The following is a 57,671-nucleotide window of genomic DNA, read 5'->3' on the forward strand; positions in this document are numbered from 1 at the left end:
TTATCATGGCTTATATTACCCCGTTCTTCTCAGACGGTAAGTGGAATGGTTAATCACAATAGCAGGCTTGGCAGTCTTATGACTATCAAGTTGCCGTCGGCGAAAGGAGTGATTGAATGGGCATTTTAGACGGAATTGTATCCTGGATTGCCGAACAGGTAATGTATGGACTTGACTTGATTACAACCTCGGTTTTGGGAGCTTTGGGCTGCAATATGGATACATTCCTGAGCTATTTCCCAGCAGCCGAGACGATGTATAAGGTCTTTGTGGCACTGGCAATCGGTTTGATTCTTCTCAATTGGATTTGGCAGCTTTTTAAGAATTTCGGATTAGGTATTGGAATCGAAGCAGAAGATCCGGTAAAGCTTAGTTTTCGGTCTGTTTTGTTTATTCTGCTGGCGTATTTTTCCGATCAAATTGTAAACATCGTGCTGGATATTGGAGGAACGCCCTATCAATGGGTTCTGGATGCGGACTTACCGCCACTGAGCTTTTCGGATTTTAACTCTGTTGTACTTGTGATTGTGGGAGTATGTGCAAATGGTGCCGTGGCACTGATTGCTTTGATACTGGTTCTGATTCTCGCATGGAATTATGTAAAACTTCTATTTGAGGCGGCTGAACGTTACGTCCTGCTGGGTGTCTTGGTTTATACCGCTCCAGTTGCTTTTGCTATGGGGGCATCACAGACGACAAGTAATATTTTCAAAAGCTGGTGCCGGATGTTCGGTGGGCAGGTATTTCTGCTTATTATGAATGCATGGTGTCTGCGCCTGTTTACCAGCATGGTTGGCAGTTTTATTGCCAATCCGTTATCGCTATAGGAGGGCACGATTATGAAAAAATATAAGAAGATAATAGCAGTATTGATTGTCATGGCAGCTTTATTTAGCTGTTTTTCCACGACAGCCCTTGCGTTTTCTGAAAGTGACGCACAGGCGGCGGTGGACAGCGCCGGTAAGGAAGCTGTTGCAGGCAATGTGTTTATCTGGTTTTTATGCGCAGTAGCGTTCTTAAAAGTCAGTCAGAAGATAGACAGTTTTATGTCAAGCCTTGGAATTAACGTGGGGCATACCGGAGGGTCTATGATGGCAGAGGCAGTAATTGCTGCCAGAGGCCTTACAACTGCAAAGAACTTTGGAGGTTCTTTTGTTGGGAAAGGAGCCCGTGGAGCGGCCGGTGCAGCCGGAGCAGCTGGGGCGGCAGGTGCTGCCGGTGTGATGGGTGCTATGAGCGGAGGGCTTGCCGGAGTCGTCGGCAGACAGTTTGGAAGTGGAGCCGTTAGGCACGCTACAGGCCAGAGCAGTGGTGGAATGGGCGGAAGAATGTTCTCTTCGTCTATGGAAAAGGGTGGCTCCTTTGCGAACAATGTCATCGGGTCGGTAGCCAGAGGCAGCGTTTCATCTACAGGCACTATGACCGGAGAGACCGCCGTTAAGGCGATGCATTCCTTCATGGGATATACCGGGCAGTCAGATGCCCCAGCATTTTCAAAGGTAGAGATCGGTGGTGGGTGCATTACCGGAACTGAATCCACAGTAGAGCATCCCAATGGAATTGAGTTTGGAATGTACAGTGCAGATCAGTATATGGCTCCGGAAAGCGATTATAGCACAGTAACCGCCGCCGATGGTTCTGAGTGGTATAAGCAGTATGCGGCTGACACTGTGGAAAGGAAGCCTTATATGGAGGCAGACGGAAAGATTGCCTACAATGAAAGTATTGTGCAAAAGCTTCCACGAATGCCCCACAGAAAGGATAAGAGCTAATGGCAGAAGAAAACAGAAACAGTGCGTCCGAAGCTCTGGAAAAGGGTGCAAACACAGCCCAGGCTATCAGGGGAGCCGTTAAGACAGGAAAGGCAATCGCAGGCATTACCAAAGGAGCGGCAGCCGGCGGGCCATATGGAGCGGTTGCAGGGGCACTGTGGTCAAATAGAAAAACCGTACTAAAAATTGTACTGGCTGCAGCATTCCTTTTGCTATTGCCGGTACTTTTTATTTTAATGCTTCCCGGATTGATTTTCGGAGGATTTGGTTCCGGAAATGCTGCGAATTCCAGCCAGACGCCTATTCTCAATAATGATGCTGCCGTGGTAGAGAATGTCAATAACATCTCTTTTAGCATCAGCAGTATTCTGGGTGAAGGACTGGAGGATGTACTGGCACGTATCGACGATGACTTTTCGGCATCCGGAGGCGATGAGAAGGAAGTCATTAACCCGTATGCCGGAAATCTGGTCTATAGCACAAACCTCATTATCTGCCAATACTGTGCCGCAAAAGAAAAGGATTACCAGAGTATTACCGTATCCGATATGGAACAGATTTTGCGAGGAGCTAAAAAGCATTTGTACAGTTTTACCCGGACAGAGGAAACCCGGGAATCCACATCAGTTGATCCTGATACCGGAGAAGAAACCACTACCACAGAGGAGTGGATGATTTACACGGTTGTTTATAACGGAGAGGATTACTTTGCCGATCACATCTTTCAGCTATCAGAGGAACAAAAGACGTTGGCTAATGATTATGCTTACAACTTGAGTGTATATCTGGGCGACGGGCTATTCCAGGGTCTGGTAGATGATGAGTTTATCCTTGGCCCATCCTATGAGGGTGTAACTTTTTCTGATGGTTCCACGCCGGTTGTCTATTTCAACCAGCTTGATGAACGGTTTGCAAATCAGCCCTATGGTAAGGACAATATCGGAGGCTATGGCTGTGGGCCAACCTCGATGTCTATCGTGGTTTCTTCCCTTTCCGGTGAAACGGTTGATCCCATTCAAATGGCAGAATGGTCATACAAAAATGGTTATTGGTGCAGTAAAAGTGGTTCTTATCACGCACTGATTCCAGGAGCTGCGAAAGCGTGGAATCTTCCGGTGGAGGGCTGCAGCGCTTCGGAGCCGCAAAGGATTGTGGATGCGCTTACTTCCGGTAAGCTGGTAGTAGCAATTATGTCAAAAGGCCATTTTACCAGTTCGGGGCATTTCATTGTTCTGCGTGGCGTGACTTCGGAAGGCGAGATTTTGGTGGCTGACCCAGCCAGCTATACGCGCAGTCAGAAGAAATGGGATTTATCCATTATCCTCAAGGAAGCAAGCAAACGAGCGGCGGCCGGTGGTCCGTTCTGGATCATCGGCTAATCCGCAGCAGAAATGAGGTCGAATAACTTGAGCAATAAGCAAGAAGAACGTGATATTTACTATATTCCGCCAAACTTTATTGAAAGCGGAACCTTTTTTGGTGGGATGTTTAAGGTGCGCAATGCTATCGAAGCAGGCATACTTGCATTGGCTGTGGGAATTCCGGTTTTTAATCTTGGATTCTCTTTGACAACCCGGATTATCCTTCTGTGCCTTACTTCCCTGCCCCTTGCCCTGCTGGCTTTAATTGGCGTAGCAGGCGAAAGCCTCTCTTCCTTTGGCTTTATCTTTTTGAAGTACCTGAAAAACCGACGTGTGGTGGGAATTGCGGAAGAGACGGTACCAGAGAAACGGCCTGTGAGGAATAAGGGACAGAAGCCGGCGAAAGAAAAAAAGGCGAAGAAAGAGGACTTTCCTGCTGAATATGACGAGATCCAGGAAGCACGGTTTGATAAAGTCAAACAAAAGACACCGGATTTGAACAAGTCCGGGGAAAAGCCGAAAAAAGAGCGCAGGTCACGCAAGCAGGAAGCTCCCAGCCGTTATCTAAATCCGGTGGCAGAATATCTTCCCATCAAAAAAATTGAAAATGGGGTCATTTACACCAAAGACCATCGGTATGTGAAAATTGTGGAAGTCGTGCCGGTCAATTTCCTGCTTCGTAGTGCCAGAGAACAGAGGAACATCATTTATTCCTTTATTTCTTACCTTAAAATAAGCCCTGTTAAAATGCAGTTTAAAGTGCTTACCAAACGAGCTGATATAAACAGGCATCTGCAGACTGTTGAATGTGAGATGGAAAATGAAACAGATGAAAGATGCAGATTGCTGCAGCAGGATTACACGCAGTTGATCCGCAAAATCGGTTCCAGAGAGGCCATTACCCGTCGCTTCTTTATCATTTTTGAATATGAGCCGTGGAATGGCAGACGAAGCGAGGATGAAAACGAAGCGACAGCTTTTCTCCAGACAGCGGCAAGGACAGCAACGAATTATCTTCGCCAGTGCGGCAATGAGGTGTTGGTCTGGGAGGATGAAAATGAAGCCTCTACCGATGTGCTGTATAACCTTTTGAACCGTCACAGCAGTGCAGACAAGCCTTTGCAGGAGCATATCCGGGAGGTTATTGGGAGATATGTGGCAGCGGAAGCCATTGACGATATTCCGGTCACGGAGTTTTTAGCTCCGGAGAGCATCAACTTTGAACATGGACATTACATTCAGATGGATGGCGTATATCATGCCTATCTGCTGGTGCCTTCGTCGGGATACAAGTCCCAGGTATGCGCTGGATGGCTGTCGCTTCTGGTTAATGCCGGAGAAGGCATTGATCTGGACTTATACTTGCAGCGACAGCCAAAGGAGCGGATTATGCAAAAGCTCGGTCAACAGCTTCGTATTAACCGTTCCAAGATTAAGGAAACTTCCGATACAAATTCAGATTTTGATGATTTGGATGGTGCCATACGTAGCGGCTACTTTCTGAAAGAAGGTGTTTCCAACAACGAGGATTTCTATTACATGAACATTCTCATAACCATTACCGCCGATACTTTGCAGGAACTGGAATGGCGGGAAGCGGAAATGAAAAAGCTTTTAATTTCACAGGATATGGACGTTTGTACCTGCTCTTTTCGTGAGGAGCAGGCTTTTTTATCGGCACTGCCCATTGTTTCACTGGAGAAAAAGCTTTATGAGAGAGGGAAACGTAATGTACTGACTCTGGGAGCTGCAAGCTGCTATCCGTTTACGAGTTTTGAAATGTGCGATGACAACGGTATTCTGCTGGGAGTAAACAAACACAATAATTCCCTCATCATCGTAGACATCTTCAACAGCCGCATCTACAAAAATGCAAACATGGCTATCCTTGGCACAAGCGGTGCGGGTAAAACCTTTACACTGCAGCTTATGGCGTTACGGATGCGGCGAAAAAATATACAGACATTCATTATTGCGCCGCTGAAAGGTCATGAGTTTTATCGGGCTTGTGTTAATATCGGCGGTGAATTCATACAGATTTCGCCTGCGTCCCATAACTGTATCAATGTGATGGAGATTCGCCGGGTTGACCGAAGCACAAGCGAATTGTTGGACGGCCCAATTCTGGATAAATCGGAGCTGGCTGCTAAAATCCAGCGATTGCACATTTTTTTCAGTCTGCTGATTCCGGACATGAACCATGAAGAAAAGCAGCTTCTGGATGATGCACTGATAAAAACCTACATGGTCAAGGGAATTACCCATAACAATGACAGCTTAGAAGATCCGGAAAGACCGGGTCACTATCGTGAGATGCCGGTGCTTGGCGACCTGTATGAAATCCTGAAGAAAAATCCGGAAACCAAACGTCTTGCCAATATCCTGAACCGTTTGGTCAATGGTTCTGCCAGTACCTTTAACCAGCAGACCAACGTTAATCTTGACAACAAGTACACGGTACTGGATATTTCTGAACTTACCGGCGATCTTCTGACTGTCGGTATGTTTGTTGCCCTGGATTATGTTTGGGACAAAGCGAAGGAAGACCGCACCGTAGAAAAAGCCATTTTCCTTGATGAATTATGGCAGCTGATCGGAGCAGCATCAAACCGGCTTGCAGCGGAATTTGTGCTGGAAATCTTCAAAATTATCAGAGGCTACGGTGGCAGTGCGATTTGCGCCACACAGGATCTGAATGACTTCTTTGCTCTGGAAGAAGGCAAGTATGGAAAAGGTATTATCAACAATGCCAAGACTAAAATTATTCTCAACCTGGAAGATGAAGAGGCACAGCGTGTTCAGGAAATTCTGCATCTGTCAGAGGCAGAGGTTATGGAGATTACTCATTTTGAGCGCGGCAATGGATTGATTTCCACCAACAACAATAATATCACAGTGGAGTTTAAAGCCAGCGAACTCGAAAAGGAATTGATTACTACTGACCGCCGGGAACTGCAGGAACTAATTGCACGCCAGAAAAAACAGCAGGTGGGATAATGCGCATATAACACGCATTTAATACGTACAACCGAACGGATTACGTTCTTTATGCGGAATGAATACGCATTAGGAAAGGAGGCAACACCATTGTGAAAACCCGTGAAGACATGTATTCAAATGAGGCAAAGGAGATTGTTCGTGTGATTACACTCTACAAGACCCTGACAAGCGAACAGGTCTACCGTCTCTTTCCGGGAAAGGAAAGCAGTATTAAAAATCTGCTGTCCGTGCTAATCCGGCAGGGGCGGTTTTTTTATAATCCCACAACCGGGCGGCTTTCGGCCAATCAGGAATGTGAATCAAATCCTGATATGGGTATGATTGCTGCTTTTTGGGTCCTGTTGGACTTTATAGCACGAGTGGAGTACCATACGGCCAGTGATTTTCCGGTCAAAATAAGCTTTTTCTGTGACGGGGAAATGTATGAAATCATTCATGTTCCTTATGGACAGGAGATTTTGATAGGGCATGCCGTTTCCTGTAAAGAGGAAGCACGCCGGATTATTCTGGTAGAGAGTCCGGAACAGATTGAAACCTTGCATATTCCGGGTGTCTCCGGTTTCTGTACCGTCGGTTCGGACGGCTCTACCTGTTATTACAAACTTGAATAGAAGCGAGGATGTTATGGAAAGACAAATCATTTATAAACGAATTAATGTAATATTAGATGAATTATCCCGCCTGCAAAATACCTTGTATGGTATGAGCATGACAGATATTCAGCGGTATATGGAAAATTACGAAACGCTCGCTACAGATGCTGCCCTGCGTGGGGAGCAAATTGCCTGCCGCCTGCGTCATGTTATTTATATGACCACCTGTATCAAAAAGACGGAATATATGAAGTCCGCTGCGCAGATACAGGGGATTAACATAGAGGAGAACGATGGTATCCTGGAAGTTACGTTTCCCAGCCTGCTGCCTGGTCGCAAACAATGGCAAAGCTCTGAATTTTTAATGGATTCCTTGTACTTTGCACTAAGTGACTATACAGACAGGCACCGGGTACATAAATTTAAGGACTGTGTGATCTGTTTTGTCAGCATTTACAACCGCGAGCTCCCTTCCCGCCGCATCCGGGATTATGACAATATGGAGTTGAAACAGGCATTGGATATGGTCGCTACTTTTTTTATGACGGATGACGGTGGAAGATACTGTGATGCTTACAACACAACAGAACTTGGAGAAACCGACTGTACCCGTATTCTCATTATGGAAAAAGGCCGTTTTCCAAAGTGGCTGATTGCCCGTTTAAACAGGGCGGAAGGCATATCGGATTTTTCCGGTTTTTAAAGGAAAATTTCCCGACACATGAAGAGCCGCCGGAACTCATTATAAAACCTGGGCTTTTGCACGTTATTTACCGATGTTTTTTTACCGGAGTCTTCAGCCAGTACGGTAGTTTTTTGAGGAGGTGACAGTCATTGACGCAATAGAAAAGGATACGCAGGCATACCTGCTCCTCAGCCTCATTGCAGTATCAGGTGAGCTGCCTGCCAGTCAGATTCCCAGGCTCGTTGGAAGTGTAAGTTATGGGGAAAAGCTTTTTACATCCTTACGGGACAAAAAGCTGATTCGTACTTTCTATAAGGATAAGCTCCGTGGGCACAGGCTAACCGCCAAAGCAAAAGAATTGCTGCTTGCAGAGGAGAAGGAGCGATTTGCATTTTTTCTTACCGGTAACACGGATACAAACATTGTCAGGAGTGAGGTACCCCGAAGGCTCCGGCTGCATCGGGTTGCCGAGGCCACTGTCACAATGAGGAATGCCGGCGTTTCTATCTTTCGGGATGAAAAGCCGGATGTTTTTTATCCGGAGGGTACCATTCTTTCGGAACCGCTCACAATTGAAAAAGCAGCCTTTTACAACTCCCGTGAAATCAAGGAATTGGGAGATGAGGTTGTGAAAGTCCGGGGAGCCCGTACAGTGGGTATCCTGCTGACGGCAAGGGATTTGTATGTAACTTATAATACCGCCGACGCCTTAATGAAGTGGGAGTATAAATCAGAAATGCGCACCAAAGCGTTGGTAAAGCAGGTACTTTGCTACCAACGGCTTCCCAATCAATACCACGCTGAAAATGTGAAGGGATTGGTGTTGGGAGAGAGTATGGAAATGGCCTATCAACTACTGACCAGTACGGGTGGCACAAGGCGCAGCTATTTCGTTCTGGACGGGAATTATGACAGCTTTCTGTTCCTGACCAATGACCATGCCGGAGAAGTATTGCTTCGATTGCTTTGTGATTCTGAAAAACACGATGAGCTACATCAGATGCTCATGGGTGGGCTGTATCCACCCCATACGGCTATGCTGATTGAAAATGATGCCGTGGATGAACAAGGAAATCCGGTACTGTTTGCCTACTTTTGCGATATGCCGCGCATTACCCGCTTCTCTGCGGCATTGAACCTGCAGGGAAAGACAGGAACGCTGATCTGTTTCGATTTTCAAAAAGAAGTCCTGCAGCGATTCTGCGGAACCCAGATTCAAATCCAGACCATTGACCTGAATAAATTCGAGAGGAGGTTTTTCCCCTGAAAACAAAGAAGCTGTGGAAGCTGCTATTTCTAATTCCTATTTTACTTGCGATGCTCTACGCCGGAGGGTATCTATCCCAGCTCATCGGAAATTACAACCGGTGGCAACGGAACGGAGGTTACCCCGGTGATGGTACGGCGCCTCTTGTACCTTCTGTCTCCCCAATAGAATGCCTAAAGGCAGTTTTTGATTTCCCATACGGATTGTATGGGATTTTTCTTTGTGCGGTGCTTCTTATTTTACTCTTTGCACTGGTAATGAAACTGGGTTTTGGCGACAAGGGCGAGTATGACAGGGAACGCAACCTGACCTATTCCCGAAAGGGCACCTATGGAACCGCCGGCTTTATGACAGAGGATGAGCGGGATGAAGTGCTGGAGCTTGTTACTGACATCCGTAAATCCAGGGGTACTATTCTGGGCAAATTAGATGGAAAAATCGTATGCGTGCCGGAAAAGACCCGGATGAACAAAAATATTGCGGTATACGGCGCACCAGGTTCTATGAAATCTCGTGCATATGCCAGAAACATGATATTTCAGTGCGTTGCCCGTGGGGAATCCCTGATTATTACAGATCCAAAATCCGAACTTTACGAAGATATGAGTGAGTATCTGCGTCAAAACGGATATACCGTAAAAGTCTTCAATTTGGTAAATCCGCAGAACTCCGATTCCTGGAACTGTCTTGCGGAAATTGAGGGTCAGGAACTCATGGCACAACTTTTTTCGGATGTAGTTATAAAAAATACCGGTTCAGAAAAGGGTGATCATTTCTGGGACAACAGCGAGCTTAACTTGCTAAAGGCTTTGGTACTCTATGTGGAACAGGGATATCCGCCAGAGGGCAAAAATATCGGCCAAGTATACCAACTACTTACACTTAATTCCGAAAAGGAATTGAACAGCCTCTTCGAGGTTCTGCCTGTGGGACACCCCGCAAAAGCACCCTTCAACATTTTTAAACAGGCAGGAGATACGGTCCGGAGCGGCATCATCATCGGACTTGGTACAAGACTTCAAGTGTTTCAAAACAAGCTGATCCGTAGGATTACCAGCTTTGATGAAATTGACCTGACGCTGCCGGGGCAGGAAAAATGCGCCTACTTTTGTATTACCAGCGATCAGGACAGTACCTTTGATTTTCTTTCTTCACTGTTTCTGTCCTTTCTGTTCATCAAGTTGGTGCGCTATGCTGACATCCACGGCAAAGGCGGCCGCCTTCCAGTAGATGTTCATATCCTGGCTGATGAGCTTGCAAACATTGGAACAATTTGGGACCTGACAAAAAAAAGCAGCACCATACGAAGTAGGGGAATAAGTTTGAGCGTCATTTTCCAAAACCTGGCTCAAATGCAGAATCGGTATCCAGACAACCAGTGGCAGGAAATCATCGGGAACTGTGATGTTCAGCTCTTTCTTGGGTGTACTGATGAGCTTACGGCTAAATTTATCAGTGACCGCACGGGCGAAGTTACGATTGGGGTCGCCAGCAAAGCCAAGCAGCTGGGTACCTGGCGTATCTCTGATTATACGCCGGAATACCGGGAAACCAGTTCCGTTGGCAAGCGTAAGCTGCTGACAATGGATGAGGTTCTTCGTTTGCCGGTAGATAAAGCACTGGTCATTCTCCGCGGACAGAAGGTTTTAAAAGTGGACAAATACGATTACTCCCTCCACCCGGAAGCAAAAAAGCTCTCTCCAAGCAAGGCATCCAGTCATATTCCGGATTGGCTTACCAAGGCAGATGAACCGGAATTCAACGCACCAAAGGGAGCGGCTAAGAGACCGGCGCAAAAGAAGACCAAAGTACCTCCGGTTCCGGAAGCAGAAACCAAGGATAAGGCAAAGCAACCATCCCAGGAAGCCGGTAAAAAGCCGGCAATTATTCAGACCGACAAGGATTCTATCATGTCGTAAATAAAAATTAGGAGGAAAAACATTATGGCAAGAACAAAGAAGAACGAAGAAATGGAACAAAACCTTACTGCAGTTGAAGAAACGAACGTGACGGTTTCAGAAAACGAAGCTCCGGTGCTTCTGGAGGATGCAGTATCCGAAGAACTTCTGGCGGATGCGGAAGAGGATTTTCAGCTGGCGGAAGAAGCGGCGTTGCCGGAAATGGATTTGTCCAGCGAATTACCGGCTGATTTTGAGCAGTCCCCTGACGGCATAGAACCGCTTCAGGAAGAACCTGCTCCAATACCGGAAGCATCCATGGAAGAAAAGGAAGCCACTACCGGTCATTCAGAATCTGAGCCGGAGAAAGTGAAGAGGACAGTTCGTCAAAAAAGAGCAGAAACTGCTTCAAATGGTGAAAACCTTGAGGAAGCTATCGAAGGGAAAGACGCCGTTACATCTGCCGAAAAAACAGGAAAGCGAACCGCCAGAAAACGTGCAGCCACCCCTTCTGTACTTACCATTGAATCCCGTGCAGAAGTGGAGACACCGGATGACCGGGAGGAAATGGTCTGGCATGAAATTCACAATGCTTACCGCACCCGAAAAATCCTTACTGGTACACTGGGAGGTATTGAACAGACAGAAAACGGCAAAACGATTGCTATTGTCTATTATAAGGAGATGCGGATTGTCATCCCGATGAAAGAGATGATGATCAAGCTGTCACAGGAAAATGCAGCGGATTACGGAGAAATGATGCTCCGCCAGAGTAAGATTTTAGGTACCATGCTTGGCGCAGAAATTGATTTTGTGGTAAAAGGCATTGACTCCAAAACCCGCAGTGTAGTTGCTAGCCGCAGAGACGCTATGCTAAAAAAACGCCAGCTGTTTTATATGGAGACAGATGCTTCCGGTATGTACCGTATTTATGAAAACAGAATTGTCCAAGCTCGTGTTATAGCAGTGGCCGACAAAGTGCTCCGGGTGGAAATCTTCGGCGTGGAGTGTTCCATTCTGGCACGTGATCTTTCCTGGGATTGGCTTGGTGATGCCCATGAGCGTTTCAGCGTAGGCGATGAAATCCTGGTTCGCATACTGAGTGTAAAAAGGGACTTGGTAGAGGATATTGTTGTGAAAGCAGATGTAAAAAGCGTTACCAGCAATACTGGCCGGGAAAATCTTAGTAAGTGCAGGGTGCAGGGTAAGTATGCGGGCAAGGTTACCGACATCCACAAGGGTGTCGTTTTTATCCGTCTGTCCATTGGTGTCAATGCTATTGCTCACTCCTGCTACGACAACCGGATGCCCGGTAAAAAGGATGATGTCAGCTTTGCAGTTACCCACATTGATGAGGAACGTGGAGTAGCTGTGGGCATCATTACGAGGATTATTAAGCAGAATCTGTAATTGGCACAGCATTGGCATGAAAAGAAATGAAAACGGCAGAGTTTTGCGATTTTCATGCAAATCATAATCTGCTATACTAAGTACAGTTAAAAATATGGAACGCAAAACAAAAGTCGCTGATCATTTCTGGTCGGCGGCTTTTGCGTTCCCGGAAAGGCAGGTGTTATCTTTTGTGCCATATCAAACGGATTTTGAAATCGGACAGGGGCGAAGCCAATTACATCAGCACCGTGGTTTACATTTTCATTGCGGTCATTGTTCTGGCTTTCATCCTTAACCTGTTCAGCATTATTTCCACCAAGCAGCAGCTTGACCACTGTGCGGATCAGATGGTCAAACAAATCCAGCTCGCCGGAGGTATTAATTCGGATACCGAAGATTTATTTCAATATCTTTGTGGAGAAATAAAGGGAGCCACCAATATTACCTACAGTATCAATGCCGACTACTATTCCCCGCGGCCATCCGGTATGGAGAAAGCCATCCAATTAGGCACTCCGTTTTACCTTACCGTCACAGGAAGAGCCAGCCTCGGTGGATTCTGGAATCTCAATCTGGTAAAGATCACGGTCGTTGCCAAAGGAGCCGGTGTGAGTGAGAGGTACTGGAAATGAGGAGGTATATGAAAAAGCATTTGCGAAATGACCGGGGCGATATGACCTTTACTACCTGTTTCATCATGCTCGCACTGGTTATGCTGGTTTCCTTTTTACTCTTATTTTCCACCGTAAAGATTAACAGCATCAACATCCGAAACAGTGTTAAGATGGAACTCAACAATCTGAGCGCCAGTATCTATGCAGATACCTACCGTTCGCAACGGGAAACCAACATGGCTGAATACATCCATACCCTTTATTCCAGCAGTACTTACATACAGCGGCTAGAGGAGATGGCCGAGGATGACATCGCAGAAAACATTCCACTGGAAACAGAGGATTACCGCATCAAAAATATCAGACTGGAATTTGTACAGGATGGTGACGGAATTGAGTATATTTTTTCCTGTAATGCCGAATTTTATGTTACAATGTTTGGTAACAGGTACCCTGTAATTACCAGGGAGATCCGTCTGACCGGTCACCACAATACAAAATTTTGACGGGTGTTGAAAAAAGTATCCGAAATTTGTATAGAGTATAAAAGGAGATGAACATCATAAAACTGAAAAAAACAGTAACATCGAAACCATTTATCGCCGGTACCCTTGCGGTTTTGTGTGTGGGTATCCTTGCGGTCTGCCTGATTCCACGGGGAACCGAAAAAACGGAATTTGTACCGGAACCGACACCGACTATAACCCAGGCGGAAAGCTGGAATGAGGATACCGCAGCCAAGGAAGCACAGGAACCTACCGTAACGGTAAGCCCGGTCCCCACTTCAAAAGCTGTTGAAAAATCTGATACAAAAGCAGATTACCCGAAGACAGTGGAAAGTGACGAAAACCAGACTGTCGTAGAATTTACCGATCCTTCTCCGGTACAGCCGGAAGAACCGGCTGTACCGGAGGGAAAAACCAAGGTGAAAGCAAGTTCTTCCGATACGGCTCACAAAGATCCTACCGTAACACCATCCAAACAGAAGGCTTCACAGTCGGATACTCCTGTGCCTGGCAGTAAAAATGAAAAAGGACAGGTATATGATGCCGCCTTTGGTTGGATAACCATAGAAGAAGGTGTGGGGATTCCAACCGATAATGATGGAGACCCGGATAAACAAATTGGTAGTATGGACTAATGTACAATATTTAGTCATAATTTGCATTGAATATTGCTCATATTCCATGGTATAATATAGGCATGAAAGGAGTTGATTTTATGCCTACTATTCGTCCTATGGCGGACCTTAGAGATACCGGAAAAATTTCCGAACTGTGCTATCAAAAAAATGAACCAGTTTTTATTACTAAGAATGGAAGTGGTCATCTCGTCGTTATGAGCTTGGACACCTACGAAAAACAGTTTGGTCTTCTGGATGTTTATCGAAAACTGGGAGCTGCAGAAAAGCAATTAGAAGATGGTGTTCCGCTATTAACAGGCAGTGAAGTGTTTGACAAACTGAGGAAAAAACATGGAAAATGATTTTTTTCATATCCTTTATACACCGTTGGCCTATGAAGATCTGGATGAAATTGATACCTACATCAGCGAAATACTTGTAAATCCACAGGCAGCAGAAGATTTGATGAATGAGATGGAAAAATCCATCAGCCGTCTTGAGCAGTTTCCATATATCGGCTCCGAAGTAGCTGACCCATATTTGGCTTCTAAAGGCTACCGAAAGCTGGTCGTTCAAAACTATTTGGTATTCCATCTTATCAATCCGGAACAAAAACAGGTTGTTATTATGCGGGTTCTGTACGGAGCACGTGAATATCATAATCTGTTATAAGACAGTAGTATTATACAAAAAACGCAGCCGTAATTGGCTGCGTTTTTTCGATAACAGGAATCTGATCAGTGAAATAATACGTTCAGTACTCCTGTTTCAAACAGTAATATGTTCTGGTCTTCATCTGAGTAATTGTATCAAAAGTCATGAATGTGCCAGTAGATAAAGAAGATTCCGATAAGAAACCGGGACAATTATTGGAATGGTGGTGAAGATGGTGTGCGCATTACTGTTATACGTGTCAGTAATAATTCGACAGCCTCAGCATCTGTTGATTTTAGCAACAAATCATATACTGTTGCATATTTTGGAAAATTAGCTTAACCGGATTTTCAACCAATTCTGTCTTTGACATGAAGTATAATTAAATGCAGGGTGTAAGTAATTTATAGATCTTTCAGTAAAGGTTGAAGCAACTTCTCTGTCTTTGTAAGTGCGATTAAGTAATAAGTTACTCGACTTTCAGGATCGGAAAAGGGTATATTAATCCTGTTGTTACGCCGGGAAGGTATCATTCGGAGCGTTATATCACTTGAAAAAGAAGGAAGATCTGAAGAATTTGCAAGCTCACCAACTGCGTCCATATCTTCTTGTTTAAAAAATTTGCCATGAGGTATCTTTTCCCGAACGACATCTTCCCAGAAACCAACATGCGCATACATGATGAAATTTTGTCCATCCATGTCTGCAAAAGTAATTTTTTTATAAGATGCAGCAGGATGAAAAGGTGGCACTGACAACATCAACTGCTCACTCCGGTACTCTTTACATATGAAATCCTCATCAGGTAGTGGTTTCGTCAATATAATCATGCCATAGTCTAAATTCCAAAGTCCTTTAAGCAGATTTTCTTCCGTATCGACAGCAGAGGATAATGTCATGCCCGATAGATTTGCTGTGGCAGTGGGCAGGAGTTCCATGAGTGGACCAGGGGCACTGCTTCCAATGGTTAAGGTATTAAGGCTCCTGTCATAAGCCTTAATATGAGCTTTCATTTCTTCCTCATCTTCGAGAATCCGTTTGGCATATTCGGCAGCAAGTTTTCCGGTCTCATTCAGTATAATTCGGTTTTTCTGGCGTTCAAACAGTGTAACTTCCAATATGTCCTCCAGCTTTTGCATGGAGCGGGACACAGATGGTTGCGCGATATGGAGTTGTTCCGCAGCTGCTGATAAAGTACCACATTCATAAAACGCTCTTAGGTGTTCCAGTAAATAGATTTCAATCATATGATCAGATCACTCCTTTTTTAGTATACGTCTCAAGTATAGCACAATGCGTAAGAAATATTGTACTCTTTTAAAAAAATACGATAAAATTTCATTGTACAAACAGAGATTGTATACTAGACATGAGAATGAGGAGATTAAATATGGAATATTTAAAACTAAATAATGGAACAGAGATGCCTTTAGCCGGAATCGGAACTTTTTTGATGGAACCAAAGGATGCAGAGGCAGCTGTGATTTCTGCATTGAATAATGGATATGTCCTAATAGACACGGCAAATGCATACATGAATGAGAAAGCTGTGGCACGAGGGATGAAGGCTTCCGGTTTGAAGAGAGAAAATATCTATTTGTCCACGAAACTGTGGCCGAGTGCCTATGCAACAGCAGACCAGGCAATCGAAGATACCTTAAAAAGACTAGATACGGACTATATCGATCTCCTTTTTCTGCATCAGCCGGTCGGTGATTATATCGGTGCTTATAAGGCAATGGAACGTGCAGTTAAGACGGGGAAAGTTAAGAGCCTTGGGCTCTCCAATTTTACAATCGAACAGATTCAGGAAGTAGTTGATGCCACGGAAATCAAGCCCGCAGTTGTTCAGGTGGAAGCGCATCCTTACTATCCTCAGACAGGTCTCAAAGCGTTTCTAAAAGATATGGGAACTGTCGTCATGGCATGGTATCCACTGGGACATGGTGACAGGAATCTGATAAAAGAGCCAGTGTTCACAGAGCTTGCAGCAAAGTATGGGAAAAGCAATGTGCAGATCGTCCTTCACTGGCATACTCAGGCTGGCAATGTCGTCATTCCCGGCTCGAAGAATGATGCACACATTAGAGACAATTTAAATATCTTCGATTTCATTCTGACGGATGAAGATATGCAGAAAATCGCTGCTTTAGACAAGAACATGAGATATTATACGGCTACAAAGGAAGCACTGGAAGGATATCTCAAATTCTTACCGGACTTTGACAGGCAGGAATAAAACAGAGAGGAGAACAGAGATGGAAATAAGAACACTTGGAAATGAATTCAAAGTTTCAGCGGTTGGACTTGGCTGTATGGGATTCAGCCATGCATACGGTGTACCGTCAAAAAAAGACGAAGCGATCCGCTCGATACAGGCTGCTTATGAAATGGGATATACGCTATTTGACACAGCGGAGGTATACGGTACACAGGATGATCCGCACGATAATGAACGGCTGGTGGGAGAAGCACTGAAACCATACAGAGAACAAGTGCAGATCATCAGCAAGTTCGGTATCCATTTTGATCTGGATGATGGAAAGGTAAATCATGGGCTTATCCCGGATGCTCGCCCCGATATGATCCGGTGGTCTGTGGAAGGATCACTGCAGCGCCTGCAGACCGACAGGATTGATTTGTACTTTCAGCATCGTATCGATCCGGATATTGCTCCGGAAGAGGTTGCCGGTGTAATGTCAGAACTGATGCGGGAAGGGAAAATCCTTCATTGGGGAATTTCTGAAGCGAATGAAGATTATCTGCGCCGTGCCAATGCGGTTTGCCCTGTAACAGCGGTGGAGAACCGATATTCCATGATGGCACGACGGTATGAAGCACTCTTCCCGCTGCTGGAAGAACTGGACATCGGACTGGTAGCTTTCTCACCGATGGCAAATGGACTTCTCACTGGTGCGTATGGCAAGGATGCGAAGTTTGATTCTAAGCTAGACTATCGTAGCGCAATGCCGCAATTTAAAGTGGAGGCCATGGATCAGAACAAAGAGCTTTTCGATTTGATCAAAGGGATGGCAGAAGAAAAGCAGGCGACAATGGGACAGATTTCTCTGGCATGGATGCTTTGCAAGAAGTCATATATCGTACCAATCCCCGGAAGCAGACAGGTTGAAAGAATTCGGGAAAACGGTGGTGCAGCAGATGTGAAGCTGACTGCGGAAGAGGTCAGCAGTATTGAGGCCAAACTGAATGTCATCCCGATGTCGGAGGTATTCGGTGGCTCGGAGATTGCAAAATAAGCGGGAAAGAGGTGGATTGTTATTGAAAAGTCCGGTATACAAGGAGGTTATGGTATGGCAGAAAAAAATCCCCTGATTATTAGAGAACAGGGCAGTTTTATGACCGGAGGAGTGATAAAAACTACATTGGGCAAGATAAATTACGAGAATCCGGCAGATCTGTCGGGACAGACACTCCACGGAGATCATGCTTATGTATCGTATCAGCTCCCGGCGAAGGAAAATCAAAACCCTCTGGTATTCCTCCACGGAGCTTTGTCCTCCGGAATTGCTTGGGGAATGACACCGGACGGTAGAGAAGGCTTTGACACCCTCTTTTTAAGAAAGGGCTATGGCGTGTATCTGGTCGACCAGCCGAGACGTGGTAAAGCAGGCAGAAGCACTTTGGATGGCAGTGTTTCAGGGAAAACAGATGACCAGCTCTGGTATCATACCTGGAGGCTGGGAACATGGCCGAATCTCAGAGAGGGAACGCAGTTCCCGGAAGGAGCAGAGGCAATGGATCAGTTCCTCCGCTGGATGACGCCAAATACCGGAAATTACGACGAGAAGGTGATTGCAGATGCGATTGCAGCATTATTTGAGAAACTGCAAAAAGGCATTCTTATAACGCATTCACAGGGTTGTGGCCCCGGCTGGAGAACTGCCATCTTAAGCAACAAGGTGCAGGGCGTGATTGCATTTGAGCCGGGAAGCGGTTTTGTATTCCCGGAGGGCGAGGTACCGGACCCGATTACCTCCTTAAGTCCTTTTGGTCCCCTTTCTGCTGCAGGCATTCCAATGGAAGAATTTAAGCGTCTGACAAAGATGCCTATCTGCATCTACTATGGTGATTTTATTCCGAGAAAAACGTCAACGGACTGGCCACAGGATCATTGGAGAGCTCGAAAGGAGATGGCGGAACTCTTTACAGAATGCATTAATCGTCATGGCGGGAATGCGAAGGTCGTTTCGCTCCCTGATATCGGAATTACAGGAAACTCACATTTTCCGTTTTTGGAAAAGAATAATGTCGAAATCGCAGAGCTGATGAATCATTGGATTCGAGAGAATCAGCTGGTGTGATTGTCTTGGCGAAAGGATTAGGGATGAAAATGGAGCAAATTTTATCGATAAGAAAAACACACATCGCTCTAAGCGCTGCCTATGCGGCGGTTGGTGATATGAGTTCATTAAAAAAGGAACTGACTGACGCATTGGAGGATGGATTCACGATCAGTGAACTTCGTGAGATTCTGATGCACTGCTATGCCTACTGCGGATTTCCAAGGGCACTGAATGGCATCGGAGCACTGATGTCAGTCTTAAAAGAACGTGAGGAAAATGGTCTCAAAGATACCGAGGGCGCTGCGGCGGAGACTTTGCCAGAAGGAACGGATAAGAATTTATACGGGAAACAGATCAGGGAAGAATTGACAGGGGTTCGTCCGACAGCTGCCTATGCACTCTTTGCACCAGGGATCGATGATTTACTGAAAGAGCATCTCTTTTGTGATCTCTTTTCCAGAGGAATTCTGACAAGGGAAGAAAGAGAGCTTGTGACAATCAGCGTAATTGCAACGCTTCCTGGAGCGGAGGCTCAGCTGCGAACACATACCGGTATCTGCCAGTCGCAGGGTTTTACCGTGGAAGAAACGATCGTCTGGAAAACGCTGATCGATGAGAAGGTGCTAAGAAGACCGCTCTTCGGTCTTGGCTTGGAGAATACAGAAAATGCAGCATATTTCAGCGGTCAGAGTTTCGTAAACGCATTGGTTACCGACCCGATGCGAGTGACCAATATCACCTTTGAACCAGGATGCCGAAATAACTGGCATATCCATCATAAGGGTGGACAGATTCTTCTCTGCACGGAAGGAAACGGCTGGTATCAGGCAGAGGGAGAAGCACCGCAGAAGCTTACACCGGGTGATGTCGTTAATATCCCTGCTGGGGTAAAGCACTGGCACGGAGCGGCAAAGGACAGCCGATTTGTTCATGTTGCACTTTCCGTACCCGCAGAAGGAGCGTCAGTTGAATGGCTGGAGCCCGTCACAGATGAAGATTACAGCAAAATTAATTAAAAATGGAGGTTATTCCAATGAGCAGAGCATTTACAACGAAGACGATAGAGGAAATCAAAGCTGAGAATACCCATAATGACAACCTGTTTGGACTGGTTTATCAGGGAGCAATCACAAAAAATAAAGAAGGTGAGGTAAATATACACCCCATCGCCTATGACCTTAACGGACTAAGAATTGCAGCCAATGTCTACACTCCGGCAGGCTATCAGGAAAATGACAGCAAGGCGTATCCAGCCATTGTGGTCGCACATCCAAATGGCGGTGTGAAGGAACAGGTCGCAGGAAACTATGCACAGCATTTGGCGGAGCATGGCTATATTACCGTGGCAATGGATGCGGCCTATCAGGGTGGCAGCGAGGGAATGCCGCGCAATACGGATAAACCTGCCAATCGTATAGAGGATATTCATCGTGTGGCTGACATCATTGCACAGTATCCTGGCGTTGACCGTGAAAAGATTGGCATCCTCGGCATCTGCGGCGGAGGCGGCTATACGATCAAGGCGGTACAGACGGACAAGAGATTTAAAGCTGTTGCGACCCTATCCATGTTCAACTCTGGCTTGGTCAGAAGAAATGGATTTCTCGATAGTCAAACGGCTACCATTCAGGAGAGACTACGGAATGCTTCCAAAGCGCGTCAGCAGGAAGCCGATGGAGGCGAGGTGCTCTATACACCTGATATGTGTGATATGCCGGAAGAGCAGGCAAAGACACTGCCAGCCGGTCTCTATCGTGACGGCTACTATTACTATGCAAAAACCCACCGCCACCCGCAGTCTACCTTCCGTTACACGGTAAGCAGCTTTCTTGATCTGATGAACTTCGATGCTTCGGACAATGCGGATTTGATCAATCAGCCGTTGCTAATGATGGCTGGAACCGCCGCAGATACATTCTATATGACAGAGAAGGTATTTGCGGCAGCGACCGGAACGAATGACAAGGAGCTGTTCCTGATTCCCGGTGCAACTCACATTGAAACTTACTGGAAGACAGAATATATGGAGCAGGCAGTCGGCAAGCTGGTGGAGTTTTTCTGTAAGAAACTTTGATTATCGGATATGATATAAGGATGCAATCTGACAGCGGGATGCGCAAGGAAGCTGGAGTGGATTGAAATCTTTGATATATTAAAGGAATGCGTGTAGGAGGGAAAGAACATGAAAATTTTATTTATCAATGGAAGTCCGGAGCAGAACGGCAATACGGCGGCACTGGCTAAAGAGCTTCTGAAGGGCAAAGAATATGAGACATTGAACCTCACTGATTACAGAATCAATACCTATGGACAGGAGCTGCCAGGAGATCAGTTCGGCGAAGTGTTGACAAAGATAAAAGAAGCTGAGACGATCGTGATCGGTTCGCCAGTTTACTGGCACAATATAAGCGGTGCGGTTCGTACATTGCTGGATCGATTCTACGGCCCGGTGAGTCAGGGAGAACTTAGTGGGAGGAAGCTGTTCTTCCTATTCCAAGGTGCGGCACCGGAGAAGTGGATGCTGGAAGCAGGTGAATACACCATGAACCGTTTTGCATCACTTTACGGTATGACATATATGGGAATGGCAAAGAACAGAAGCGAAGCCAAAGTTTTATCAGAAAAACTTTAGTTGTTAAATTTTGTGTACCGAAACCGACATTGCGCTAACAATTCGCGTAATTTTGAAGTCGGGGAATATGCCTGAATTTAAAAATAATGAGGAGGTATATGATGAAAGTATTATTAGTAAATGGAAGTCCCCATAAGGAAGGTTGCACTTACACAGCACTATGCGAAGTGTCCAATACGTTAAACGCTGAAAAAATAGATACCGATCTGTTTTGGATTGGTAATAAGCCGCTGTCTGGCTGCATTGCCTGCAAGACCTGTGCACAAAAGGGTCTCTGCGTATTTGACGACAAAGTCAATGAGTTTCTTGAAGTTGCCGGAGATTATGACGGATATATTTTCGGAACCCCCGTCCATTGGGGTGCCGCTACTGGCAGCATCACTTCTTTTATGGACAGAGTTTTTTACACGGATCTTCTTGGCCGCGGAAACCGATTCACTTTAAAACCTGCAGCGGCTGTGGTATCTGCTCGCCGTGCTGGAACAACTGCCACATGGGATCAGATCAATAAATATTTTGCGTTAATGCAAATGCCGATTGTTTCTTCCCGCTATTGGAATATCGTTCATGGTGCAAAGCCGGAAGAAGTTAGACAGGATTTGGAGGGCATGCAGACTATGCGTTTTCTTGCCCGCAACATGGCATACTTTTTGAAATGTATGGAAGCAGGAAATAAACTTAGCGTAACGCAACCGGGACAGGAACCTGTAACCTTTACGAATTTCATTCGGGAGTAAAGAGAATAAAGTATAAAATATAGGCTTTTCAAAGTCAGTTAATGATTTAGAAAGCCTTTATTTTATATAATTGCAAAGTAAGAACAGGCGCTGAACACCCAAAATGTGGCTTTTTATGCGATAGTTTCTGAAATATAATTTGTCGCTAAGAGGTTACTAGGTCCAAAAAGAATCTTTTTTTGACCGTTCAGGATATGTTGAGGTAATAACTCTGCTATAAAAGGTATAATAAATTTCTCTGTAACATGTGTCTTAATATCCTAAAACTTATATTTTTCTCATGGATTTCTCACAAATTTCTCACAATTTCGCGCTATGGTTAAATATAACACATTATTATTAGTTGCACAGGAATCAGGTAATCCGGTGAAAATTGAAACGCTCTTGACTTCACTGCCTCTTCCACGTAATATAATAAAAAACACTATTGCTGTATTGCACCTGATTTTCGAGGCGAAAAGTCACGTCCATGGCATAGACATCAAAGAAAGAAGGGATCACAATGCCCAAATTACTAATTGTTGATGATGATATACATCTTCGGAAGCTAGTGCTGACTTATGCTGAATTGAATGGATATCAGTGTGAAGAGGCAGAAAACGGTCTGAAGGCGATTGAGAAAATAAATAGCATACAGTTTGATATCGTTGTGCTGGATGTCATGATGCCAGAACTCGATGGCTTTGAAACTCTCGGGGAAATACGCAAGGAAAGTCAGGTACCGGTTATTATGCTGACCTCCCGCAGCGAGGAATATGATAAATTGCTGGGCTTTAACCTTGGGACAGACGATTATGTACCAAAGCCGTTTAGCCCAAAGGAGCTGATGGCCCGTATCGGTGCTGTACTTAAGCGCAGCGGAAAAAAAACATGCGATAAGCTTATCTTTGGAGAATTTTGTATCTCACCTGGTTCAAGAGCAGTAACCGTAGGTGGAAAAGCACTTAATCTACCACCAAAAGAATTTGATCTTTTATTGTATCTTGCACAGAATGAAAGACTTGTCCTCAGCCGGGAACAGTTGTTAAATAAGGTCTGGGGATATGAGTATTATGGTGATGCACGTACGGTAGATACCCATATCAAATCACTTCGGGAACATCTGGGCGACTATAGGAAAGTAATTCAAACTGCATGGGGGGTTGGGTATAAATTTGAATATGAATAAGATTTGTAAGAGGTCTCCCTTCCACTCCAAGATTGTAGTTCGCTTGTGGTTGATTATGATGCTTTTGGTGACACTGAGTATAGCATTTATGTGGGTTGTACAGATCTTTCTATTTGAGCAGAACTACGTGGATTCTACCGTTGCTGAAGTACAAAGTCGTTTACAGCCTTTAATAGAAGAAGTGAAAACGAAAGATCTTGCCCATAATGATCAACTGGTTTCCTCTCTAAGCAAGTCAACTAACGGGAAGATGATGCTAATTGACGGTGATGGAAAGCTGATTGCACTTTACAGTTTAGGACATAGATTATCAGATGAAAACTCTTTGGAATCCATGTCGGTATTTCTAAATTATTTAGAGCAGAGTAAAGAATATCAGCAGGTTCTGCAGGGAAAATCATACAATAAAATTATACGATATAGCTCTGAACCGTTAGACCTTGAAATCGGAATTCCGATAATATATGAAAATCGACAAGCTGTGATTATTCTTTATCATTCTCTGGATCAACTACAAACGGTCCTGCGTATTAACCGGAAACAGCTTGTGACACTAAGCATAACACTGACACTGGTGGCTGCCATACTGGCGGCATTATTATCCCGTCATTTTGTGAAGCCAATCCGTGTAATAAAGAGCACGGTAGACAGACTTGCAAAGGGCGAGTTGACTGCAACCCCCGGGCTTTCACTGAATGATGAGCTCGGACAATTATCCGATTCGGTAGATGAGCTTAGTAAGGCGCTCCAACGAGTGGATGTTCTTCGTAAAGAGGTCATAGCCAACGTATCCCATGAGCTGCGATCACCTCTGGCTCTTATTAGGGGATATGCTGAAATGGTGAGGGACATCAACTGGAAAAATGCCAAAAAACGTAATGAGGATCTTAATCTTATTATACAGGAAGCCGGTCGAATGAGTGAGATGGTCAGCGATATTATGGATTATTCACAGCTACAGGCGGGGTATATCCAACTAAAAAAGGATTGGTACAATTTATATGAAATGATTGAGTCAGAGGTAGCTCATTGCGAACAAAACGCTGCTGAATATGGAATTACGATTCGCTTGACGAGCACTCAGGATGACATCCCCGTAAATGTAGATGCGATGAAAATTTGTCAGGTTATGCGAAATCTATTGAATAATGCTGTTAATCACACTGTAGATAGAGGAATAATATCAGTTGTGATTGAAAAAATGAACAACGAGATACGGGTGTCTGTTATCAATCCGGGTGAACCTATCCCGGAGGAAGACCGTGCCATCATCTGGGAGAGGTACCAGCGTAGTCAGCATCATGGCGGACGGAAAAAAGGAACTGGCATTGGTCTTTCCATCGTAAGCACATATTTAAAGGCTCACGGTATGCCTTATGGAGTGGATTGTAAAGAAGGTCTAACCACCTTTTGGTTCGAGTATTCAAATTCAAATAATGTGAGCGAAAATAGATGATTAACTACCAATTATTGATGTTAAAGAAGCAGGCAATATTGCATAGCCTGTTTCTTTGTTTTTAGAAACAAAACAGAAGAGTACAAAGAATAAAAAGGTAAAATGCAATTATCTATATAAAAATTAGACATGGTAGATTAGACAAAGTGACTGAAACTAGAAATGATTTTTGTGCAAAATGTAAATAGACAGAAATGAAGCATTTATGTTATGATTCTGATAGATTAATATAAGGTGTTACTCCTCAGAGGCGCTACTTGCATATCTCTTCCGTTTGGAAGTTTGTTGTATGTAGTTTTTTTTGAGGATTTTTTTATTTTATTTTTGGAAGGGGGCAGTAAGTGTGCAGATTATTAAGCAAATAAATAATAATGCAGCCCTTGCGCGGGATGGTTGTGGTAATGAGATTATTGTTCTGGGTAAGGGCGTTGGATTTCCTAAAATGCCCTATGAACTAACGGATCTTTCTAAAATCGAACGTTCATTTTATGATGTGGATATCCGCTATGTAGACATGATTACAAGCCTGCCACGGGCAGTAATACTTGCCAGTGCAGATATTGTTGAACAGGCTGAAATGAATTTGAATTGTGAGTTGAATCCAAATCTTCCGTTTACATTAGCAGATCACTTGAATTTTGCAATTGAACGTATGGATAAAGGAATCAATATTACCTTTCCATTGGCCTATGATGTTCAGCTTCTCTATCCAAAGGAATATGAGGTGGGTCTAGCCGCATTAAATATTATTGAAAACTATCTAAAAATTCGATTACCTGATAGTGAAGCGGTCAGTGTTGCATTGCATTTAATCACAGGTGAAACTGAAGCTGGTGATATACATTCGGTAATGTTGACATTAAAAATTTTATCCGATGTTGAATCTATTGTAGAGCAGGAACTTCAAATTAAAATGGAAGAGAAAAGTTATCAGTACTCACGATTTGCAATGCATTTACGATATTTAATTCAACGATTGGCTACAGATAGACAGATTAATAATAGAGATTGCAGCATGTTACGTACGATGGCAAGAGAATATCCGGATATTTATCTCTGTGCTCAAAGGATAGTTGACTATTTCAGTGAGACTTGGAACTGGAACTGTGAGAAGGAAGAAATCCTTTATCTGATGCTACACATTAATAGATTAAAAGAAAAAAATGAATAGTCATTTGTATGAAAAAAAATTGATGAACGAAGGAGGCTTGTGACATGAAAAATTTTAAATATATAATTAAAGATCCGGTCGGGTTACATGCAAGGCCAGCAGGTAATCTGGCAAAAAAAGTAAAGGAATATGAAAGTAAAGTCATAATCAAAAAGGGCGAAAAAGCAGCAGAAGCTCAGAAACTGATGACGGTTATGGGGTTATGTGTGAAACAAAATGATGAGATTACTATAGAAATAGATGGTGTTGATGAGGATAGAGCTTATCTGGAAATTCAGAAATTTTTTGAGGAGAATTTTTAAGTATGCAGAAAATATCGGGAAAATCGGTACAAAATGGTACAGCAATAGGAAAAATCAAAGTTTATACAAAAATAGGGACACCTGTAAAACGGATACATGTTAATAATGCAGTAGCAGAAATTCTAAGAGTGGAAAAGGCAGTCAATCAAGCAATAATGGACCTTCAAAATTTATATAAAATTGCAGTAAATGGAGCAGGTGAGGATAGTGCTGCAATATTTGAAGTGCATCAGATGATGTTAGAAGATGAGGATTATAATGATAGCATTCGCAATATAATCGAGCATGAAAATGTAAATGCAGAATTTGCTGTGGCGAGAACCAACGAAATCTTTTCGGATATATTTGCTTCTATGGAAGATGAGTATATGAAAGCTAGGGCAATAGATATTAAGGACATTAGCAATCGTCTGATTCATATTTTAACCGGAGAGGAAGAAAATATATTATCGGATTTAAAAGAAAAGGTAATTCTTATTGCAGACGATTTAACACCAAGCGAAACTGTTCAGCTGGAGAAGTCAATGATACTGGCATTTGTTACTGTTCATGGATCTTTGACATCACATACAGCCATTCTTGCTCGAACTATGAATATTCCGGCGCTTATCAGTGTTCCCATAGAGAATATTAACGAACTGGATGGAAAAATTGGAATTATAGATGGAAAAGAAGCCGTTCTTTATATAGAGCCGGATGACAATACCATTGAATTTTACGAAAAAGCAGTGTTGGAAGAAGAAGTACAAAAAAAACTCCTTTTGGAATTAAGAGGAAAGCCGACAGTAACATCAGATGGAAAAGAGATTCATCTTTGTGCCAATGTGGGGAATATTGGAGATATTGCATTTGCACAGAGTAATGATGCGGATGGAATTGGCCTTTTTCGCAGTGAATTTATCTATTTGGGATCAAAGGATTATCCAACGGAAGAAGAGCAATTTCAAATGTATAAGCAGGCACTTCAGTTAATGGAAAAAAAGAAAGTGATTATTCGTACTTGTGATATTGGTGCAGACAAGCAAGTGGATTATTTCTGTATGGATAAGGAGGAAAATCCTGCACTTGGATACCGGGCAATCCGAATTTGCCTTGACAGAGTAGATTTTTTTAAGACACAGCTTCGGGCACTTTTTCGCGCAGCGGTATTTGGGAGTCTTTCGATTATGTATCCGATGATTATTTCTCTTGATGAAGTAAAGCGCATTAAAGAAATTGTTTCAGAGGTACAAACTGAACTGGAAACAAGCGGTATCCCATATGCAAAACATGTTGAGCAGGGGATTATGATTGAGACTCCAGCCGCAGCGCTGATATCGGACGAATTAGCCAGGGAGGTAGATTTTTTTAGCGTTGGTACAAATGATCTTACCCAATACACTCTTGCAATTGATCGCCAGAATGGGAAATTGGATAGCCTTTATGATAAGCATCACCGAGCGATTTTAAGTTTAATTAAGATGGCGGCAGATAATGCGCATGCTAATGGAAAATGGATAGGTATTTGTGGAGAACTGGGCTCAGATTTGGAACTAACGAAAACGTTTCTTGATATGGGAATTGATGAATTGTCCGTTTCCCCTGGAATGATTTTAAAAGTTCGAAAGAGAATTATGGAATTATAATATGAGTAAAATAAGTAAAAGAAATATGCTATGAAAATCAAGACTCTACATTTCCAGAATGTTATTAGTAAATGGCGCGCGTTTACTATTGCAGATAAAAGGAGGCTGTGCTATGAAAGAAGAGCAGTTATTGCAGCAGATAATACATCTGGCAGGAGGCAAAGCAAATATAAGCAGAAGTAATTATGCCTCTGGGGTACTAGAACTATTTGTGAAGGATTGCAGTCTGGTTAAGATTGAAGAAATTCGCGAGGTAATGGGAGTTGCCGATGTATTTATGAGACGTAGCAGAATCCGCATAGAAATAAAACTAATAACTGATATTAAGGAGAGAATAACAATGTCGCAATATACTGAAATGGCTACCAGGTTAATTGATCTTGTTGGCGGTAAGGACAATGTAACAGAAGTACTGCATTGTATGACTAGGCTACGTTTTAGATTAAAAGATGAAAAATTATTAAATGCAGAGGAAATCAAAAAGGTAGAAGGTGTTTTAGGTTTCCAGAAAAATGTTGGTGAATATCAGATTATTATTGGGGCAAAGGTCGATGATGTGTATCAGGAGGTGGTCAGAATTGGAGAATTCTTAGAAAAGAGAGCAATTCAGGAAAATCTAGATACCCCAGCGGTGAAGGAAAGAGTGTCATTCAAGAAGATAGGAAGTAAGCTGTTCGAATTAATTTCAGGATGTATCACACCAGTCATCCCTGCATTTGTTATTATGGGTATGTTAAATACGATAGCTGCATTACTTGGACCTAGTGTTTTAAATGTTCTGTCAGCACAATCGAATGTATATATTCTCTTAACTGGCATGGCAAGTGCAGTTACATATTTCCTGCCCTTTTTACTTGCATATTCTGCGTCAAGAAAACTTGGTGCAAATACCATTGTTTCACTTGTAATGGCAGCACTATTGATGTCTCCGGTTATTACAGGCGCAGTTACTGCCGGTAAATCCTTTACTGTATTTGGCATACCAATGATGCTGATTAATTATTCAACAACTTTCCTGCCGATCATACTAATCGTAGCGGTACAGGTTTATATAGAAAAGTTTTTGAATAAGATTATACCAAATGTGTTAAAAGCAATGCTGGTTCCAACATTAACAGTACTCATTATGGCACCAATAGGATTATGTGCACTTGGTCCGATTGGTAATTGGCTGGGTACAGGGCTGGCATCTGTACTTATGGCATTAAGCGAACATGCAGGTTTTCTTGAGGGTGCTTTGGTTGCAGGTCTGTATCCATTTTTGGTTGCTTTCGGTATGGGTGGTCCAATATTCCTGGCGACATTTACCGTTTATACTCAGACTGGACTGGATTATTTATATTTCCCATTCATGGCTGTTTATGGTATGTGCATCGAAGGAGTTGCAATTGCTTATATAATTAAGTCCAAGTCTGCGAATGCTAAGCAGGTTGGTATTGTAGCATTAACAAGCCAGGCTTTAGGCGCTGTATCCGAACCAACTATTTATGGTATTTTATTTAAAAATAAAGTTTGCCTTGCTGTTACAGTTGTTTCAAGTGCAATAGGTGGATTTTATATTGGATTGACACATATAGCTATGGTTAACTTAACAGTTTCTATTCCTGTGATAGGACCGTTCTTAATGTTCTCCGGTTCAACCACATCAAATATGGTTAACGGTTGTATTGGTGTGGTAGCTGCATTTATTCTTGGTTTTGTTGGAACACTTATTTTCTATAAAGGAAAAGAAGACTAGTCAAAAAGAAGAACTGCAGAGGCAAAACTCTGCAGTTCTGTTATTAAAAGAGAAAGTAAAGGAGATTAGTTGTGTATGAAAAGATTTTCTGACAGCTTTTTGTGGGGTGGAGCAACCTCCTCATCTCAAATTGAAGGCGGATGTTATGAAGGCGGGAGAGGACTGACAATTCAAGATGTCGTTACCGCCGGAACTAATAACCAGGCCCGATGCTTTACCTATGTTGACAAAGATGGTAAGCAAGGAAAGTATCCGCAGTTTGGAGGCACGCTTCCGGCGGGAGCAAAGTACGCAGTTTTTGATAATGAATATTATCCAAACCATAGGGCAATTGATTTTTATAGATACTACAAAAAAGATATAAAAATGTTTGCGGAAATGGGATTCAAAGTATTCCGTATGTCTATCTGCTGGTCCAGAATTTACCCTAAAGGAATAGAGGAAAAACCAAACAGGGAAGGACTGGAATTCTATAGAAGTATTTTTATGGAATTAAAAAAATATAATATTGAACCATTAGTCACAATTTGGCATGGCGAGAATCCGCTTTATCTGGAAAATGAATTGGGTGGATGGGACAACCGCCAGATGATTGAGTATTTTGATAAATATGCACTGACTGTATTAACCGAATACAAAGGACTTGTTAAATATTGGCTGACTTTTAATGAGCTTAATAATACAATAATGTTTCTTGACCTTATGGAAAAAGAACTTGCGCAAAAGGAAGTGCAGAGCACATATCAGCAGATACATCACAAATTTGTTGCAAGTGCACATACGGTCAAAGCAGCTCATGAAATTGATCCGGAGTACCAGGTCGGCTGTATGATAGCATATGCAGTGAATTATCCAAGTACATGTTCACCAGCGGATGTGATAGCTAAGCTGGAGAAAGACCAGAAAATTACACACTATTGTGGAGATGTTCAGGTAAGAGGATATTATCCGGGCTATGCTCAGAGAATATTACAAGAGGCAAAAGTTGTGTTAAATATTACTGAACAGGATATTGCAGATCTGAGAGCGGGGAATGTAGATTTTTACAGTTTCTCATACTATTCCAGTGCCTGTGTATCTGCAAACGAGATAGGAGAGAAAGCTAAGGGTAATTTTACAATAGGCGAGAAAAATCCTTATTTAATATATAGCGAATGGGGATGGGCAATGGATCCGGATGGATTACGTCTTGCTTTGAATGAAATATATGATCGATATCAGATTCCGGTAATTGTAGTGGAAAATGGACTGGGAGCAGTTGATAAGGTAGAAGAAGACGGCAGTATTCATGATGATTATCGTATAGAATACATTCGTAGTCATATAAAAGCAATGTATCAGGCAGTCAATGATGGTGTAGATCTATTTGGATATACGACATGGGGCTGTATTGATGAGATTTCAGCATCCACAGGAGAAATGAAAAAGAGATACGGTTTTATTTATGTTGATCGTGATAATGAAGGAAATGGTACCTTGGCGAGAATTAGAAAGGACAGCTTCTATTGGTATAAAAAAGTTATTAAATCTAATGGAACAGAACTCGATTAGTGAGTTTGTATGTTTTGACATAAAATTTCAGAAAGGCAAAATAACATGGGATTATTAGACAACATTTTTCAGAAAAAAACGCAAATTTCTGTATTTTCAGATGAGGATATTTTAGCAGTAGCGAATGCTGTTATGGTTCCAGCTTCTGGTATCAGTGATGCTACATTTCGGGAAGAATTGATGGGGCAGACAATAGGATTTGATTTGAAAGATGGCACAGTTGTTTCTCCTGTTAATGGAGAGTTGGAAGTATTGTTCGCTACAGGACATGCATTCGCCGTTCGTATGGTAGATGGAACAGGCTTATTGGTACACATCGGTATTGACACAGTTCATCTGAATGGTGCTGGATTTAAGACTCTGGCTAAACAGGGGGAGCTGGTAAAAGCCGGTCAGCCTATTGTAAAGGTAGACATAGATGCAGTGAAGAAGGCTGGATATGAGTGTGTCACTATGCTGATTGTAACAGAACCGGTAACGGAAGGTGCCAGAATACCTTTTATTGCTTTTGGAAATGTTACAAGGGGTCAGATTATAATAGAAAAGTAAGTACCATCATAAGAATGATTCAAGTGTGTCATAAGTCATTGTTGTACCGAATGGATGAATATGTAAGATACATATTCATCTTAATATGATAATCGGCTTGCAACACCTGAATCATAAAATCAGCTATAACTAAAAGATAATAACAATAAACTATTTGAGAAAGAGGTCTCTTTTTTAGTTTGTGCGCCATGGGTGCGCTCTAACAGGTGTGAATCCCGAACATGCTCAGGTAGTGGGAAGTGTATAGCTGAACAGCAAGGGTGTCTATCGTGGGGTGGAATCTGAATTATCCGAGTAGTATTATTATCTAAGGAATCCGCTAGAAATCATGGATTTATTATAATAAATGATAAATCTTCTCGGATAAGTTTCAGATTTATTAATCATACATACCTTTCCTTGCAATGATACGGTTGTGGTTACCATACTTTTCACGTTGTTCCGATTACTCTGCACCTTTCATTTCTTACTAAGCGCTTATCGGTAGGAATATCACGAGATGGATGGATAGTACTTATGTACAATTCAACCACGACTTCAAGTCGCACACTATGACTTATCTGACTCCCTCCCCAAACCTTTTTCGACCAGATCATATGATATGTGGGTGGTCTTCCCAGGGTAAGACACTAATCTTTCATTCCACAACCTCTTGATTTACAGATTGAATGAATAAATGCAAATTGGATTATTGTTAGTAAGGGCGTGTTGCAAGACTATTTGAAAATAGTTTTGCAACACGCCCTCTCGGTTGAAGGGAATATGTGTTACCACACAGCAGGTGATAAAAAAGACAAAGGTTCTGAACACATAAAATTTACCAGATTAAATCTGGTAAATTCCGCGTTTGAATTTATATGGTTCTTGAGTTAATATATAACTATGGTTTGAGCGTTAAAAGGTCAGTCTTTCACAATGGGACGGGGCTTTTTAACGCTCATATCGTAATTATTGGTTCTAAGCAGGTGGGGCAATTGCCGGTGACAGTAGTGAATATAACTATTTATGTCATTTGGTAAAACAATCTGTCATTAGATTTTATATTAACATGGGATTTATTTAAAGAGAAGCATATAGAAGACATAAGAAAAAGAGGAAGCAATTAATGAATTATAATAATCCTGTAATTAGAGGGTTTTATCCGGATCCGAGCATCTGTAAGGTATGTGATGATTATTATTTAGTGACTAGTTCGTTTGAATATTTACCAGGAGTTCCTTTATTCACCAGTAAGAACCTGGTGGATTGGGAACAAATGGGGTACTGCTTAACCAGAGATAGTCAGATTGATTTACATGGTACATTCTGCAGCGGAGGAATCTATGCTCCGACCATTCGTTATTACGATGGAATGTTCTATATGATAACAACTAATATATCTAAAGGGAATTTTATTGTATATACAAATGATTTAAAGAAGGGATTTAGCAATCCGATTTGGATTGATATTAAAGGTATTGACCCATCTCTTTATTTTGAGGATGGAAAATACTATATTCAGGCTTCCTGTATGACGTTTATACATCAAGCTGAAATAGATATAAAAACCGGTGCACTGTTATCAGAGCCTAAAATCATTAGTGAAGGTTGTGGGCACCGTGATGTTGAAGCACCTCACATTTATAAAATAAATGGCTGGTATTATTTAATGTGTGCGGAGGGCGGGACTCGCGATGGACATATGGTAACCGTGCAGAGAAGTCGTTTTTTATATGGCCCCTATGAAAAATCGCCGAATACACCTATGGTATCAAATAAAGATAAAAGTAAAGAAAAACTGCAGGCAGTTGGTCATGCGGACCTTATTCAGGACAATTCAGGTAACTGGTGGATTGTAGCATTAGCAACAAGACCATATAAACATAGGCACCATTTAGGGAGAGAGACAATACTAGTACCCGTTATCTGGACAAAGGATGGATGGCCTATGGTTGAAAATAGTTATGTGCCTTCTGAAATAACATGTGAAGGAATTGGGATAACAAAACAAAAAGAGGAATCTTTTTTTGATGACTTTGATCAGAACGGAATGAGAGCTGATTACAATACCATCAGAGATTTCATAATAAATCAATATTCCTTAAAAGATAAAGCCGGTTATCTGACATTACGAGGTAATGGTGAAGATCTTAATACATTATCGTCGCCTGTATTTCTTGGAGTCAGACAAAAAGAATATATTTGTCGGTTCGAAGTTAAACTGTTAACGGAATTGGAGGAGGGTGGAACAGCTGGATTAGCAGTATTAATTGATAATCATCACCATATGGAAATTGGATTAAGAAATAGCCAGGGCATTCTCGAATTATATACAAAGAGAACGGTTGATGATATTGTAATTATAACTAAGGCATTCGACTATCTGGAAGAAAAAATAATTATCGGTATTGAAGCAGATGAACTTCATTATAAATTCTACTATATCAGTGAAAAGAATGAGAAAATAATAATCAATGAGGCAATGGTCAAGCATATGTCTGTTGAGATGTCTGACTCACCCTTTACAGGAGTTTTTGGAGGAATGTTCATTGAAAATAGGGGGACAGCTTATTTTGACTGGTTTAAATATGAGGAGAGTCCGAAACCCTAATAATTACACAAACAAAAATTACATTTAAGAGCATATAAAAAAAGATAAATCTTTAAGAAGATTGAAAGAATTAAATGGGGTGATGTGTTGATGAGGGAACAAAAAGCAGCAGATTATAAAAAGATTAAGCTTTCAGAGGATATAATGACAGGAATGGGTCGAATTGATAAACATCTTCAAGATGTAGTAGAAGTTTCTACAAATGCAACAAGTGATGCTAATCAAGGAATTTCGGTCATAAATAATGGAATTAATCAAATGTCAATTATTCGTAAAAATTTTACTGAAGTCACATCGGCGTTGGATTCTCTTAAATTAAAATCCGAAGAAATAAAGAAAAGTATAACGCTAATTGGAGAACTAGCAAAAAGAACGAATTTATTGGCTTTAAATGCATCGATTGAAGCTGCGAGAGCAGGGGAACATGGAAAAGGATTTAGTGTGGTAGCCATAGAAGTTAAAAAATTAGCAGCTCAATCCTCTGTGGCAGCACAGGAAATTGAGGGGTTAATATTTAAAATTCAAAATGATGTTGATGATTCAATGAATTTTATGCAAGAGGTAAACACAAGTTTACAAATTGGAGAAACGGTAATCGGAGAGGCAGGAAATTCTTTTAAAAATATATACAATAATTTTTTAATATTTCAGATTATTTAAATGAGTTATCAACTACTATGGAAGAAACCTTTTTAATAATGAGCGATGCTCTCAATGATTTTAAATAATAAGCTTAATATTCCAAACGGCATAATGATAATTGAGAATAATTATATTCATAGCTTGTAATCCTTAAACCAGAAACTATGGTTTAAGGATTTTTGCGTATATAATTATTTGGAATAAAATAAAAGAAGAAAATAGCATAATGGTCAAGTGCTCATAAATAGTAATTACCACATTCAATCTGGAAAAAGACATTTAACGATTAGCAATGATTTATGTTAAAATATTAAAAAGCATTCTGCATCCGTTATAAATAAGGCATTTCAGGGTAGGATTCACCACAAATATTTCGATGAAAGGGAGGTTTATTATGCTTGCATCATATTTGAAGGATTTATTAATGTGTCTGGAAGACGGTAAATATAAGACAGCAAAAGAGCTGGCAGAACGCTTAAAAATAAGTGAAAAAACTGTGCGTACCCGGCTTAAAGAATTGCAGTTTATCTTACAAAAATATGGAACGGTTATTGAATCTAAACCAAGATTTGGATTTAAGTTAATTATTACAGATATAGAAAAGTATAATGAATTGGAAAGAATGGAAAGTGAATTTAATGAAAAAACTAAGATTCCCAATACTGCTGAAGAACGAAAAAATTATTTACTTGCATACTTACTAAATCATAATGGCTTTATAAGGCTTGAAGAATTATGCGATTTTTTGTATGTTTCCAAGAGCACAATAACAGCTGTACTAAAGCAGGTAGAGTTAGTTTTAGAGCAATATAGAATCCATGTTGAGAGACGTCCCAATTATGGGATTCGTATTATTGGAAATGAAATGGATATCAGACGTTGTCTTGGCGAACTTTTTATAAAAAGGAATTTATTAGTTGGACTAAATGAAGAATATAAAGAAAAAGAATTAAAGAAACTTGCTGATATTATATCTCAATATGTAAAGGAGTTCAATGTTAATTTTGTTGAGACAGCATTTGAAAATTTTATTACAAATGTTTATATTGCGCGAGGAAGGATCGCCCATAAAAAAAATGTTAACTTAGAAAAAAGTGATATTCATAATTTAAATGAAAACGAATGGGCATTTGTGATAAAGCTTGCAGAGAGACTTGAGCGAGAATATGATATAAAGTACCGCGATTCTGAGGAAGCGTATATAGCATTGCATCTGGCTGGAAGAAGAATGGTTGGAAGTGGCGAGCATGATGAAGTGAATTTTGTTATCCGTAGTGAAATTGATCAATTGGTTATAAAAATGCTAGATAAGGTTTTCTTGGACTTTGGATTGGATTTTCGTAACAGCTTTGATTTAAGAATGAGTTTAAATCAGCATATAGTGCCACTTGATATTCGCTTACGATATGAGCTTCCTATTGAAAACACACTATTAATAGAAATAAAAGACAATTATAAATTTGCATATTTGGTTGCGGAGATAGCATCAACAGTACTTGAAGATTATTACAAGAAGAAATTATCAGAGGATGAGATAGGTTTTATAGCATTATTGTTTGCTCTTGCTCTGGAGAAACATAATGCAGCAATTGATAAGTACAATATATTAATTGTTTGCAGTTCAGGAAAAGGAAGTTCCAGATTGCTAAAATATAAATACAGGCAGGAATTTCAAGATTATTTAGATCAGATCTATGTATGTGATTTGCGTGAAGTTGAAACCTTTGATTTTTCGAAAGTTAATTATGTATTCACAACCATAGCAATCATGCATCATATTCCAGTACCAATTATAGAGGTTGGATTGTTTCTGACAGAAAAAGATATGCTTAATGTAAAGAAAGTTTTGGGAAGAAAGAAAACAGATTTTTTGGAGCAGTATTATTCTGAAAATGCATTTTTTGAAAGACTTGAAGGTACTACAAAAGAGGAAGTGCTTATGAATATTTGCAATAAAATTATAAAAGATAAAAATGTTCCAATGGATTTTTATCAATTGGTAGCAGCTCGGGAAGAACTGGGAACCACTGACTTTGGAAATCGAATAGCAATGCCGCATCCGCTAAAAACTGTGACAAATGAATCATATGTGTATGTGGCAATATTAAATCAGCCAATTCCATGGGGTAAATCTGATGTGCAGGTTGTATTTATGACAGTTATAGGTAATCAGCCGGATTTAAATCTACCGAAGTTTTATGAATTTACCATAGAATTAATACAAAATAAAGAAGCAATACAGACATTGATTGAAAGTCGTAATTTTGAGACATTAATGTCCTTGTTTCAAGAACAAAGTGTTTAGTACTATAATGCTGCATTCAGAGTTTACCAGATTGAATGTAGCATTTTATGCGTTTGAGATATTGTAATAAGCTTGCTAGAATGTCATTAGAAGCAATAAATTGCCATTGCGATTTAGAATTGGAGGATGTTATGGATGTAGAAGATATTGTAATGGAGCTGGTTGTAAATGGAGGTGATGCTAGGAGTAAAGCGTTGGAAGCAATTGCCGCAGCGAGTAAACAAAATTTTGATTTGGCTGAGGAAAAAATGAAAGAGTGTAATGAATCCCTAAATAAAGCCCATATTTTTCAAACTGAATTGATTCAGAAAGAACTGAATGGAGAACCAACAACGTTAAGTCTGATTTTGGTACATGGACAAGATCATCTGATGAATGCAATAACAGTTCGTGATCTGGCGATTCATATGATTGAAATGTACAAAATCATGATGATAAATAAGTAATGATGAATGAAAGGAGAAAAAAATATGAAGTATATTACTCTTGTCTGTGCAGCAGGTATGTCAACCAGCTTATTAGTAAGCAAAATGAAAACAGTTGCAGAAAAAGAAGGAAAAAATGTAACGATTGTAGCAATGTCTGAATCATCATTCGGATCATATTCTGAACCAACAGATGTACTGCTATTAGGACCGCAGGTTAGTTATCTGTTTGATAAGATGAAATCTGAGAATGAGCCAAAAGGCATTAAGGTCGGGCTGATTGACCCATTATCCTATGGGATGATGGATGGAAAAAAAGTATTGGATACTGCACTGGCGATGCTGGTGTAAGAATTTAAAGTATTGGAGAGGGTAGAAAAATGGCAAAAGAAAACAATGTATCCGTTATGCGCCGCATCAATGATAAAGTAACACCTGTTTTTGGTAAGATTGCAAGAGAAAGGCATATTCAGGCTATATCAGGGGGATTAATGGCAATCGTTCCATTTACACTGCTGGCGGCAATCTTTAATATTATCAAAACACCGCCGGTAACAGATTCGATGATTGCAAATGGAGGGTTTTGGGCTCACATATTTGGCGGATGGTACAATTTTGCACATAAATATAATGATATATTATCGGTACCTTCGAATATGACAATGGGAATGATGAGTATCATTGCTGTATTTGCAATTTCGTATAAGTTAGCGGAATCATATAAAATAAAAGCTTTTTCAGCATCATTGATTTCATTCATTATGTTTTTATTAGTTGCATCACCGGGAATCCCTGCATATCTTGCATCGCAAGTAAACAAGGGAGTGGATATGTCTACACTATCAACAACAACTGTTTTAGATACAACATATTTGGGCTCGGTAGGATTATTTGTCGCAATTATTGTCAGCTTGATTTCAACAGAGATAACAAGATTGTGTATTCAAAAGAAAATTACAATCAAAATGCCGGATGCCGTACCGGCAGGAGTTGCAGAATCATTTTCATCAGTGATTCCACTGTTAATTAACTGTTTAATATTCTATGGAGCTTCTTTGATAATACAGCAAACTGCTGGTCTTTCAATACCGGCAGCAATCAATAAACTTATAGTTCCGGCAATTGGAAATGTTAACACGCCAGGTGGAATTTTATTAATTATTACTCTTGGGAACTTAATGTGGTTATTTGGTGTTCACGGACCTGCGCTATTTAGTATGTTATATATTCCTATCATGTTCCAGGTTTATAGTCAGAACCTTGGAATTGCAGAAGCTGGTCATGCAGTTGCATTCCAGGCTATTGACATGACACAATTTTCTAATCCTTATTTTGGACTGAATTTAGTACTATTATTCTGTGTCGCTTCCAAACAGTTGAAGGCAATTGGAAAAGCTAGTATTGTACCAGGTGTATTTCTAATAAATGAGCCTGTTATTTTCGGAATTCCAATTATGTTTAATCCGTTTATGGTAATTCCTGTATTAGTAATTCCGGTGGTAACAATGGGATTATCCTGGATACTGGGGTCTGCGGGATGGCTTACAGGAGGTTATAATATTATCTTTGCACAGCTGCCAATTGGCTTAAATGCATTCCTTGCTTCAATGAATGTACGGAACTTGATTTTTGCTTTTATAATGTATTTTGTACAATTTTTAATTTGGCTGCCTTTTGTAAAGGCTTATGATAAACAGTTAAAAATACAGGAACTGGAAAGAGAAAAATCAGTAGAAACAAACGCATAACAATACAGAACCAATAGTGTATCGGTGGTATAGTTTTATATAATACCACCGATATTGTTAAAATTGTTAGAATATGTTAATAAAAAGATTGGAGATAAGACTTATATGGCTTTTAATGAATTTTTCATGTGGGGCGGAGCAACTTCTGCATGTCAGTGTGAAGGGGCGTATAATATTGACGGAAAAGGGTTGAGTGCTATTGATATGTTACCCCTTTGTAATAAAGGACAGTTAAGAACACCAACTTCGGAAATTTTGGAGGATTCTTTTTATCCAAGTCACCAGGCTATTGATTTTTATCATTATTTTAAAGAGGATATCAAATTATTTGCTGAGATGGGATTTCAATGTTATAGAATGTCGATTTCATGGCCCCGCATTTTCCAAACCGGAGATAATGAAATTCCGAATGAAGCAGGGTTGGAATTTTACGATAAAATCTTCGATGAGTTAGCAAAGTATAAGATTGAACCTATTGTAACGATTTCGCATTTTGATGATCCTTATGAGGCAGAAAAAAAATATGGAGATTGGAATCATCGGGAATGGATAAATATGTACTATAAATACGCCACGACTATTCTGGATAGATATCATGACAAAGTAAAGTACTGGATGACATTTAATGAAATTAATACTTTGATGTATTATCCGTTGTTCCATGGAATGGAAAAAAATCATGATTCCATGCAGATAGTGTATCAAATGGCACATAATAAATTTCTCGCAAGTGCTATGACAGTAAAGTATGCTCATGAACATTATCCGGAATTGAAAGTTGGTATGATGCTTGCATCTACAACAATTTATCCGTATAGCTGTAATCCAAACGATGTTATGAAGAGTATGGAGAGAGAAGAGGAAACCTTTTTTTTCAGTGATGTTCAAGTAAGAGGTTATTATTCATCCGGAGCATTGAAAAAGATGGAATCTTATCAGGTAAAAATTGATATCCATAAGGATGATGAAAAGATACTGAAGGAAGGTACCGTTGATTTTATAGGATTTTCCTACTATTCAACTAGTGTTGCGGTTTCAGAAGATGAAAAAATAGAAGTTTCGGGGAACTTTATGAAGGGACAGAAGAATCCATATCTACAGGTAAGTGAATGGGAATGGCAGATTGATCCGACAGGGCTGAGATATACATTAAATCAGTTATACAATCGTTATCAAATTCCGCTTATGATAGTTGAAAATGGACTTGGTGCGGAAGATACTATTGAAAAGGATGGAACCATACAAGATGACTATCGAATTCATTATCTACGGGAACATATAAAGGAAATGGAAATGGCGGTATCAGTTGATGGAGTTGAGTTACTTGCCTATACGCCTTGGGGATGTATTGATCTTGTTAGCGCCAGTACCGGCGAAATGAAAAAAAGGTACGGATTTATCTATGTTGATCTGGATGATGTCGGCCAAGGTACCTTCAACAGATACAGGAAAAAATCATTTTACTGGTATAAAAAAGTAATAGAAAGCAATGGTAAAGAGTTATAGACAGGGAGGAATAGTATGGATTTTAAATTTAACATAAATGATCCGGTTAAACCATTTCACAAACACTGGCAGTTTTGTATCGGAAGTGATCATGCAGCACAAGCCTTAAGAGCAGATTATTTAAAGCAACTGAAATTTATACATGATGAACTGGGAATACAATATGTACGTTTTCATGGAATTCTCAATGATGATATGCATACTTTAGATAACTTCAATTTAATATTGGCGGGGCTGCCAAAGGGAGAAAAAATTGTCGAACGGAATTTTTATCTTTGCGGTGTAGCGTATGACAATATATTATCAATCGGCATGAAACCCTTTGTTGAATTAAGTTTTATGCCGCAATCTTTAGCAAAGAATCGTACGGAAAATAAAGGCTTTTATGGAAGTAATTTTAATAATCCCCGAAATCTGCAGGAATGGGCGGATTATATAAAAGATTTTGTAAAATATTTAATCCATAGATATGGAAATGAAGAAGCAGAATCCTGGTATTTTGAAGTATGGAATGAACCGGATTTAGAAGGTGCCTTTTACTTAGGCAGTAAGGAAGAGTATTTCGAGCTATATGAAGTAACCGCAACTGCAATAAAGGAGATAAATCCGATGTTAAAAGTTGGCGGGCCGGCAACCAGTGGAAGCAGATGGGTAAATGACTTTATTGCATTTTGCAATAACAGTAAACTACCTTTAGATTTTGTATCAACGCACCAATATGCGGGAGATCCGCTGACAGGGGTTGAAGATTCAGAAAATTCGAATATAGTGAAAAATATAAATAAAGAAGAAAAAGTTGATAAAGCAGAAAAACTGGTAAAGCAGATGGAACAATTGAATTCTGCATTACCGGAAAATGTAACTTGTCTTGAAGTACTGAAAATAATGTTTGGTGACCCTTCTGAAACGAAGGATCTTACATCAGATAGATTTAAGAGAAATGCACAGACTGTGAAACTACAGGCATCTGAGTATCCGATTTTTTACACGGAGTGGAATATGCTGGCAACATTTTCTGCGTATTCGAATGACACAAGAAAAGCGGCAGCCTATGACATGAAGGCGGCATTGGATGTAGAAGATTATGTAACTGGTACAAGTGTCTGGTGTTTCAGTGATATTTTTGAAGAAATGCATCAGTTCAAAGAGGAATTTCACGGTGGATTTGGTTTACAGACCATTCATGGTATTCCAAAACCAACTTATTATGCCTTTAAACTACTTTCAGAAGTAGGTAACGAAAGATATATATTAGAAACGGATATAACAGACCAGGAGATTGGTGTTGCAGCTTTTAAGACAGAAAGAGAAGTGGATATTCTATTGTTCAGACAAAATATGAAACAAATAGATTTACCGAAAGAACCGGTAAATTTAGTACTTGAGCTGCAGAGTATACCCAGTTGTGTGAAGCTTCAACGGATTGATGAAGATCATTGCAATCCACTGAAGATATGGGAAAGCAACGGTTCAAAGCCTGATCTTACAGCAAAAGAAGTAGAAGAAATAAAGAAACTTAGTTGTCTCATAGAAGAAGATTTGGATTATAAGTATGAAGACGGTAAATTAACCTGCAATGTTGAAATGGCAGTAAACGATATTTACCATATTAAAATTAAACAAGACTAAAATTATAGATTGGGTTTTTATAAAAATACGAAAGGAGTAGCAGATACGGATGAAAAGTTTTGAATATGTAATAAAAGAAGAAGTTGGAATACATGCGAGACCAGCAGGTTTGCTTGTGAAAGAAGCAAGAAAGTATGCAAGCAAAATTATTTTGCATAAAGACGGTCAAGAGGCTGATGCAACAAAATTATTAACGGTTATGGGGATGGGGGTTAAATGCGGAGAAAAAGTAAAAATAGAAATTTCTGGAGAAGATGAAGAAAAGACATATGTGGATATGTTAAGATTCTTTGAAAGTAATCTTTAAATGTGCACAGAGGGTGCTCATTCTAGCCTTCTTCCTCCATTATTTGAGATGCCGCCAAAGCGGCATCATGGAGATAAGGTGCACAAAAGTAGCGCAGAAAAGGGGATGTTTATGAAGAAATATACTGGAAAATCTGCTTTTCAAGGAATTGCAATCGGTAAGATAAGGGAACTGAACAAGAGAGAAGCAGTAGTTCGAAGAACACATATAGATGATGTTAATGAAGAAATTGAGCGATTTGTAAATGCAAAAGCAACTGCGGTTGAGCAATTACAAATCTTGTATGATAAAGCAGTGAAAGAGGTTGGTACAGCGCAGGCTGCAATTTTTGAAATTCATCAAATGATGTTAGAGGATGAAGATTATCTGGACTCTATCTTTAATATTATTACAAAACAGATGGTAAATGCAGAGTACGCAGTTGCAGCGACAGAAGATCATTTCACGCAAATACTTTCATCCATGGATGATGAATATATGCAGGAGCGTGCAGCGGATATAAAGGATATTTCCAAAAGACTTATAAATATATTATCACAGGCAGAAATAGAGCAGGATGGATTTGATGAGTCGTGCATTCTGGTAGCGGATGATTTAGCCCCAAGTGAAACAATACAACTGGATAAAGAAAAGGTAATCGCTTTTGTTACAAGAGAAGGTAGTGTCAATTCTCATACAGCTATATTGGCTCGTACTATGAATATTCCTGCCGTTGTAAATGTGTGCATTCCACAAAATGTAGATGGAGAAACAGGAATTGTTGATGGAAAAATTGGAGCTATATTTGTTTCACCTGAGAAAGAAATATTATATCAATATCAAGAAGAGAAGATTAAACTAGAAAGACATAAAAAGTTATTGCAGGAATTGAAGGGAAAAGAAACCGTAACCACATCGGGGAAAAAAATTAAGCTGTATGCAAATATCGGAAGCGTTGAAGATGTTGGAAGTGTTCTTCAAAATGATGCAGAAGGCGTGGGCCTTTTTCGCAGTGAATTCTTATATCTCCAGGAAAATCATTATCCAACGGAAGAAGAACAATTTAATTCATACCGAACTGTAGCAGAAATGATGGGAAGAAAAAAAGTTATTATTCGAACATTAGATATAGGTGCTGATAAGCAAATAGATTATTTTAATTTAAAAAAAGAGGAAAATCCGGCGCTGGGTTTCCGCGCAATCCGTATTTGCCTGACAAGAGAAGATATTTTTAAGACACAGCTTCGAGCAATTTATAGAGCCAGTGCATTTGGTAATATTTCAATTATGATTCCTATGATAACCTCAAAATGGGAAGTAGATAAAGTTAAGGAGATCATTTGTGGGGTAAAAAATGAATTAAGTTCAGATGGTATACCATTTGGAATCGTTGAATTTGGAATTATGATTGAAACTCCCGCTGCTGTTATGATTTCAGAGGTATTAGCAGAACAGGTTGATTTTTTTAGTATTGGAACAAATGATCTCACACAGTATACACTAGCCATCGACAGACAGAATCCTTCCTTAGATAGATTCTATGATTCACATCATCCTGCAATTTTAAGAATGCTGCAAATGACAATTGAGAATGGGCATAAAGGTGGTGCATGGGTTGGTATCTGTGGTGAACTTGGTGCAGACGTTGAGGTAACCGAGCAGCTTATTAAAATGGGAATTGATGAAATTTCTGTATCACCATCTATGGTATTCCCGTTAAGGGAAAAAATCAGAAGCTTATAAATATATTATGATCTCCGCCTCAAAAGGTCAGACTTTCACACTGGGACGGCAATTTACACAAAGCATAAAGACTCATGCACTGGTTCCAAGGCGCATTCGTTCTTTCTGCTTTGTGTAAATTGCCTGTAAACATATAGTTTTTGTAAGATGCGGTTTTTAATTTTCATATAAATCTACTTCTTTTCTCACAAATTTCACACATTTTCACATTATGGTTAAATAATCCAAATTCTATTAGATTAGCATTTATAAAAAATTAAGCAGGAGGTATTAATAGTGAAAAAAAGTAATTTTTCAAAAACTTTGTGTGTAGTCATATGTATCTTAATTGCATTACTTCAGGTTACAGATATTCAGGCTGCTCCTAAGGAAAAGCTAAATAAGACAACCGCAACTTTAGAAGTAGGTAAAACCGTTACACTTAAGGTTTTAAATACTAAAAAAAGTATTAGCTGGTCCAGTAAAAATGAAAAAATCGCAACGGTATCCGGTAAAGGTAAGGTAAAAGGGATAAAGGCAGGAACAACTACAGTATCAGCCAAATTCGGTAAGAAAACCTTATCCTGTAAAATTACAGTAAAGAAATCAAACGAACAAAGTTCAAATAACACAAGTAGTAATTCTGAACAGACAGAAGGAGTTGTAAAAACAACAGCAGGTCTTGTACAGGGAACAGATAATGATGGTATTTATACATATCTCGGGGTTCCTTATGCAGAAGCAACAGAGCGATTTGTCCCTGCAGGTAAAGTTAAACCTTGGAATGGAATTCGTATGGCAAACACTTATGGCCCAATGTCACCGCAGGGTGCCATTCTCGGAATGCCGGTAAATAATGATGAGACCGGAACAGATAATAATTGTCAAAATCTTAATATTTGGACTCCCGGAACAGGCGATGGACAGAAACGCCCGGTTATGGTATGGCTGCATGGCGGTGGATTCTCTACAGGAACAGCCAATAATACTATGAATGATGGAAAGAATCTAAGCCAAAGCGGTGATGTTGTGGTGGTATCTGTGAATCATCGTTTGAATGTATTTGGGCATCTGGATCTGTCTGCTTATGGTGAGAAATATAAATATTCCGGAAACGTTGGACTTACCGACATTGTTGCGGCATTAAAATGGATTCAGGATAATATTGAAGCGTTTGGTGGTGATCCGGGTAATGTTACTGTCTTCGGGCAGTCCGGTGGTGGTGCGAAAGTGCTTTCCCTGATGACCAGCCCATATGCAAAGGGACTTTTCCAAAAAGGAATCGTAGAAAGCGGAGCAACAGAAACCATGGGTGTTACGTTCTCCACAAAGGAAGAAAGCAAAACATTAACAGGACATATATTGGAGAATCTTGGTATTACAGCTGATAACATTGAAAAACTCCAAAAGGTTTCTACCAGTGATCTGCAGGCAGCTTCTACCAAAGCATTGCAGGATACTGCCAATACCTATAAAATTCCTGCAGCTTTTACCGATGATTATGCCATGGAATGGGGACCGGTTATTGATGGAGATTATATGCCTACCAATCCGGTAACAAAAGACGGCTTTGCCGATGCCGGAAAGGATATCCCTCTTCTTATAGGAAGCAATTTGAATGAGTGGACAACTTTTGTTCCAACCTCAGCTCACACGAATATGACAGAGGAAGAAAGAAACGCATTTGCACAGGCTTATCCTAATGAGGATGCATCCGGAGCAGAAAATGTAGATACCTTTATCCGCTTGCCGATGCTAAAGATTATGTCACATAAGACAGATCAAGGCGGAGCACCTGTTTATGCCTATGTATTTACGTGGCAAGGTGCTATGGGAGGCTCTTCTCATGGTGCAGAAATTCCATTTGTGTTTGATAATGTAAGTGGTGATGCCGATACACTGAAACTGGCTAAAACAGTCAGTCAGGCATGGATTAATTTTGCACGAAATGGCATTCCGGGAGCGGATGGACTTCCTGATTGGAAGCCGTATACAAGGGAACAAGGAGCAACTATGCTGCTGGATACCCAATCCGAACTGGTATATAACCATGATGCAGAGCTGATGCACCTTTTAGAACCTGATTATATATATTAGTGCTAAAAAAAATCTGTCCTCCAAGAAACTTGGTACGGACAGACTGAAGGAAAACTTTAAAGCAGGCAGATTGAACGCCTGCTTTTTTATTTTCTCACATTTTCAACTTTCCCTTTTTCAGAATCGAAAAGTCGTTATATAGATTATAATCTATTAGTACATTTAATAAAAATTTTCTTAAAGTGGGAAATCAAAAAAACTGCAAGCGTAAAATATGTATAATTGGAAAAGGAAATCAGGGTACTGCATTGTATATTATGCTGTTTTTTACGAATAAAATTTGGCTAAAATGTCTCTTGACGATAAAGCAATCATTTTGTATGATATTAAACAAGGATTGTTACTCTCAAGAGGCATTACCGCTACAGTTGTTATGGCTGAGGTTGTGCGTATCTTGGGATTTTTTTTGTTGGATGGGGGGAAATCTTAGAAATGATTGTCTTGAAGAAAATCAATAACAATGTTGCCATTTGCGAAGATAGCAATCATAAAGAGCTGATTGCCTTTGGTAAAGGGATTGGATTTCCACCAACGCCCTACGAGTTGACGGATTTAAGCAAAATTGATCGAACCTTTTATGATGTCAGCAACCAGTACATATCTCTTTTGAATGATATTCCTTATGAGATTATTCAGTTTACTGCACGTCAGATACTAGAAATTCAAGATGAATTGCCCTATGATACAAATTCTAATCTAATGTTGACTCTGTCAGACCATATCGCTTTCGCAATTGAGAGAGTCAAAAAAGGGATATATATAAGAATGCCATCGATTTATGAGCTGGAAATGAATTATCCCATAGAAGTGAACATTGGAAGAAAATTTATATCTGAAATCTTACAGGAATTCAAGATTAAACTTCCAAAAAGTGAAGCCCAGGGTATTGCCATGCATTTCATCAATGCCCAGAATTACTCGCTGAGAGAAGAACCCGCCTATGTCAAGCAGCTCGAGCAGCATTACGAAGAAATACTGCAGCAGACCGTATGCATTATCGAACAGGAAATGGGCATTCAAGTACGGCAGGATACGTTTAATTATATTCGTTTTGCTACTCATATCCAATATCTTTTAAAACGTATTTACGAACAGAAGTATATTGACAGCAATAATTTGCAAATGTATAAGACCCTTCAATTTGAGTTTCAGGAGATATCGGACTGCGTAGATAAAATTTGCGATTATTATAAAAACACCTGGTCGTTAAAGGTACCCGATGAAGAAAAACTTTATTTGATTATACACATCAATCGTGTGTGCAGCAAAAACGTTCAATAAGAAAAATATAACCGGATTGTAACCCCGTAACGTTAGGGGGCATGACCTTTCAGTGTGTGCAGTGCTATTACTGTATCCATGAAAGGTCTTTTTTTGTGTTCATGGAGGACGGTCGCTCAAATGTCCGCGGCGTTTGAAGGATGCTGCTCTTTGGAATAAATAAAAATACAAGGTAATTACTAGAGGAGGATTTTTATGGATTATTCAATAACCGCTAAAGAAATTTTAGAAAAAGTTGGCGGCGAAACAAACATTGTCAGTGCCAGCCATTGTATGACCCGCTTGCGTCTGATTCTGAAGGATGAGAGTATTGTCCACGACGAAGAGGTTAAGGCTATTAAGGGGGTTGCCGGTGTGATGAAGAAAGCTGGACAGTACCAGATCGTCATCGGTAATGATGTGGCAAATTGTTTTAAGGTGTTTATTAAGTTGGGAAACTTTGATAATCAGCCCGGTAGTGCACCTGCTCCTAAGAAAGGCGGAAACCCTGTTTCTGTTGTACTGGATGCTATTTCCGGCTCCATGTCCCCGGTTATTCCTGCTATTATCGGCGCCGGTATGATTAAGGTTCTGATTATTATTCTCGGATGGTTCATCAATTCCGATAACCAGACTATGCAGCTTCTTAATGTAATTGGTGACAGCGCCTTTTATTTCCTGCCGATCCTGGTTGGCTATTCTGCGGGAAGGAAGTTTGGTGCAAATCCTGTTCTGGTCGCTACTGTTATAGCCGTGTTAATTCACCCTAATTTTACAGCCCTCGTGGCAAGTGGATTGCCTACCGTTCACTTTCTGGGAATTCCCGTCACTGTGGCGAGCTACTCATCAACCGTTATTCCAGCTATTTTGACGGCGTGGGTGATGTCTTACATTGAACGGGGAGTGGAAAAGATTACTCCTGCTTTCACAAAGAACTTCCTCAAGCCTATGCTGATTATAATTATTTCAGCTCCTGTTGCGTTCCTCCTCTTGGGACCGTTGGGAACAATCATCGGCAATGGTCTTGCAGCAGTTCTGGTAGCAATTCAGTCCCATGCCAGTATTGCAGCCTACGTTATTATGGCAGCGGCTATGCCGTTCATTGTCATGACAGGTATGCACTGGGCTTTCGTTCCTTTGGTAATAGCCGCACTGGGAACCCCTGCTGGTGAAACCTTGATGCTCCCGGCTATGCTCATCAGCAACCTGGCACAGGGTGCTGCATGTCTTGCTGTTGCAATCAAGTCCAAGAACGGTAATTTAAAGCAGCTTGCAGCTTCCTCCAGTGTATCCGCTTTGTTTGCCGGTGTCACTGAACCCGGCCTTTATGGTGTGACTATGCCCCTGAAAAAACCCTTGATAGCACTATGCATCTCTAGCGGTATCACAGGCCTTTTCGCAGGAATTATGAAGGTATCCGCAAGTTCCTTCGCCTCTCCTTCTTTACTCTCCCTGCCTATCTTTGTCAGCACTCAGAAGGCTAACAACTTCATTATGACAATTGTTACGGCTGTGATTGCAATTGTGCTGACCTTTGTCATGACCTGGATAATGGGCTTTAAGGATACAACCTCTACTGAGAAATAAATTTTATCAGATGAACAGTATAAATGAAATGCTATATGAAAGGATGCATAGTATGAAAAAATTGTTAAAGCAACTCATGGCTGTGGTACTTGTATTTTCAATGATTATTTCTATGGGAACCATATCCAAAAATGCAAGTGCAGCAGCAAAGATGGAATTAAGTTCATCAAAAGTTACAGTGAAAGTTGGAGAAACTAAGGAAGTGACATTGAAGAATTCCCCAAAAGGAACAAAGGTTTCTAATGAAAAGCAAGCCGTGATGCCTGCTGTCGTTACATTGGACCGTGGTTCCATTATGGGCTACAATGACAACGGTATCTATGCCTTTAAGGGTGTCTCTTATGGTACTTATGACCGTTTCAAGTATGCCACTGCTACGAAAGCTTATGGTACTGCTGAGCGGCCTAGTTTCGCACTGACGAATGGTTCGGTTTCACCTCAGAGCAATACCCAGACCAAATATTCTAACTGGGCAGCAGCGGCAGCTTTCATGACACCTTCTGAATCTGATATGTTCAGTACCGAGAGTGAGTGCCTCAACTTGAATGTATGGACCAGCTCTCTGAACAAGAAAGCCAAAAAACCGGTTCTGGTATTTATGCACGGTGGCGGCTTGCAGAACGGCGGAGCTTTGGAATTAAAGACTTATGATGGTAAGTACTTTGCTGATTACACTAATTGCGTATTCGTATCCGTGAATGCCCGCCTGAATTATGTAGGCTATTTAGATCTTACTGCTATCGGTGGTGACGCCAACCTTGGTGTTGCTGATATGACCCTGTCTTTGAAATGGGTTAAAGATAATATTTCAAAATTTGGCGGTGACCCTAGCAACGTTACTATTATGGGTCAGTCCGGTGGTGGAACAAAGGTAAGTGCTCTGGCCTCTGCTCCCGCTGCGCAGGGATTGTTCAGCAAGGTTGTTAACGCCAGCGGTGGCAGCGCCAGTGGTGTAACACCTGAAACTGCGGCTAAAACTGCCAACACCTTAGCTGACTATGTCAGAAGTAATATAAAGGATATGAAAAATGCTACCGACAAGCAGGTATTTCAGTATCTGCAGAATGCCGACTATGATGAACTTGTTGATATTTGCACAGTTGCCAAAGTAAGCTATGGTTTGACTACAGGATCTCCATATTTCCAGTCGAATTTCTATGACGAAGATGGAAGCCTTAACGATATTGCTTCCCAATACACCTATATGATTGGTTCTGTATGGGCAGAAATGGGTGGTCATAATTCTGCTGATGCGGTGCTGGGCGACTGGGGTCAGGGTGGCGCCAAGCCAAATGATGCCAAAGGTAACATCTCCATGGAACAACGTGAAAAAATTATGAAAACTCAGTTGGGTGACAACTACGATAAGGCATCGAAACTCTTTAAAAAAGCCTATCCAGGTCATGACATTTATGATTTGCGTTCGCTTGTATCCTTTGCCGGCATGAATATGACGGCTAGTGCTGCTAAATCCGCTCCTGCAGTGTATGAATATCTTGTTGCCTACGAGATGCCTTATTTTGGCGGTATGACGATGACTCACACCGGCGATCTGGGATTCTGGTTCCATTCTATCGATTCGGTAGCTTACCAGATTGAAGGAGATGAAGTGAACGCCCATAAGTTGGCCGATACCATGGCTTCTGCTCTGGCAGCATTTTGCGCTACAGGGAATCCGTCCACTCCTAAACTGACCTGGAAGCCTTATACTACGGATGCTCCACGCACCATGGTGTTCGATGACAAAAGTGTCTGCAAAGATAGCACCTACGACGACGCACTCCAGAAAATACTTCAATAACTAAATGAACTATCTGCATTACCGGCCATTTCTGGCCGGTAATGCAGATAAATCCAAGTCACGTTTTAGTGACAAGGGTTTTCTATTATAAAGTCGAAAGGAGCAATAAAATATGGATATGCGATTTCCAGAAGGTTTTCTCTGGGGCGGAGCAGTAGCGGCAAACCAATGTGAGGGTGCCTACGACGAGGACGGTAAGGGACTGAGCATTCAAGATGTACTGCCGCATGGACTGAAAGGACCTGTAACGGATGCTCCAACCCCTGATAATATGAAATTGGTTGGAATTGACTTCTATCATCGCTATAAAGAGGATATAAAGCTGTTTTCCCAGATGGGGTTCAAAGTATTTCGTACTTCCATCGCATGGAGCCGTATCTTCCCCAACGGTGATGAAGAGATTCCCAATGAAAAAGGGCTGCAATTTTATGATGACCTTTTTGACGAGTGCCTTAAGTATGGCATGGAACCTTTGATAACTATATCACACTATGAAACGCCTCTGCAACTGGCCAGAAACTATAACGGCTGGGCAGACCGAAGTATGATTGGGTTTTATGAAAAGTATGTCAGAACGCTATTTTCCCGCTATGGTGGAAAGGTAAAGTACTGGCTGACCTTTAACGAGATTAACTCCGTACTCCATTCCCCTTTTATGAGCGGCGGCATTTGCATCCCCAAAGATGAATTGAGCGAACAGGAACTGTATCAGGCTGTGCACCACGAATTGGTAGCCAGTGCATTGGCTGCCAAACTTGCTCACGAGATGATGCCTCAAGCTAAGGTGGGGTGCATGATTCTCAGTATGCCAGTCTATCCCTTAACACCGGCACCGGATGATGTGATTGCCACCTTAAAAATCGAGCATCAGAACGACTTCTTTGGAGATGTCCATGTTCGGGGAAGATACCCCGGCTATATGCTTCGCTATTTCAAAGAAAAGGGTATCACAATCCAAATGAAACCAGAGGACGAGGAAATTCTGCAAAATACAGTAGACTTCATCTCCTTCAGTTATTATATGAGCGTCTGTGGCAGCGCAGATCCCAACCAAAAGGCAGGACTTGGTAACATTATTGGCGGTGTACCTAATCCCTATTTGCATGCTTCAGAGTGGGGATGGCAGATTGATCCAAAAGGGTTGCGCTACGTGCTTAACCGCTTTTATGACCGCTATCAGAAGCCGCTGTTCATTGTTGAGAATGGATTGGGAGCTGTAGATGAACTTGTTGATGATGGGAATGGCTCGTTCACTGTATGGGATGATTATCGTATTCAATACCTGCGGGATCATCTGATTCAGGTTCGAGAAGCTATTGAAGATGGCATTCCGGTCATGGGCTATACAGCTTGGGGCTGCATAGATCTAGTCAGTGCCTCCTCGGCGGAACTCAAAAAACGGTACGGATTTATCTATGTGGATCGAAAAGACGATGGTTCCGGAACTTTGAACCGCTATAACAAGAAGTCTTTCGGATGGTATCGGGATGTCATTCAAACAAACGGAAAAAGTCTGACTTCCACAACGGATGCCTGAAAAAGGTTACATTTGCAGAAAGGAAATAAATATTTATGGGTATTTTATTGAATAAATTATTCAAGAAGGAATCAGCTGAGGCTTTGCCAAGTGAGCCGGGAACAGTCTATATGCCGATTACCGGAAAGGTAATTTCGATGGAAGAAATTGGTGACGGCGTGTTTAGTGAGGGCATTCTAGGTCCCGGCTGCGGTATTGAGCCTGCTGAGGAGTTGGTCTGTGCACCATTTGCCGGAACTATCACACAAGTTGCAGAGACCAGGCATGCCATTGGTATATGCAGCAAGAACGGCATGGAACTGCTGATTCATGTTGGTATGGATACTGTGGACATGAACGGAAATGGTTTCATCACTTATGTGAAAATGAACGACGTCGTTGAGCGTGGACAAAAGCTGATGAAGTTCAGCCTTGCTGATATCAAGGCAGCCGGACATCCTGCAATCACCGCCGTTATTCTCTGCAATGCCGATGATACAGGCAATCCCCAAAATCTGAAACTGGGTGACGCACAAATCGGCGATGTACTAATGACAGTATCTCAGCAATGACAGACCACTTTTATTATCAGGGAGGATTATTATGTTATCATTTGTTTATACGATTAAAGATAAGCAGGGAGTCCATGCAAGACCGGCCGGACTTTTAGTCAAGAGCGTAAAGGAATTGGACAGCAAGGTGACAATTCAAAAAGGAGAGGAAGCGACAGAGGGCACAAGGCTCATGGCACTTATGGGTATGGGAATCAAATGTGGAGAGGAAGTCACAGTCATTGCAGAGGGTGGTGACGAGGAAAAATCTCTTGCAGCAATGAGGCTTTTTTTTGAAGAAAATCTATAATCGTTCAGACAGGAGGCTATATGAAAGATTATCAAGGAAAAGCTGCATTTAGCGGAATCGCAATTGGCAGAATCATTGAGATGGCTACTCAGGAGGACACAGTAAGGCGTAAGCATATTATGGATGTCCAGCAGGAACTAAACCGCTTCCGCAAGGCCAGAGACCTTGCATCGGAGCAGCTGCAGATCCTGTACCAGAAAGCAGAGAAGGAAGTTGGGGCGACAAATGCTGCTATCTTCGAAGTGCATCAGATGATGCTGGAGGATGAGGATTATATCGATTCCATTATCAACATGATACAAACGCAGGAAGTGAATGCGGAATATGCCGTAGCAATGACAGGGGATAATTTTGCAGGGATGTTTGCTGCAATGGATGATGCATATATGCAGGGAAGAGCTGCAGATGTAAAAGATATTTCCGCACGTGTTGTGCGTGTGCTGAACGGAACGAATGAAACACAGGCATTGTCGGACGCCGGAATTCTTGTGGCAGATGATCTGGCACCGAGTGAGACGGTACAGTTGGACAAGGAGAAGGTACTTGCCTTTGTCACCAGACAAGGCTCCACCAATTCCCATACTGCAATTCTGGCAAGAACTATGAATATCCCCGCCATTGTTACCACACCTGTTCCGCAGCAATTTGCCGGGAAAATGGCAATTGTGGATGGCTTTCTGGGCAAGCTGATTGTGGAGCCGGATGAAGAGACGCTAAACATCTATCGGCAGCAACAGCAATGCGAACTGGAAAAACGCAGGCTTCTGGCAGAACTGAAAGGCAGACCCGCCGTCACAAAAAGCGGAAGAGAAATTAAGTTGTACGCGAATATTGGAGGGGTAGGAGATGTCGGTGCCGCACTGCAGAATGATGCGGAGGGGATTGGATTATTCCGCAGTGAATTTCTGTATCTGCAATCGGATACTTACCCGACGGAAGAAGAACAGCTGAAAGCGTATCAGCAGGTGGCAGAGATGATGGCAGGGAAGAAGGTTATTATCCGGACACTGGATATTGGAGCGGATAAGCAGATTGGCTATTTTAACCTGGGTAAGGAAGATAATCCCGCGATGGGATATCGCGCAGTCCGAATTTGTCTGACCAGAGAAGATATTTTCCATACGCAGCTGCGTGCCCTGTATCGCGCCAGTGCCTTCGGAAATATTTCAATCATGATTCCAATGATTATTTCGCTTTGGGAGATTCGCAGGGTAAAGGAAATTATTTCGAATGTGAAGCAGGAACTGGAACAACAGGGGATAAGCTTTGGGAAGGTAGAACTTGGCGTGATGATTGAAACGCCGGCAGCAGTTATGATATCCGAAGAGCTGGCGCAGGAGGTGGATTTTTTCAGTATTGGAACCAATGATCTGACACAGTATACACTGGCAATCGACAGACAGAACGAAAGGCTGGATACATTCTTTGACCCGCATCATCCGGCGATATTACGCATGATTGAAATGACAGTTACAAATGCACACAAAGCAGGTATATGGGTCGGGATCTGCGGGGAGCTTGGTGCGGATACTGAACTGACAGCTGCCTTTGTCCGAATGGGGATTGACGAGTTGTCCGTATCTCATGCTTTTTTGCTTCCGGTGAAGAAGAACATTATTGATTGTGATTAGTGACAACTATAGATGATGTTAATGAAGAAATTAAGCGATTTGTAAATGCAACAGCAACTGCGGTTGAGCAATTACAAATCTTGTACGATAAAGCAGTAAAAGAGGTTCGTACAGCGCAAGCTGCACAAAAAAGGAAGACTCATGCACCTTGGAACCAGCGCATGAGTCTTTCTTTTTTGTGCAAATTGCCGTCCCATTGTAAAAACTGACCTTATCATTTATAGGCAGATATTTGTTGTCCCCAAATACCTTATAGCAGAATAACTTTCATATAAATCTACTTCTTTTCTCACAAATTTCACACATTTTCACATTAAGGTTAAATTATCCAATAGGAGTGATATTGGATTACGGCAAAATCCAAAATTGCTAGTAACATCCTGCTGAAAACAGCAGGAGAAAAGAATAAGAAAGAGAGGATAGATGTAAGATATAAAATAGAAAAAGGGAATTGGATTGGCAGCGTTGAAGCTGGCTTATTAATGAATATGCTGTAGTATTATTCTTACATAATTAGATTATCATTTTTAGAAGATTAAGCAGGAGGTATTGATAGTGAAAAAAGTTAATTTTTCAAAAAGTTTATGTGTAGTCATTTGTATCTTAATTGCATTACTTCAAGTTACGGATATTCAGGCTGCTCCTAAGGAAAGGCTAAATAAGACAACCGCAACTTTAGAAGTAGGTAAAACTGTTACACTTAAGGTTTTAAATACTAAAAAAAGTATAAGCTGGTCCAGTAAAAATGTAAAAATTGCAACAGTATCCGGCAAGGGTACGGTAAAAGGGATAAAAGCAGGAACAACTACAGTATCAGCCAAATTCGGTAAGGAAACCTTATCCTGTAAAATTACAGTGAAGACTGATTCAACCGTTTTGTCTATTTCGGAGCAGGGAATTTTTTCGGCAGGAGGAATCACAGTGACTTCTGATGGTACATTTAATCCAGAGAATCAGTGGGAGGACAGTGGAGCCGGACAGACTTCCCATGTAGATCATGCGAATGTGTTCTACCAGATTCCGGTAAATGATACAGAACTTCCGATGGTGTTTCTGCATGGTTACGGACAGTCTCGTATGGGTTGGATGACTACACCGGATGGAAGGGAAGGCTGGTCTGAAATGTTTTTGAGAAAAGGGCACAGCGTATTTCTGATTGACGAACCGAGACGTGGTGAGGCCGGCATGACTTCTGTAAGTGGTGATATCAGTACAAAGACATTGGATCAGCGTTGGTATACCCAGTTTAGAATCGGACGCTGGGAGAATGGAAAATCCGTTGTCAATAAAGGATCACAGTTCCCAAATAGTGAAGCATCCATAGATCAGTTCTTTCGACAAATGACACCGGATACGGGTATGAAGTCAGATATGGGTGGAGATTTCGATAATGTGACAGTGGCAAAGGCAGTAGCGGCAACAATTGATGAGGTATATAAAAGAACAGGGAAAAATTCTATTCTTGTAACACATTCTCAAGGCGGTGGTCCAGGATGGACAGCAGCCGGATACACAGATCATATTGCAGCAATCATCGCAATCGAGCCAGGTGGAGCACCTGCTGCCGACTCAGATGATTATAAGGCAGTTACAGAGAAGAAGATACCAGTGACCTTTTATTTTGGTGATTATATCGATAATGGGGATCCAACCATTCAGGCAACAGGGATGTGGCAGGCGATGCGTCAGAGTTGCTATGATTTTGCGAAAGCTTATACCGCTCAGGGTGGAAACTGTACGGTAGTAGATCTTCCTAAGGAAGGTATTACAGGAAATGATCACTTTATGTTCCAGGATCTAAATAATGGTGTGATTGCTAATCATATTGAAAATTGGATTAAGAAGAATGTTGAATAAATTTTGAAAATAATATAATCCGGAGTCATGGATAGTGGCTTCGGATTATATACAATGCAGTTTTCACAAAAGATTATAAATATAGAAAGTGAAAGACATAATTGGGCTTCGTGACCACATCAATACCTTTCGCGGAAAGGCGGATTTATAATAATGAAAAAACGTAATTTTTCAAAAAGTTTATGTGTAGTCATTTGTATATTAATTGTAATACTTTGAGTTACGGATATTCAGTCTGCTCCTAAGGAAAGGCTAAATAAGACAACCGCAACTTTAAATGAGACTGTCGAAGAAGGGCAGGATACAATGAAAGAAACTGGTACAGAAGCAATAGAAATTACCAAGATATCCACAGATACAGCAGTGGACAAGATAGAGAGAAACTACACAGCAGACACAAAAGTATGGGATGTCATTGATGATCCTGCCTTTAAAGGATACGGGAGGTTGATTTTCCCTGCCGATAAGACGATTGACAAGAGTATGACTCTGAGGGCGGTTGGCAGCATCCTGACATGGTACAATTATGTGAATCCGAATCGGACAGTCGAAATCGTAAATTATATGAGAACCGAAGCAGAGGCGGGAAAACAGATTTTTTATGACATCTACACGG

Annotated in this window: 51 protein-coding genes (2 of these 51 cut by a window edge); 50 read left to right on the plus strand and 1 reads right to left on the minus strand. The window is 41.2% G+C overall.

Annotation, left to right across the window (positions count from 1 at the left end; all coding sequences use genetic code 11):
• From BUF11_RS04345 to BUF11_RS04415, 15 genes are all read left to right on the plus strand, one after another.
• Nucleotides 1-53, plus strand: partial view of a hypothetical protein gene (locus tag BUF11_RS04345; RefSeq protein WP_456297806.1) — the final stretch only. The gene continues 229 nt to the left of window position 1, outside the view; the window shows 53 of its 282 coding nt (coding positions 230-282); the start codon falls outside the window, past its left edge; its stop codon occupies nucleotides 51-53.
• A gap of 63 nt (nucleotides 54-116) precedes the next feature.
• A complete protein-coding gene (locus BUF11_RS04350) occupies nucleotides 117-827 on the plus strand; it encodes a hypothetical protein (RefSeq protein ID WP_073587527.1) in 711 nt (236 codons plus the stop codon).
• Nucleotides 828-839: 12 nt separating this feature from the next.
• On the plus strand, nucleotides 840-1,772 hold the full coding sequence (locus BUF11_RS04355) for a hypothetical protein (protein WP_073587528.1): 933 nt from the start codon (nucleotides 840-842) through the stop codon (nucleotides 1,770-1,772).
• On the plus strand, nucleotides 1,772-3,151 hold the full coding sequence (locus BUF11_RS04360) for a C39 family peptidase (protein ID WP_073587529.1): 1,380 nt from the start codon (nucleotides 1,772-1,774) through the stop codon (nucleotides 3,149-3,151). Before BUF11_RS04355 ends, BUF11_RS04360 begins: the two co-directional genes overlap by 1 nt.
• Nucleotides 3,152-3,178: 27 nt before the next feature.
• The gene (locus BUF11_RS04365) at nucleotides 3,179-6,130 is read left to right on the plus strand and encodes a TraG/VirB4 family ATPase (RefSeq protein WP_242952309.1); all 2,952 of its coding nucleotides are present in this window, start codon (nucleotides 3,179-3,181) and stop codon (nucleotides 6,128-6,130) included.
• A 92-nt stretch (nucleotides 6,131-6,222) separates the two neighbouring features.
• Nucleotides 6,223-6,744 carry a DUF5697 family protein gene (locus BUF11_RS04370; RefSeq protein WP_073587531.1) on the plus strand — a complete coding sequence of 174 codons (522 nt, stop codon included), beginning with the start codon at nucleotides 6,223-6,225 and terminating at the stop codon, nucleotides 6,742-6,744.
• 13 nt (nucleotides 6,745-6,757) lie between these two features.
• Nucleotides 6,758-7,429 (plus strand): DUF6100 family protein, encoded by a 672-nt coding sequence (locus BUF11_RS04375; protein ID WP_073587532.1) that lies wholly within the window; start codon nucleotides 6,758-6,760, stop codon nucleotides 7,427-7,429.
• Nucleotides 7,430-7,550: 121 nt separating this feature from the next.
• On the plus strand, nucleotides 7,551-8,678 hold the full coding sequence (locus BUF11_RS04380) for a hypothetical protein (protein ID WP_242952310.1): 1,128 nt from the start codon (nucleotides 7,551-7,553) through the stop codon (nucleotides 8,676-8,678).
• 50 nt (nucleotides 8,679-8,728) lie between these two features.
• On the plus strand, nucleotides 8,729-10,597 hold the full coding sequence (locus BUF11_RS04385; RefSeq protein ID WP_073587533.1) for a VirD4-like conjugal transfer protein, CD1115 family: 1,869 nt from the start codon (nucleotides 8,729-8,731) through the stop codon (nucleotides 10,595-10,597).
• Between the two features lie 24 nt (nucleotides 10,598-10,621).
• Nucleotides 10,622-11,986 (plus strand): S1 RNA-binding domain-containing protein, encoded by a 1,365-nt coding sequence (locus BUF11_RS04390; RefSeq protein WP_084558438.1) that lies wholly within the window; start codon nucleotides 10,622-10,624, stop codon nucleotides 11,984-11,986.
• Between the two features lie 170 nt (nucleotides 11,987-12,156).
• Entirely contained in the window at nucleotides 12,157-12,600 is a 444-nt protein-coding gene (locus BUF11_RS04395) for a DUF4320 family protein (RefSeq protein WP_073587534.1), read from the plus strand.
• A gap of 8 nt (nucleotides 12,601-12,608) precedes the next feature.
• Nucleotides 12,609-13,088: a hypothetical protein gene (locus tag BUF11_RS04400; RefSeq protein ID WP_330393849.1), complete on the plus strand. Its 480-nt coding sequence runs from the start codon at nucleotides 12,609-12,611 to the stop codon at nucleotides 13,086-13,088.
• A gap of 47 nt (nucleotides 13,089-13,135) precedes the next feature.
• Nucleotides 13,136-13,723, plus strand: coding sequence for a DUF6550 family protein (locus tag BUF11_RS04405; protein WP_073587536.1), 588 nt, complete (start codon nucleotides 13,136-13,138; stop codon nucleotides 13,721-13,723).
• A gap of 80 nt (nucleotides 13,724-13,803) precedes the next feature.
• Complete coding sequence (locus BUF11_RS04410; protein WP_073587537.1) at nucleotides 13,804-14,067, plus strand: prevent-host-death protein; 264 nt, start codon at nucleotides 13,804-13,806, stop codon at nucleotides 14,065-14,067.
• Entirely contained in the window at nucleotides 14,057-14,377 is a 321-nt protein-coding gene (locus tag BUF11_RS04415) for a type II toxin-antitoxin system RelE/ParE family toxin (protein WP_073587538.1), read from the plus strand. The genes BUF11_RS04410 and BUF11_RS04415 overlap by 11 nt, the downstream gene beginning before the upstream one ends.
• A 386-nt stretch (nucleotides 14,378-14,763) precedes the next feature.
• Here BUF11_RS04415 and BUF11_RS04420 read toward each other — a convergent pair whose 3' ends face one another.
• The gene (locus tag BUF11_RS04420; protein ID WP_073587539.1) at nucleotides 14,764-15,606 is read right to left on the minus strand and encodes a LysR family transcriptional regulator; all 843 of its coding nucleotides are present in this window, start codon (nucleotides 15,604-15,606) and stop codon (nucleotides 14,764-14,766) included.
• Nucleotides 15,607-15,749: 143 nt separating this feature from the next.
• Here BUF11_RS04420 and BUF11_RS04425 point away from each other — a divergent pair, with 143 nt between their 5' ends.
• The 35 genes from BUF11_RS04425 to BUF11_RS04605 all read left to right on the plus strand — a co-directional run.
• The gene (locus BUF11_RS04425; protein ID WP_073587540.1) at nucleotides 15,750-16,598 is read left to right on the plus strand and encodes an aldo/keto reductase; all 849 of its coding nucleotides are present in this window, start codon (nucleotides 15,750-15,752) and stop codon (nucleotides 16,596-16,598) included.
• Between the two features lie 19 nt (nucleotides 16,599-16,617).
• Nucleotides 16,618-17,616 (plus strand): aldo/keto reductase, encoded by a 999-nt coding sequence (locus BUF11_RS04430; protein WP_073587541.1) that lies wholly within the window; start codon nucleotides 16,618-16,620, stop codon nucleotides 17,614-17,616.
• Nucleotides 17,617-17,670: 54 nt separating this feature from the next.
• Nucleotides 17,671-18,681: an alpha/beta hydrolase gene (locus BUF11_RS04435; protein WP_207665464.1), complete on the plus strand. Its 1,011-nt coding sequence runs from the start codon at nucleotides 17,671-17,673 to the stop codon at nucleotides 18,679-18,681.
• Between the two features lie 23 nt (nucleotides 18,682-18,704).
• A complete protein-coding gene (locus BUF11_RS25020; protein ID WP_139243267.1) occupies nucleotides 18,705-19,679 on the plus strand; it encodes a carboxymuconolactone decarboxylase family protein in 975 nt (324 codons plus the stop codon).
• Between the two features lie 17 nt (nucleotides 19,680-19,696).
• Entirely contained in the window at nucleotides 19,697-20,737 is a 1,041-nt protein-coding gene (locus BUF11_RS04445) for an alpha/beta hydrolase (protein ID WP_084558440.1), read from the plus strand.
• A 108-nt stretch (nucleotides 20,738-20,845) separates the two neighbouring features.
• Nucleotides 20,846-21,295 (plus strand): flavodoxin family protein, encoded by a 450-nt coding sequence (locus BUF11_RS04450; protein ID WP_073587543.1) that lies wholly within the window; start codon nucleotides 20,846-20,848, stop codon nucleotides 21,293-21,295.
• A 101-nt stretch (nucleotides 21,296-21,396) separates the two neighbouring features.
• The gene (locus tag BUF11_RS04455; RefSeq protein WP_073587544.1) at nucleotides 21,397-22,032 is read left to right on the plus strand and encodes a flavodoxin family protein; all 636 of its coding nucleotides are present in this window, start codon (nucleotides 21,397-21,399) and stop codon (nucleotides 22,030-22,032) included.
• 502 nt (nucleotides 22,033-22,534) lie between these two features.
• Complete coding sequence (locus tag BUF11_RS04460) at nucleotides 22,535-23,200, plus strand: response regulator transcription factor (RefSeq protein WP_073587545.1); 666 nt, start codon at nucleotides 22,535-22,537, stop codon at nucleotides 23,198-23,200.
• The gene (locus tag BUF11_RS04465) at nucleotides 23,193-24,656 is read left to right on the plus strand and encodes a sensor histidine kinase (protein ID WP_073587546.1); all 1,464 of its coding nucleotides are present in this window, start codon (nucleotides 23,193-23,195) and stop codon (nucleotides 24,654-24,656) included. Before BUF11_RS04460 ends, BUF11_RS04465 begins: the two co-directional genes overlap by 8 nt.
• 343 nt (nucleotides 24,657-24,999) lie before the next feature.
• Nucleotides 25,000-25,827, plus strand: a complete 828-nt coding sequence (locus BUF11_RS04470; RefSeq protein ID WP_073587547.1) for a PRD domain-containing protein — start codon at nucleotides 25,000-25,002, stop codon at nucleotides 25,825-25,827.
• A gap of 44 nt (nucleotides 25,828-25,871) precedes the next feature.
• Entirely contained in the window at nucleotides 25,872-26,129 is a 258-nt protein-coding gene (locus tag BUF11_RS04475; protein ID WP_073587548.1) for an HPr family phosphocarrier protein, read from the plus strand.
• Between the two features lie 2 nt (nucleotides 26,130-26,131).
• Nucleotides 26,132-27,754 carry a phosphoenolpyruvate--protein phosphotransferase gene (gene ptsP, locus BUF11_RS04480; protein ID WP_073587549.1) on the plus strand — a complete coding sequence of 541 codons (1,623 nt, stop codon included), beginning with the start codon at nucleotides 26,132-26,134 and terminating at the stop codon, nucleotides 27,752-27,754.
• Between the two features lie 112 nt (nucleotides 27,755-27,866).
• Nucleotides 27,867-29,492 carry a PTS transporter subunit EIIC gene (locus BUF11_RS04485; RefSeq protein ID WP_073587550.1) on the plus strand — a complete coding sequence of 542 codons (1,626 nt, stop codon included), beginning with the start codon at nucleotides 27,867-27,869 and terminating at the stop codon, nucleotides 29,490-29,492.
• Nucleotides 29,493-29,567: 75 nt separating this feature from the next.
• Nucleotides 29,568-31,043, plus strand: a complete 1,476-nt coding sequence (locus tag BUF11_RS04490) for a family 1 glycosylhydrolase (protein WP_073587551.1) — start codon at nucleotides 29,568-29,570, stop codon at nucleotides 31,041-31,043.
• A gap of 45 nt (nucleotides 31,044-31,088) precedes the next feature.
• Nucleotides 31,089-31,592 carry a PTS sugar transporter subunit IIA gene (locus BUF11_RS04495; protein ID WP_084558442.1) on the plus strand — a complete coding sequence of 168 codons (504 nt, stop codon included), beginning with the start codon at nucleotides 31,089-31,091 and terminating at the stop codon, nucleotides 31,590-31,592.
• A gap of 1,105 nt (nucleotides 31,593-32,697) precedes the next feature.
• Nucleotides 32,698-34,182 (plus strand): glycoside hydrolase family 43 protein, encoded by a 1,485-nt coding sequence (locus BUF11_RS04500; RefSeq protein WP_073587552.1) that lies wholly within the window; start codon nucleotides 32,698-32,700, stop codon nucleotides 34,180-34,182.
• Between the two features lie 90 nt (nucleotides 34,183-34,272).
• The gene (locus tag BUF11_RS04505; RefSeq protein ID WP_073587553.1) at nucleotides 34,273-34,842 is read left to right on the plus strand and encodes a methyl-accepting chemotaxis protein; all 570 of its coding nucleotides are present in this window, start codon (nucleotides 34,273-34,275) and stop codon (nucleotides 34,840-34,842) included.
• A 376-nt stretch (nucleotides 34,843-35,218) separates the two neighbouring features.
• Nucleotides 35,219-37,129: a BglG family transcription antiterminator gene (locus BUF11_RS04510; protein WP_073587554.1), complete on the plus strand. Its 1,911-nt coding sequence runs from the start codon at nucleotides 35,219-35,221 to the stop codon at nucleotides 37,127-37,129.
• Nucleotides 37,130-37,260: 131 nt separating this feature from the next.
• Nucleotides 37,261-37,575 carry a PTS lactose/cellobiose transporter subunit IIA gene (locus BUF11_RS04515; protein WP_073587555.1) on the plus strand — a complete coding sequence of 105 codons (315 nt, stop codon included), beginning with the start codon at nucleotides 37,261-37,263 and terminating at the stop codon, nucleotides 37,573-37,575.
• Between the two features lie 24 nt (nucleotides 37,576-37,599).
• A complete protein-coding gene (locus BUF11_RS04520) occupies nucleotides 37,600-37,905 on the plus strand; it encodes a PTS sugar transporter subunit IIB (protein WP_073587556.1) in 306 nt (101 codons plus the stop codon).
• A 29-nt stretch (nucleotides 37,906-37,934) separates the two neighbouring features.
• Entirely contained in the window at nucleotides 37,935-39,302 is a 1,368-nt protein-coding gene (locus tag BUF11_RS04525; protein WP_073587557.1) for a PTS sugar transporter subunit IIC, read from the plus strand.
• 105 nt (nucleotides 39,303-39,407) lie between these two features.
• Nucleotides 39,408-40,808 (plus strand): glycoside hydrolase family 1 protein, encoded by a 1,401-nt coding sequence (locus BUF11_RS04530; RefSeq protein ID WP_073587558.1) that lies wholly within the window; start codon nucleotides 39,408-39,410, stop codon nucleotides 40,806-40,808.
• A 15-nt stretch (nucleotides 40,809-40,823) separates the two neighbouring features.
• Entirely contained in the window at nucleotides 40,824-42,437 is a 1,614-nt protein-coding gene (locus BUF11_RS04535) for a GH39 family glycosyl hydrolase (RefSeq protein ID WP_073587559.1), read from the plus strand.
• Nucleotides 42,438-42,486: 49 nt separating this feature from the next.
• On the plus strand, nucleotides 42,487-42,744 hold the full coding sequence (locus BUF11_RS04540) for an HPr family phosphocarrier protein (RefSeq protein ID WP_073587560.1): 258 nt from the start codon (nucleotides 42,487-42,489) through the stop codon (nucleotides 42,742-42,744).
• A gap of 111 nt (nucleotides 42,745-42,855) precedes the next feature.
• Nucleotides 42,856-44,466, plus strand: coding sequence for a phosphoenolpyruvate--protein phosphotransferase (gene ptsP, locus BUF11_RS04545; protein ID WP_073587561.1), 1,611 nt, complete (start codon nucleotides 42,856-42,858; stop codon nucleotides 44,464-44,466).
• Between the two features lie 276 nt (nucleotides 44,467-44,742).
• Entirely contained in the window at nucleotides 44,743-46,542 is a 1,800-nt protein-coding gene (locus tag BUF11_RS04555; RefSeq protein ID WP_084558444.1) for a carboxylesterase family protein, read from the plus strand.
• Nucleotides 46,543-46,974: 432 nt separating this feature from the next.
• Nucleotides 46,975-47,823, plus strand: a complete 849-nt coding sequence (locus BUF11_RS04560) for a PRD domain-containing protein (RefSeq protein ID WP_073587562.1) — start codon at nucleotides 46,975-46,977, stop codon at nucleotides 47,821-47,823.
• A 195-nt stretch (nucleotides 47,824-48,018) separates the two neighbouring features.
• Nucleotides 48,019-49,389: a PTS transporter subunit EIIC gene (locus BUF11_RS04565; RefSeq protein ID WP_073587563.1), complete on the plus strand. Its 1,371-nt coding sequence runs from the start codon at nucleotides 48,019-48,021 to the stop codon at nucleotides 49,387-49,389.
• A 52-nt stretch (nucleotides 49,390-49,441) separates the two neighbouring features.
• Nucleotides 49,442-51,190, plus strand: coding sequence for a carboxylesterase family protein (locus BUF11_RS04570; RefSeq protein WP_073587564.1), 1,749 nt, complete (start codon nucleotides 49,442-49,444; stop codon nucleotides 51,188-51,190).
• A gap of 118 nt (nucleotides 51,191-51,308) precedes the next feature.
• Nucleotides 51,309-52,727 (plus strand): glycoside hydrolase family 1 protein, encoded by a 1,419-nt coding sequence (locus BUF11_RS04575; protein WP_175561988.1) that lies wholly within the window; start codon nucleotides 51,309-51,311, stop codon nucleotides 52,725-52,727.
• 35 nt (nucleotides 52,728-52,762) lie between these two features.
• Nucleotides 52,763-53,278, plus strand: coding sequence for a PTS sugar transporter subunit IIA (locus BUF11_RS04580; protein WP_073587566.1), 516 nt, complete (start codon nucleotides 52,763-52,765; stop codon nucleotides 53,276-53,278).
• Nucleotides 53,279-53,309: 31 nt separating this feature from the next.
• On the plus strand, nucleotides 53,310-53,567 hold the full coding sequence (locus tag BUF11_RS04585) for an HPr family phosphocarrier protein (RefSeq protein WP_073587567.1): 258 nt from the start codon (nucleotides 53,310-53,312) through the stop codon (nucleotides 53,565-53,567).
• A gap of 20 nt (nucleotides 53,568-53,587) precedes the next feature.
• On the plus strand, nucleotides 53,588-55,198 hold the full coding sequence (gene ptsP / locus BUF11_RS04590) for a phosphoenolpyruvate--protein phosphotransferase (protein WP_073587568.1): 1,611 nt from the start codon (nucleotides 53,588-53,590) through the stop codon (nucleotides 55,196-55,198).
• Between the two features lie 555 nt (nucleotides 55,199-55,753).
• The gene (locus tag BUF11_RS04600; RefSeq protein WP_139243269.1) at nucleotides 55,754-57,055 is read left to right on the plus strand and encodes an Ig-like domain-containing protein; all 1,302 of its coding nucleotides are present in this window, start codon (nucleotides 55,754-55,756) and stop codon (nucleotides 57,053-57,055) included.
• 306 nt (nucleotides 57,056-57,361) lie between these two features.
• Nucleotides 57,362-57,671: the start of an alpha/beta hydrolase gene (locus BUF11_RS04605; protein WP_242952311.1), read on the plus strand. 638 nt of this gene lie beyond the right edge of the window; only the first 310 of its 948 coding nucleotides appear in the window; its start codon is at nucleotides 57,362-57,364; its stop codon lies beyond the right edge, outside the window.

This window comes from Anaerocolumna xylanovorans DSM 12503, assembly GCF_900143645.1.
Classification (GTDB): domain Bacteria; phylum Bacillota; class Clostridia; order Lachnospirales; family Lachnospiraceae; genus Anaerocolumna; species Anaerocolumna xylanovorans.

Coding starts and splice junctions, on each gene's coding strand:
- BUF11_RS04500 (WP_073587552.1), top strand. CDS start 32,698: ATGAATTATAATAATCCTGTAATTAGAGGGTTTTATCCGGATCCGAGC.
- BUF11_RS04515 (WP_073587555.1), top strand. CDS start 37,261: ATGGATGTAGAAGATATTGTAATGGAGCTGGTTGTAAATGGAGGTGAT.
- BUF11_RS04580 (WP_073587566.1), top strand. CDS start 52,763: ATGGGTATTTTATTGAATAAATTATTCAAGAAGGAATCAGCTGAGGCT.
- BUF11_RS04485 (WP_073587550.1), top strand. CDS start 27,867: ATGAAAGAAGAGCAGTTATTGCAGCAGATAATACATCTGGCAGGAGGC.
- BUF11_RS04450 (WP_073587543.1), top strand. CDS start 20,846: ATGAAAATTTTATTTATCAATGGAAGTCCGGAGCAGAACGGCAATACG.
- BUF11_RS04505 (WP_073587553.1), top strand. CDS start 34,273: ATGAGGGAACAAAAAGCAGCAGATTATAAAAAGATTAAGCTTTCAGAG.
- BUF11_RS04410 (WP_073587537.1), top strand. CDS start 13,804: ATGCCTACTATTCGTCCTATGGCGGACCTTAGAGATACCGGAAAAATT.
- BUF11_RS04565 (WP_073587563.1), top strand. CDS start 48,019: ATGGATTATTCAATAACCGCTAAAGAAATTTTAGAAAAAGTTGGCGGC.
- ptsP (WP_073587561.1), top strand. CDS start 42,856: ATGAAGAAATATACTGGAAAATCTGCTTTTCAAGGAATTGCAATCGGT.
- BUF11_RS04490 (WP_073587551.1), top strand. CDS start 29,568: ATGAAAAGATTTTCTGACAGCTTTTTGTGGGGTGGAGCAACCTCCTCA.
- BUF11_RS04460 (WP_073587545.1), top strand. CDS start 22,535: ATGCCCAAATTACTAATTGTTGATGATGATATACATCTTCGGAAGCTA.
- BUF11_RS04425 (WP_073587540.1), top strand. CDS start 15,750: ATGGAATATTTAAAACTAAATAATGGAACAGAGATGCCTTTAGCCGGA.
- BUF11_RS04475 (WP_073587548.1), top strand. CDS start 25,872: ATGAAAAATTTTAAATATATAATTAAAGATCCGGTCGGGTTACATGCA.
- BUF11_RS04400 (WP_330393849.1), top strand. CDS start 12,609: ATGAAAAAGCATTTGCGAAATGACCGGGGCGATATGACCTTTACTACC.
- BUF11_RS04360 (WP_073587529.1), top strand. CDS start 1,772: ATGGCAGAAGAAAACAGAAACAGTGCGTCCGAAGCTCTGGAAAAGGGT.
- BUF11_RS04385 (WP_073587533.1), top strand. CDS start 8,729: ATGCTCTACGCCGGAGGGTATCTATCCCAGCTCATCGGAAATTACAAC.
- BUF11_RS04510 (WP_073587554.1), top strand. CDS start 35,219: ATGCTTGCATCATATTTGAAGGATTTATTAATGTGTCTGGAAGACGGT.
- ptsP (WP_073587568.1), top strand. CDS start 53,588: ATGAAAGATTATCAAGGAAAAGCTGCATTTAGCGGAATCGCAATTGGC.
- BUF11_RS04375 (WP_073587532.1), top strand. CDS start 6,758: ATGGAAAGACAAATCATTTATAAACGAATTAATGTAATATTAGATGAA.
- ptsP (WP_073587549.1), top strand. CDS start 26,132: ATGCAGAAAATATCGGGAAAATCGGTACAAAATGGTACAGCAATAGGA.
- BUF11_RS04350 (WP_073587527.1), top strand. CDS start 117: ATGGGCATTTTAGACGGAATTGTATCCTGGATTGCCGAACAGGTAATG.
- BUF11_RS04430 (WP_073587541.1), top strand. CDS start 16,618: ATGGAAATAAGAACACTTGGAAATGAATTCAAAGTTTCAGCGGTTGGA.
- BUF11_RS04465 (WP_073587546.1), top strand. CDS start 23,193: ATGAATAAGATTTGTAAGAGGTCTCCCTTCCACTCCAAGATTGTAGTT.
- BUF11_RS04415 (WP_073587538.1), top strand. CDS start 14,057: ATGGAAAATGATTTTTTTCATATCCTTTATACACCGTTGGCCTATGAA.
- BUF11_RS04435 (WP_207665464.1), top strand. CDS start 17,671: ATGGCAGAAAAAAATCCCCTGATTATTAGAGAACAGGGCAGTTTTATG.
- BUF11_RS04540 (WP_073587560.1), top strand. CDS start 42,487: ATGAAAAGTTTTGAATATGTAATAAAAGAAGAAGTTGGAATACATGCG.
- BUF11_RS04530 (WP_073587558.1), top strand. CDS start 39,408: ATGGCTTTTAATGAATTTTTCATGTGGGGCGGAGCAACTTCTGCATGT.
- BUF11_RS04535 (WP_073587559.1), top strand. CDS start 40,824: ATGGATTTTAAATTTAACATAAATGATCCGGTTAAACCATTTCACAAA.
- BUF11_RS04355 (WP_073587528.1), top strand. CDS start 840: ATGAAAAAATATAAGAAGATAATAGCAGTATTGATTGTCATGGCAGCT.
- BUF11_RS04420 (WP_073587539.1), bottom strand. CDS start 15,606: ATGATTGAAATCTATTTACTGGAACACCTAAGAGCGTTTTATGAATGT.
- BUF11_RS04495 (WP_084558442.1), top strand. CDS start 31,089: ATGGGATTATTAGACAACATTTTTCAGAAAAAAACGCAAATTTCTGTA.
- BUF11_RS04455 (WP_073587544.1), top strand. CDS start 21,397: ATGAAAGTATTATTAGTAAATGGAAGTCCCCATAAGGAAGGTTGCACT.
- BUF11_RS25020 (WP_139243267.1), top strand. CDS start 18,705: ATGAAAATGGAGCAAATTTTATCGATAAGAAAAACACACATCGCTCTA.
- BUF11_RS04390 (WP_084558438.1), top strand. CDS start 10,622: ATGGCAAGAACAAAGAAGAACGAAGAAATGGAACAAAACCTTACTGCA.
- BUF11_RS04525 (WP_073587557.1), top strand. CDS start 37,935: ATGGCAAAAGAAAACAATGTATCCGTTATGCGCCGCATCAATGATAAA.
- BUF11_RS04405 (WP_073587536.1), top strand. CDS start 13,136: ATGAACATCATAAAACTGAAAAAAACAGTAACATCGAAACCATTTATC.
- BUF11_RS04445 (WP_084558440.1), top strand. CDS start 19,697: ATGAGCAGAGCATTTACAACGAAGACGATAGAGGAAATCAAAGCTGAG.
- BUF11_RS04560 (WP_073587562.1), top strand. CDS start 46,975: ATGATTGTCTTGAAGAAAATCAATAACAATGTTGCCATTTGCGAAGAT.
- BUF11_RS04575 (WP_175561988.1), top strand. CDS start 51,309: ATGCGATTTCCAGAAGGTTTTCTCTGGGGCGGAGCAGTAGCGGCAAAC.
- BUF11_RS04570 (WP_073587564.1), top strand. CDS start 49,442: ATGAAAAAATTGTTAAAGCAACTCATGGCTGTGGTACTTGTATTTTCA.
- BUF11_RS04585 (WP_073587567.1), top strand. CDS start 53,310: ATGTTATCATTTGTTTATACGATTAAAGATAAGCAGGGAGTCCATGCA.
- BUF11_RS04520 (WP_073587556.1), top strand. CDS start 37,600: ATGAAGTATATTACTCTTGTCTGTGCAGCAGGTATGTCAACCAGCTTA.